The following is a 56,423-nucleotide window of genomic DNA, read 5'->3' as shown; positions in this document are numbered from 1 at the left end:
CAAGGACGTGACGGGCCTCGACTCGCACAAGATCGCCCGCGCCGGACTGGCCCATTCGCCGGAAGGGCGGCGCGTGTTCGCCTCGATGTCGGTCACCGACAACCTGCTGCTGGGCGCGTTTCCCCGCTTTACGCGGGCGCGTCCCAAGGGCGATATCAAGCGCGACCTGGAAAAGGCGCTGGAACTGTTTCCGCGCCTGAAAGAACGCCAGCACCAGCTGGCCGGCACCCTGTCTGGCGGCGAGCAGCAGATGCTGGCGATGGCGCGCGCCGTGATGCTGAACCCGGAAGTGATTCTGCTGGATGAACCGTCGATGGGTCTGGCGCCCATCCTGGTCGAGGAGGTGTTCCGCATTATCACCCGCCTGAAGAGCGAGGGCGTGACCATGCTGCTGGTGGAACAGTTCGCCGCCGCCGCGCTGAACGTGGCCGATTACGGCTATGTGCTGGAAAACGGCAGCATTTCCGTGCACGGGCCGGCCGAGAGCCTGAAAACCGATCCGAAGGTGATTGCGGCCTACCTGGGCGGCGGGCACTGAGCGAACATTTGTTCGAAACGCGCATCGGGTGCGTGCAACAGCAGCACGCACTTCAGCGAAGGGGCGGGATCAAGGAACAGGGTGTAACCGTTGCCGAAAATTCCTTGTTCCGCCAGGATGCGGGTCCATCTGACCATGCTGGACGCCCTGGTGATGCGCGTATAGGTGACCTGCCTGCCGTCAAAATCGTATTGCGCTTCGAACGGCGCCAGCGCCCGCGCGCTTTTCAGCTGTTTGTTGACGATGCGCCGCGCGATCGCTCGCCATAGTTTTTCCCACGGCTGCCGTTGCCAGACGATCACGCGCGGCAGCAGCACCAGCAGGGCCAGAATCACGCCGAAGAACCCCAGAAAAATGATATCGAGCCGATGGCCGCGCAGAACCAGGCCGCCACGCGCTGCAAAGGCCAGTGCGATCAACAGGCCAAGCCCGCTGGCCCATACGGTCAAGGCGTGCAGCCTGGGCGACCGCGCAAACGCCTCGTGCATCTGCCGCTCGCTGGCCTGCAGCCGTTGCTCGACGCCGCCGCGCACCCGGTTCGCCAGCAGCCTGGCGAGGAACACCTCTTCCAGCTCGGGCGCCATGCGTTCGAGGGCGGCCGCGTCGATCAGCGTGCGCAGTTGTAGAGTTGGAATATCCGGTTTGGTTTGCATGCGAAATCAGTTGCTTATCAGTGAGTTTCTGCCATGTTAGCCGATAGGCCACACATTTTGAATACACTGTCCGCCAGCAAGCTCGAATAACAAGCTGGCTTAGTCTTGTCAAATCCTCTACACTGCGCGCTCCCTCACGTCGTGTAGAACAGGCCTTATGCGCAGCAACTTCAGGTATTGCCCCCTAGCGTTATTGCTGCTCTCCGGCATGGCTTGCGCCGACGATAACGCGCTGCAAAAAGTGGAAGTGTCCGCCGCCAGCGGCACGGCGCAGCGCGAAGCCGATACGGCGGCCAAAATCATTATCGGCCGCGATGATATCGGCCAGTATGGCGACAACAATCTCGCCGCTGTCCTGAAACGCCAGCCGGGCGTATCGGTCGTCGGCAATGAAGTGCGCATGCGGGGCTTGGGCGCCGGCTATACGCAGATCCTGATCAATGGCGACCCGGCGCCACCCGGCTTTTCCATCGAGGCTATGGCGCCCGAGATGATCGAGCGCATCGAGATCATGCGCAGCGCGACGGCCGAATACAGCATGCAGGCGGTGGCCGGCAGCATCAATCTGGTATTGCGCAAGGGCGCCAGCCGCACCGAGCGCGAGTGGAAGCTGGGCACCGGCCGGGTCGATGATCGCTGGAACCCGTCCGCCTCGCTGCGCCTGGCCGACAAGTCGCCCGGGTTTGCGTATGCGGTCACTAGCGCGCTGGACCGCACGGCGGACGATACCTCACCCTTGACGACCGAGCGCGCGGTTGGTCCACAGGGCGAAGTGCTGGCCTTGCGCCGCATGCAGTCGCGCAATGCCTCTTTCGTCAACAAGGCCAGCCTCACGCCGCGCCTGAACTGGACGCTGGATAATGGCGACACGCTTACCTGGCTGAGTTTGCTGGACTGGTATCGCACCGGTTTCGACGGCGCCTCGTTTGAAACCGTAACGCAGGGGCCAGCAAGCGACTATCCACGCAACCGCATCACGTCGCAGGCGCGCATTTTTTCGGCGCGCAGCGATATCAGCTGGGTGCATGCGTTCGGCGCGGCCGGCAAGCTGACAAGCAAGCTGGGCGTGAACCACAACCGGCGCGACACGGACTACGCCTTTCACGGCAATGGCGGTGATAATGCGCCGCTGCTGCTGCGCGCCGTGGTGTCCGACGCCATCGATGACAGCGTGACGAGCACCGGCAAATACCTGGCACGCCTGGCGGCAGGCCATGCCTTGAGCGTGGGCTGGGATGGCAGCGCGATCCGCCGCAGCGAAGCACGCCGCCAGCGCGACACCTTCTTTGATAGCACGCCACCGTATGCGCTCGACGAGGACTATACGGCCGACGTGGCTCGGCTGGCCGTGTTTGCGCAGGATGAGTGGGAGATGACGACGCAGGTACAAATGTATGCGGGCGTGCGCTGGGAAGGGCTGCGCACCGCCACCGCAGGGCGCACCTTGCGCGAAGTACAAACGCGCTCCAGCGTCTGGAGTCCGGTGGCGCAGCTGCTGTGGAAGCTGCCCGGCACCGCGCGCGACCAGTTGCGCCTGGCGCTGGCGCGCACCTACAAGGCGCCCACCACGCGCAGCCTGGTGCCGCGCCGCTATACCGTCAACAATGCCAACAGCGCCACCAATCCGGATTTCCAGGGCAACCCCGCCTTGCGCCCGGAACTGGCGTGGGGGCTCGACGTGGCCTATGAACATTATTTTGGCAAGAGCGGCGTGGCCAGCATGTCGGCGTTCGCGCGGCGTATCGGCGACGTCACTGTGCAGTATCTGTATTTACAGGATGGTGTATGGATCACCAGCCCCTTCAACAACGGCGTGGCGCAGGTGCGCGGCATCGAGATGGACCTGAAGTTTCCCTTGCGTACCTGGTTTGTCGGCGCGCCCGAGATCGACCTTCGCGCCAATGCCGCGCGCAACTGGTCGACGGTCGAGGCGGTGCCGGGACCGGGCAACCGCCTGGCCAGCCAGGTGCCGGCCACCCTGAACCTGGGAGTGGACTACCGCCTGTCGGCCCTGGCGAGCGTGGGCGGCAATGTGCATCTGCAAACGGGTGGCTGGGCGCGGCAGGATGCGCAGGCCGGCAGTTACACCGGTGTGCGCCGCACCTTGGACGCCTACGCCCTGTGGCAGCCCGATGGCAAGACGCGCCTACGGCTGTCGCTGGCCAATCTGCTGCATCAGCGGCAAACGCAGGGCTTGTCGTATGCCGATGAGGAAGGTCGCCGCGACAGCATGACCGCCACGCCGGGTAGCTCATCGCTGCGGCTGATGCTGGAGCACAGCTTGTAGCGCAGGTCAGTGCTTGGTGGGCTTGTCCTGCTGCACCAGGATAAACGGGCTGACCACCACCGCCCACAGCGAGGCATTGGCCGCCTGCCAGTCCAGCGCCTGCTGGTCCGATACCTTGGCCAGCTGGCCATCGGCCATCCATTGCGTGATGGTCGATTTGTCGTCGTGCGAGATGCGCACGGCGACCTCGACCAGGTCGAGCTCATTGGCGATCCACACCACATTGCCTTGCGCGAAATGCTTTTCCAGCTCGCGCCAGGGCAGGCGGGCCGTTTCGCTGTTCACTTTGAGGCGCAGGTCGGTGTCTTTTTCAGGGTTGGTTTGCATGCGAATAATCTGTTTGATAGGGAAGATGCCTGGCCGCTAAGTAATCGTCAGGAAATTATTGTGAAGTTATGACGAACAGAACCGGATGCTATGCAAGGCGCCAACTGCGACGCAGTGCGAGCACTGCTAGCAGTTGGCAACACAGCAGAGCGCCGGTTATGGAAGTCAGAAATCACAAGAATTTATTGGGGGTTACTTAAAGCGTTTCGACATTTGGCACGGGCGTACCCCGCCATGTTAACCGATAGGCCGCGCCTTTGCGAACATTGCCCACCAGGGCGGGGCGAAAGCAGGCCAGGTTGGTGCCCTCGGCGCGCCGCGTGCTGGGAAAGATCACGCCCATCGATCCCGCGTCGAGCAGGGTGGCCGCCAGTTCCTGCGAGGCGATATAGCTGACCGGGTCCAGGCAAGCCTCGAAACGGGGCTGGCCGCGCAGGTCGTGAAAGGTGGCGGAAAAGTCCGCCAGCAGCGACTGGTAGCTGACGCTGTCGGTGAAGTAATCGATCTCCTGGTACTCCACCGTCTTGTGGAAGATGATCTCGGCCAGCGCCGTTTCCATGTCAAAGGCGCAATACCACGCGCCTCGTTCGCCATCGTTGAAACGCGCCCCTTCCGGCCGCGCATAGGTGTAGGCGGCGTTGATGATGCGGAAATGGGGTACGCCAAAAACCAGCTCGTCCACGCCAATTCCTGGCGTGCCACCGTACTCGGCGATGAGGCGCGCATTGGTGGCGTTGTCGAGTTCGAACAGCTGGGCCAGGTGGTCGTCGTTGTCGGCCAGCGGCGCCAGCACGGAGTCTTCCATGTCGGCAAAGCGCGAGGGGATCAGGCGGCAGGTATCGATCTGCCGAAGCGCCGAGCGCGGCGGCAGGCCGTCAGGCAGCAGGCGCGTCACGCTTACAACCCGCCGCGCCGCGCGTCGAGCAGCTTCCTGACCGTCTGCATCGCCAGCAGGCCACCGGCCAGCATCTGGGACAGGGGCGTGCGCCCGCCAAAGATGGCGTTCTTGTTCGGCAGGTTGACCCATTCATCGGCAAGCTGGTCGCCGTAAAGAATATGTAGCGCCTTGTAGATACCGAGCAGATAGGAAATGCGCGTGATGCGATCCACTTCCAGCACCCGGTCCGGATTCTTTTTCCACTCGTACCAGGCGCTGCTCGACAAACCGCCCAGCAATTCGCGTGCATCGTCGTCGCGCAGTTTCCAGGCGGTGGCCAGCTTGAAAAACCCTTTCAGCGCCGCCTGCGACAAGCGCTCGCGCTCGGCCCTGGCGTTCAGGTCGACAAGGACAGCCGGTTCAAAGCGGCTCTTCGGATAAGCATAGGCAAGATTCATGATCGCTCCTTATATGGATTAATATTACTCCATTTTTGGAAAATTAACAGGGCGCGTGGCAATGGTGTGCGGCGTGCTGCTGCAATTGGGGCGGTCAGGGCATGGGGCTGGCTATGGGAACCTCCCGAGCCGCCACCGACTTCGCCTTCACAACGATGGTGCCTGCCATGAATCTTGCTGGCCGCGACTTACTTGATTGATACACCTTTACTCAGGGGAAATGTTGGCTATCGAAACAGGGATTGAGATGCGGCAATAATCTGCGGCTATCACGCCGGCTCCGCATGCTCCACCATCAGTTGCACCTTGGTCGTGCCATTGTATTCATTCGCGTCGAGCCGGAACGCCACCCGCGTGCGTTCACCGAGCGCATCCGTATGCCCGAACCAGATCGCATCGAAGCGCACGCCGTTCTTTTCCAGCAGCAGTTTCAGGTGGCGTTCCTTCAGAATACGCTGGCTGACGACGCGGAATTCATCGCAGAACACGGGCGGCGCAAAGCCCTGGCCCCATACCTGGCCGTCCATCAGCTCGATAAAGGCGGTGGTGTAGTAGGCGTCTTCCAGCGGGCCGTCCGTTTCCACCACTCTTTCCAGCTGCTGCTGGCTCAGCCAGGCTTGTCCCACCGCTTCGAATGCCTGCGAAAAGGCGTCAAAGGCGTCGGCGCGGATGGTGAGGCCGGCCGCCATCGCGTGGCCGCCGAACTTGTCGATCAGGCTGGGGGCGCGTTTCGAGACCAGGTCGAGCGCGTCGCGCAAATGAAAACCGGGGATCGACCGTCCGGAACCCTTGATCCAGCCGTCGGCGCCCGGTGCGAAGGTAATCGTCGGGCGGTAGAATTTTTCCTTCAGGCGCGAGGCCACGATGCCGATCACGCCCTGATGCCAGGACTCGTCGAACACGCTGATGGTGCTGCTGTTGGCCGGCTCGAAATGATCGAGGTGCAGCAGGGCCGTATCCTGCATTTCCGCCTCGATCTCGCGCCGTTTCAGGTTGATGTCGTTCAATTGCTGGGCCAGCGCCCAGGCGCGGCCTTCGTCGTCGGTGATCAGGCATTCGATGCCGAGCGACATGTCCTGCAGGCGCCCGGCCGCATTCAGGCGCGGCCCCAGCGCAAAACCCAGGTCGAATGGCGTGGCGCTGCGCGCTTCGCGGCCGGCCACGCGGAACAGGGCAGCCACGCCCGTGTGCATATTGCCCTTGCGCATGCGCTTGAGGCCCTGCGCCACCAGGATGCGGTTGTTGGTGTCGAGGCGCACCACATCGGCCACGGTGCCCAGCGCCACCAGGTCGAGCAGATTGTCCAGCTTGGGTTGCGGCTGCGTCTCGTAGGCGCCGCGCCGGCGCATTTCCGCGCGCAAGGCCAGCAAGACGTAAAACATGACGCCCACGCCGGCCAGGTGCTTCGACGGAAAGCCGCAGGCGGGCTGGTTCGGGTTGACGATGACGGCCGCGTCGGGCAGGGTGTCGGCCGGCAAGTGATGGTCGGTGACCACCACTTGGATGCCGCGCCGGTTCGCTTCGGCCACGCCGTCGATGCTGGCGATGCCGTTGTCGACCGTAATGATGATGTCCGGGGACTTTTCGCGCGCCGTCAGCTCGACGATCTCGGGTGTCAGGCCATAGCCGTATTCAAAACGGTTCGGCACGATAAAGTCGACATTCGCCCCCATCGCGCGCAAGCCGCGCAGGGCCACGGCGCAGGCGGTGGCGCCGTCGCAATCGTAGTCGGCGACGATCACCAGGCGTTTGTTGGCGGCAATCGCATCGGCCAGGAATACGCCTGCCGCATCGACGTGCAGCAGGCCGGCTGGCGGAATCAGGTCTTTCGCCTCAATCGACAGTTCGGCCGCATTGGACAGGCCGCGCGACGCGTACAACCGGGCCAGCACGGGGTGAATGCCGCCCTGGCGCAGCAGTTCGGATTCGCGGTACGGACAGGGGCGGGTGGCGATACGGGTGCGTGTCATGATGAGCTCAATGTGTTCAGGGTGTGGGCGCGCCAGAATTTGCGCTGCGCATTCTTGCTGGTGGCGCAGTCCAGCCAGGCGTCGCGGTGGCTCAGCACCAGGCGCAACTGGCCCAGGCGGCCTTCCTTGATGGCCGCCAGCAGCGGCGCAAACCAGTGCTGCTCCAGTTCCTGCAGCTGCGCCAGCCAGGTGCCCCAGTCCTGCGCCATGGCCGATTCGACCAGGCCGGCATACACCACCAGCGCATCGGACTGGCCGGCGATGATGCTGGCCGGGGCGGCATCGCGCCGCGACGGTTCGGCCAGCGCCGACAGCCAGCCGGGCGCGGCGCTCACATGCAGGGCGTCGGCGCAGGCAGGCGCTCTGGCCTTGGCGTCGTTCGCGCCCCACAACCAGTAGCCATTGATGGTTTTCAGGCCGCGCGCCTCGCGCGCGGCGTTGACCGGGTGTTCATGCCACAGCATCTGCACTTCATTTTGCAGCCGGCGCGAGGCGCGCGCATGCTCGCCCTCGGGCATCCAGTCGGCCAGGTTCTGGCTGGCGGCCGCGTCCGGTGATGCGCAGCGCAGATCGGTCCAGCCATCGGCGCGCATGAACCAGGTATGGGCGTCGCCGTAATACAGGGGCTGGCCCAGCTCGTCGAAATAGGGCCGGGCCAGCTCGAACAGGGTGCGGCTGTCGGCCTCGCTCAGTTGCAGCTGGCGCAAGTCGTCCATCGTCAGGTGCTTGCGCGTAATTTCAATATGCACGGGGTGGATCAGGAAATAGCGCGCACCAGGCTCCGGCGTCAGGCCAAAGCCGCGCATGGCCGCCGCCGCAAACGGTGCCGCGGCGTCATCGCTGCCGGCCGGCGGCGCCAGTTCGAGCGCATGCGCCAGCCAGGCTTCGTGCGGCAGCAAGCGGGTGGTGCCGTCAAACTCATGCAAGGTGGAGGTCGACGTGCGCGATATCAGCGCCGCCAGCGCCGGAGTCTGCAGCGCCTTGATCAGGTCGCCGGCCAGCGCTGAATGCGGCAGGGCATAGGGAAGAACGAGGGTAAGTTGATTCATGCCGAGATTGTAGGCCATTGTGGCCAGGTGCGAACAGGATACGGCGCCTTCCGTGGGATCTTGCCTATCTATCTGACGCCAGCGTGGCGTGTTTCACGCATGAAATGATGATTATGTGGCACACTGCGCGCTCGCCTATCATCGTTGTCGCGGGAGCGCATAAGTATCAAATGAGCATCATCAAACAATTTCCTTACGAGTGGCAGGTCGGCGTGCGCTACACGCGCGCCGGCAAACGCAGCGGTCGTAACAGTTTCATTTCCTTTATCTCCATGATTTCCGTGGCCGGCATCGCGCTGGGCGTGGCGGCGCTGATCGTCGTGCTGTCCGTCATGAACGGCTTCCAGAAGGAAGTCACCGACCGCCTGATGTCGGTGCTGGCCCACGTGGAAGTGTTCGACACGCGCGGCGCCATGCCGAACTGGCAGGAGCAGGAAAAGGCCGCCTACGCCAACCCGCAAGTCAAGGCCGTCGCACCGTTCGTGGAAACCCAGGGCATGCTGCTCAACGACGAAACCATGCGCCCGTCCGTGGTGCGTGGCGTGCTGCCGCAGCAGGAAGCCAAGGTCTCCAGCGTGGCAGGGCAGATGAAAGAGGGCCAGTTCGCGTCCCTGACGCCGGACTCCTACCATATCGTGCTGGGCATCGACCTGGCCAAGGCGCTGGGCGTCACGGTGGGCCAGAACGTGACCCTGATGCTGGAACGCGAACCGCGCGCCGGCGATTCCCTCAACAGCATGGTCATGCCGCGCATGCGGGCGCTGAAGGTCTCGGGCATTTTTGAGGCGGGCCACAATGAACTCGACGCCAGCCTGGCGTTTGTCAACATGCAGGACGCCGAACAGCTGCTGATGCTCGACGGCCCGTCCGGCCTGCGTCTGCGCCTGCATGACATGAACCAGGCGCCGCAGGTGGCGCGGGAACTCAAGGCCTCGATGCCGGGCGAATTGTGGATGCGCGACTGGTCGCGCGCCAGTGCCAGCTGGTACGCGCTGGTGCAAAGCCAGAAGAACATGATGTTCATTATTCTCAGCATGATCATCGCGGTGGCCGCCTTCAACCTGGTCTCGACCCTGGTGATGTCGGTCACCGACAAGCAGGCCGATATCGCGATCCTGCGCACCCTGGGCGCCTCGCCGTTTTCCATCATGAAGATCTTCATGATCCAGGGTGCGCTGGTGGGCCTCTTGGGCAGCGCCCTGGGCGTGGCCGGCGGCGTGCTGCTGGCGCTGAACGTGGGCGTGATCGTGCCCTTTATCGAAGGCATTTTCGGCCTGCACTTCATCTCGAAAGAGATCTACCAGATCAGCGCCGTGCCGTCCGACCTGCACTGGCTGGACGTGGCGCAGATCGGCCTGATCGCCTTTGGCCTGGCGCTGGTGGCGACCATCTATCCGAGCTGGCGCGCGGCGCGCGTGAAGCCGGCCGAAGCGCTGCGCTACGAGTAAAAACGAAATACCGATTAAATCCGCCGGAAGCACAAGAATGTTAAAGAATTTGCCTTTTGAATGGCTGGTCGGCCTGCGCTACACGCGGGCCGGCAAGCGCAGTGGCCGCAACAGTTTTATCTCGTTTATCTCGCTCATTTCCATGGCCGGCATCGGCCTGGGCGTGGCGGCGCTGATCGTCGTGCTGTCGGTGATGAACGGCTTCCAGAAGGAAGTCACCGACCGCATGCTGTCGGTGCTGGCCCACGTCGAGGTATTCGACAACAGCGGCAGCATGCCCGACTGGCGCGCGGAAAAGGCCCAGGCCTTCAAGAATCCAGCCGTCAAGGGCGCGGCGCCTTTCGTCGAAACCCAGGGCATGCTGCTGCGCGACGATGCGCTGCGCCCGGCCATTGTGCGCGGCGTGCTGCCGGAAGAAGAACCGAACGTGTCCGACGTGGCCGGCCAGACGCGCATGGGCAGCTTCAAGGCGCTGCAGCCGGGCACCTACAATATCGTGCTGGGCATCGAGCTGGCGCGCGCGCTGCGCGTCAATCTCGGCGAAAAAGTCACGCTGATGCTGGCCCAGGGCCAGGTCACGCCGGCCGGCGTGCTGCCGCGCATGCGCAGTTTTACCGTCAGCGGGATCTTCCAGGCCGGCCACAACGAATTCGACGCCGGCCTGGCGTTCATCAATATCGAGGACGGCCAGCGGCTGCTGCGCCTGGAAGGCCCGTCCGGCCTGCGCCTGCGCCTGGTCGACATGAACCGCGCGCCGCAGGTGGCGGCAGAACTGAAAAAATCCATGCCGGGCGACCTGCGCCTGCGCGACTGGTCGCAATTGAACGCCAACTGGTTTGCCGCCGTGCAGACCGAAAAGCGCATGATGTTCATTATCCTGACCCTGATCATCGCGGTGGCCGCCTTCAACCTGGTGTCGACCCTGGTGATGACGGTGACCGACAAGCAGGCCGATATCGCCATCCTGCGCACGCTCGGTGCCTCGCCGGGATCGATCATGAAGATCTTCATGATCCAGGGCGCGCTGGTGGGCATTCTCGGCACGATTCTGGGCGTCGGTGGCGGCGTGCTGGTGGCGATGAATATCGACGTCATCGTGCCGTTTATCGAACACCTGCTGGGCGTGCAGTTCCTGTCCAAGGACATCTATTTCATCAGCACCGTGCCGTCCGACCTGCGCTGGCCCGACGTCACCAGAATCGGCGTGCTGGCCGTGATCCTCGCCTTTCTGGCGACCCTGTATCCAAGCTGGTGGGCCGCGCGCGTGAAGCCGGCCGAAGCCCTGCGCTACGAATAATCATTAGACCATGACCATGACCGATCTGAATAAAAACGCCGCCACATCCACCACCGCCGCCGTGCTGTCCTGCCGTGGCCTGGGCAAGACTTTCACCCAGGGCAGCTACAAGGTGCAGGTACTGGCCGGCATCGATATCGACATCCATCGCGGCGAGCGCGTGGCCATCGTCGGCGCTTCCGGTTCCGGCAAGTCGACCCTGCTGCACCTGCTGGGCGGCCTCGATACGCCGACCACCGGCAGCGTCACCTTGCTGGGGAAAGACTTCGCCACCCTCAGCGAAAAGGCGCGCGGCGACTTGCGCAATGCCTCGCTCGGTTTTGTCTACCAGTTCCACCATCTGCTGCCGGAATTTTCGGCGCTGGACAACGTCGCCATGCCTTTGATGATACGGCGCATGAAGCGCGCGCCGGCCACCGACCTGGCGCAGCAGATCCTGGCGCGCGTCAACCTGGCCAAGCGCGTCACGCACACGCCCGGCGAACTGTCGGGCGGCGAGCGCCAGCGCGTGGCCCTGGCCCGCGCCCTCGTCACGCAGCCGGCCTGCGTGCTGGCCGACGAACCGACCGGCAATCTCGATCACGCCACGGCTGAACAGATTTTTGACCTGATGCTGGAACTGTCGCGCACCCTGGGCACGGCTTTCGTCATCGTTACCCACGATATCGAACTGGCCAGGCGCTGCGACCGCGTGCTGCGCCTGACCGACGAAGGGCTGCAACCCTACCAGTACTGAGGTCTCGCCATGCTGTGGATCGATACGCACTGCCACCTGGACGCCCACGAATTCGGTAACGAATCGCTGCCGGTGGCGCAGCGCGCCGGGGAACTGGGCGTGGCCATGATCGTCATTCCCGCCGTCGAAAAGGCGAATTTTTCCATCGTGCGCGAACTGGCCCACGCCGCGCCCAACGGCTGCTATGCGCTGGGCATCCACCCGATCTACGTGCCGCACGCCACCGAGGACGATCTGCTGGCGCTGCGCGAGGCTGTGGCCGTGGCGATGACGGACCCGCGCTTTGTCGCCATCGGCGAGATCGGCCTGGATTTCTTTATTCCCATGCTGGCGGAACCGGCCATGCGCGCCAAGCAGGAACACTTCCTGCGCGAGCAGCTGAAAATCGCGCGTGATTTCGACCTGCCGGTGCTGGCCCATGTGCGCCGTTCGCAGGACATCGTCCTGAAACATGCGCGCCAGATCCGCCCGAACGGCGGCATCGCGCACGCCTTCAACGGCAGTTTTCAACAGGCGCAGGGCTATATCGACCTCGGTTTCAAGCTCGGCTTCGGCGGCGCCATGACGTTTACGCGCGCCTTGCAGATACGCCGCATGGCCACCGATTTGCCCTTGAGTTCCATCGTGCTGGAAACCGATGCGCCCGATATTTCCCCTGCCTGGATCCACCCTGGCCGCAACAGCCCGGAACAGCTGCCCCGCATCGGCGCCGTGCTGGCCGAACTGCGCGGCATCGACCTTGCCGACGTGGCGGCGCAGACCAGCGCCAACGCCCGCGCGGTGATGCCGCGTCTACCCTTGATGGAAAGCCCACATGAATAAGAAGATACTCGTTGCCGCGCTGCTCAGCTCCCTGGCGGCACCCGCCATGGCGGCCGACCTGTGTGACGGCTTGCCCCGCCTGAACGTCACCACGCCGGCCGGCTTTTGCGTCGGCGTGCTGGGCGACGGCATGAAATTTCCGCGTGGCGTGCTGCCGCTGACCAATGGCGACGTGCTGGTCACCGACATGGCCGGCTGGACGGCGAACCAGGGCAAGCTGTGGCTGCTCAAGCGCCAGGCCGGTGGCAAGTTCGAACGCAAGCTGCTGCTCGACAAGCTCGATCGCCCGAACGGCATCGTGCAGGGGCCGGACGGCATGGTCTACGTGGGCGTGGTGGGGCGCATCTTCCGCTTCGACCTGCGCGACCCGGCCTCCCTCACCGACGTGATCGGCGGCACCGCGAAAACGCCGGGCCTGCCGGGCCTGGGCCTGCATCTCTTGACCACCATGCGCTTCAGTCCCGCAGGCGACCTGTATGTCAACGTGGGGTCCAGCACCGACCATTGCGAAGGCAAGGACGGCAAGGCGCCGGACGCGGGCAAACCGTGCGCCACGGCCGAAGGCAAGGAAGCGCTGGGCGCCATCCGCGAATACAAGATGGCCTGGCCGGCCGGCACGGTCACCAGCTGGAGCACCCATGCGCACGGCTTGCGCAATTCGATGGCGCTGGCGTTTCACCCGGCCACCGGCGCCCTGTGGCAGGCGGAAAATGCGCGCGACGCGATCCAGGCCGCCATGCCGCAGCTGAAAAGCGACGAGAACCTGCCGCATGAAGAACTGAACCTGATCAAGGCCGGCCAGCATTACGGCTGGCCCTACTGCTACGACAGCAATGTCGCCAGCCCCGAATACCCGAAGACCGATTGCGCCGCCAAATACACGGCGCCACAGCGCCTGCTGCCCGGTCACGCCGCGCCGCTGGGCATGACCTTTTATACGGCCAGCCGCTTCCCGGCCACCTATAAAAACAGCCTGATCATCGGCTACCACGGCTACCGTGCCAACGGCCACCGCCTGGTGGCGCTATTGCCCGATGCTGCCGGCGCGCCGCTGGGCAAGTCGGTCGAGCTGATCGGCGGCTGGGAGCGCAAGGGCAAGCAGGGCAGGGGCGCACCGGTCGATGTCAAGCAGGGCCAGGACGGCGACATCTACCTGGCCGACGATCACAATGGACTGGTGCTCAAGCTCCATTACGAGGCGCCGGCCAGGTAAGTTTTACAGTGAACCGCGCAGTGTCAGCACCACATTGCGCGGGTCGCCATAGTAGTTGGCGTTTACAAAGCTCGACAGGGTGCTGTAGTAGCGCTTGTCGAATACATTGTTGACGTTCAGGGTGGCCGACCAGCGCGGATTGATCTGGTACTTGAGCATGGCGTTCCACACCGCGCGCCCGCTCACATCGGCCGTCAGCAGGCCCACCGTCCGGTAGCTCGAACTCTGGCTGTTGACGCCGCCGCCCAAGGTGACATCGCGCAGCGCGCCCCGCAGCTGGTACGTGCTCCAGATGCGCAGCATGTGCTTGGGCGTGTAGGTGTTGAACGACAGACCGCCGCTGTTGACGTCTGCCACATATCTGGTGCGGTTGAAGGTATAGCCGGAAAACACATTCCAGCCCGTGGCCAGCTTGCCGCTTAGTTCAAGGTCGACGCCTTCGCTGCGCACCTTGCCCGTATCGATATAGCAGTAGTAGTCGCTGCGGCAGGTGTCGCTGCTGTTGTAGTCTTCCTGCGCGCGGTTTTTCTGGTCAACGCGGAACAGCGCCAGCGCTGTATTGACGCGGCCCTCCAGCAGTTCACCCTTCACGCCCAATTCAATATTCGCGCCCGTCAGCGGTTTCAGGGCCTCGCCCGATTCCTTCTGTTCGTACTGTGGCGAGAAGATCTCGGCATAGCTGGCGTAGGCCGACCATTGCGGACTGATTGCATACACCAGGCCCGCGTACGGCGTCAGCTTGGCGTGTTCGCCCTGATTGGTGGTCGACACCGACGGGCTGCGGCCGGTGGTGTCGGTATCCCAGACGGTGCGCGACCAGCCCAGGCGGCCGCCGACGATCAGCTTGAGCGGATCGGCCAGTTGCACGCGCACGGTGCCCTAAGCCCCGGTCTCGCGCGACTTGCCGACCCGCGCTTCGCGCAGGTTGCTGTTGATGAAGGCATCGGTCGGCTCGGGAAAATCGGCGCTGAAGTTGTTGATGTCGAAGGTATGGTAATTGCTGCTGACACCATATACCGTGCGGGCCGTGGCGCGCGCATGGTTCACGCCAAACACCACTTCATGCTGGCGCCCCAGTGCGTCGAACTTGCCGGTGATATTGGCGTCGATGCCGGACAGTTCGTTCTCGGCCACTGTGGTCGACGCGCGCAAGGCGCCCCGGTTGGTGAGCGGATTGATGGCCAGGCCCGAGCCGGCATACTTCATGTCGTTCTTTTCCTTCACGTAGGCGCTGCTGACCTTGAGCGTCCAGTCGTCGTTGAAGTGATGCGACAGGTCCAGGTAGGCGCCGCGGTTGGCATTGTCCTGCCGGTTCCATTTTGCGCCGAGAAAGGTCGAACGCGGCAGGTCCAGGTCGCGCGCATTGCTGTAGCGCGGCAGGCCGTTCAGGAAGGGCAGGCCCTTGACCTGTTCCGAGCTCAAGGCGACATTGACCTGCGTCTGCGGCGACAGGTCGTATTCCAGCGTGGCGAACAGGGTCGGGCTGCGGCGTTCCACGTAATCGATAAAGGAATGCTTGTCTTCGTAGTCGGCCACCACGCGGCCGCGCAGGGTGCCGGCGTCGTTCAGCACGCGGCTGGCGTCCAGCTGCAGGCCGTAGCTGTCCCACGAACCGGCCTTGGCGGTCACGGTGGTGGCGTTGTCGGCCAGCGGGCGCTTGCGCACCAGGTTGACGGCGCCGCCCGGATTGCCCGCGCCTTGCAGCAGGCCGGCCGCGCCGCGCAGCACTTCCACCCGGTCGTAGATGGCCGTGCCGGCCGAGAAATTGCTGGCGCGGCCGTACATGCCGCGATTGAGCGGCACGCCGTCATACTGCACCGTGGTCAGGTCGAAGCCGCGCGCATAAATATATTTGCCGCCCTGCGGGCTTTGCTGGATGGTCATGCCGGTGGTGCTGGCCAGGGTGTCATAGACGGTGGTCAGGTTCTGCTCGTCGAGCAGCTGGCGCGTGACCACGCTGACCGATTGCGGAATGTCTTTCAATGCCTGTTCGCCCTTGCCGATGGTAACCGCGCGCGTGGTGTAAGCGCCGCTGCCTTCGGTGGTGGCGCTGACCATCGGCGCGGCGCTGACCGTTACCGGGGCCATGGTCTGTTCGGCGGCTTGTCCGGGACCCCGGGGACGCACCGTGACGGCCGTGCCTTCGATCTCGGCCGCGAGGCCGCTGCCGGCCAGCAGGCGCTCGAGCGCGTCGCGCGGCGTCATGCGCCCCGTCACGGCGGGCGCCGTCTTGCCGGCCACCAGCGATGGCTGCACCATCAGGTCAAGGCGGCTCTGGCGCGCCAACGCGTCGAGCGCCTGCGCCAGCGGCTGGGCGGCGATGCGGATCTCGATGGAAGGTGTGGCGGCGCTGATGACTTGGGCGTGGACGACCGGTGCAAACGCCAGGGCGACGGCCATGGCCATGATCAAGGGGGCGGGGATAAAGCGAAAGCGTGACATGCAATCTCCAGAGAGGTGTAAACAAGAATCCTTCTCATGCAGACGCATGGCCGGTAGCGATCCCCAACCCTGTTCGTAAAATTATTTTCAGCGCGCCGCGACGATTTCCGTCACGGCGCCGTCGCGCCGCAGCGCCACCGGCAGCACGCGCGGCAGCACGCGCATGAAATTATCGAGCCGCAGCGGGTCAAACGTGCCCGTCACGCCCAGTTGCGCCACCTGCGCGTCGCGCACCACCAGCCTGGTCGCGCCATAGCGCTCGAATTCGGCCAGCACCTGCGCCAGCGGCGTGTCGTCGAAACTGACGCGGCCCTCGCGCCACGGCGCGATGCCCCGGGCCGCCACCTGGCCGATGGCCCCCAGGCGCCCGCTGTTGTCGGCACCGATGCGCTGGCCGGCGGTGAGCAGCATGGCCGGCGCGCCATCGGGCGCCGCGTTGCGCACCACGCTGACCCGGCCTTCCTCGACTTCGACCCGCACATCGTCCTTGCAGGCCATGCCAGGGGTATGGCGTACCGAAAAACGTGTGCCGATCACCGTGATGCGCACGGCGCCGGCCAGCACGTCGAACGGGCGTTTTGCATCGCCCTGTACCTGGAACACGGCCTGGCCATCGAGCAGCCGCACGACGCGGCGCTGGCGGTACAAGGTGACGGCCACGCGCGTGGCGGTGTCGAGCCGCAGCACGCTGCCGTCGGGGAGGGTGACGGCCTGCTGCTGGCCGCGCACGGTGGCAAAGCTGGCCTCGTACACGGGCAGATGCCGCCAGTGTTGCCAGGCCAGGATGCCGCCGCCCGACGCCGACAGCGCCAGGGTGGCCAGCGCCGCCCTTGGCGCCAGCGCGGCCAGCCAGTGGCGGCGCGCGGGTGACGGCGGCGCCGCAGCGATGGCCTTGTCGGCGGCCAGCCGGCGGCGCAGCTGGTCGATGCCGGCGGCCGGCAAGGCGTCCAGGCGGGCCCAGTCGCCATGCCAGCGCGCATAGGCCTCGCCATGGGCGGGATTGGCCGCCAGCCAGGTATTGAACTGTGCCGCTTCCGCTGTGCTCAAGCTGCGCTCGCGGCGCGCGAACCAGTCCAGCGCCTGCTGGTCAAGGTCGCTCAGGGATTGGTCGGATGGCGATGGCTGGTTCATGTCTGGCTCACAGGCTCGAAGGTGGGGGCGCGCCATCCTGGGCGTCCTGGCAGCGGCGGCAGGCCTGCATGGCCAGCTTGATATGGCGTTCCACCATGGTGACGGAAATGCCCATCCGGCGCGCCACTTCCGCTTGCGGCAGGCCGTCGAATTTATGCAGGATAAACGCTTCGCGGCAGCGCAGCGGCAGTTCACCGATCACGGCCAGCATGGCCTCGACGGCTTGCGCCGACATGGCGGCCGTTTCCGGTTCGCTGGCGGCGGGAGCGGCCAGGCTGTCGAACAGATCGGCGCCGCCATCATCGTCGGTGTCAAGCGCCTGGCCGCGCACGGCGCCGCGCCGGTGCCGGTCGATCACCAGGTTGCGCGCGGTGCGGTACAGCAGGGCGCGCGGTTCGGCCACGTGCTCGCCCGACTGCTGCAGGGCCAGCACGCGCACATAGCTTTCCTGCGCCAGGTCGGCCGCCGCATGGCGGTCGTTGACCGCGCGCGACAGGAAATTCAACAGTTCTCGGTAATAGCGTGTGAGCACAAATATCCAAAGCCGGGGGTAGGGCGCATGTCGCTTGCAGGCTGGCTTTGTTACTTTGGCTGACCCGGGGGCGCGGGAATACCCCCTTGTTTTTTGCGGCGGCCCCGATTCTACAGGCTGCAAGACCATCCCGTCCATGCTTGACCTCGCTCAGTGCGGGGTCATGGGCGCCGCCTACAATCGGCGGATGCCCCTTTGCCAGGCCCGCCATGCGCTCACTTTTCTTCCTTTTCGTCCTCTCTTTATCGTGCGCCCACGCCTTTCCCACGGCGCCGCGCCTGAGCGGCGCGCAGCTGCTGGCCCAGTCCCAGCAGGACCCGCGCTACGCCAAAGGCTACCTGGCCGGCGTGGCCGATGCCGCGCAAGGCCGGCTGTGGTGCGACACGGGCCGTGTCAAATCTGTGGAACTCGACGGCATCGTGATCGCCGGCATCAAGGCGCTGCCTGAGCCGGCACGCCAGGGCGACGCGGCGCGCCTGGCCGTGGCCATCCTGGCCAGCCGTTTCCCCTGTCCCCATCCACCAAAAAACGGGAGGTTGAGATGAAACCTGCATTCATCAAGCTGCGTGAAAACTACTACAGCGTGGCGGCCGTCGACCAGGCGGCCCTGTTCGGCGAAATCGGCTGGGAAGACCTGATCGGCAAGGACAGCTTCATCAACACCTGCGCCATCCGCATCAGCCTGGCCCTGATCAAGTCCGGTATCAAGCTCAAAGGCCGCATGGCGATCAACAAGGGCCCGTTCAAGGGCGCGCTGATCGAGCCGGGGCAGGCCAAGCTGGCGCATATGCTGGCCAGCCCCTCGCTGTTGGGTGCGCCCGAAAAATTCGCCAGGGACGCGGCCATTGACGGCATCGGCAACCGCAAGGGCATCGTGGCGTTTTTTCGCATTCCCGGCTACCTGGGCGGCGCCGGCGGCCATATCGACATCCTGCTGCCGTCCACCGGCGTCAAGGTGTGCGGTTCGGAATGCTACTGGACGTGTGAAGAGATATGGTTCTGGGAGCTGCGTTAAGCACGGAATTTCTTCGATTTTCCGCGCGAGGCCGCATTGTGCGCGCGCAGGATGGAGTCGACCCGTTCCGACGCATCGCGCGACAGATTCTGCGCCACCGCGATATCGGGGAAGAACTCGGGCAGGCGGTAACTGAGCCAGGCATACGCCGAGTAGTAGCGGCAGGTGTCTTCCACCTGCTGCAAATTCTGCGTGCCGCCGCCGTAGGCATGCTGGCGCAAGGTACTGGTCTTGCCCAACGACAGATTCTTCGACCAGTGTTCCCACGCCGTCTGCAAGGACGGCACCTTGCTGGAGATCGGCACCAGCGACAGGGTGAACTTGTCGGCCACGGACAAGGGCAGGGTGTCGAGCCACAGCGCGCGTTCCTTCTGGTCTTCGGTAATGCGCGGGAAGAAAAAGCCGTCCGGCACGTCGATATTGTGGATAAAGCGGCGCAGCAGTTTTGATAGCGACTGCTCGCCCGTCACCGACGAAATGCGGTGCAAGTGTTCCAGCGACGGCGCGACCGCAAAGCCGCTGGTGTTCAGCGGGTGCAGCTTTTCCTTGAGCAGGGCGCGCATCACTTCGTGCGTCTCATTGTCGTAGCCGGCCACCAGTCCTTCTTCATGCACGCCATAGCGGCCCGCGCGCCCGGCGATCTGGCGCGCCAGCGCGGCCGAAATCTCTTCCTCTTCGCGCCCGTTGTACTTGACGCTGGTGGTCATCACGATGCGCGCGATCGGCATGTTCAGGCCCATCGCCAGCGCATCGGTGCCGACCACGATATCGGCCGTGCCGTCGCGAAAACGCTGCGCCTGCGCGCGCCGCACTTCGGGCGACAGATTGCCGTAGACGGTGGCCACCGACAGCCCGGTCTCCGTGATCATGTCGCGCCACATCAGCACTTCGCGGCGCGAAAACGCGATCACCGCGTCGCCGCGGCGCAGATTGCGCACCTTGCGCACGGCGCTCGGCTCCATCGACAGCGGCGCCATGCGTTTCAGCACATGCACCTCCAGCGGGCACTCCAGCCGTTCGGCCAACGCCTCGATCGCGCGCCGCGCTTCCGGTGCGCCCACCAGGTAGACGGTATGGGCCGGCGCGCCGCAGACGGCCGCCGTCCAGGCCGCGCCCCGGTCCGGGTCGGCCAGCATCTGGATCTCGTCGATCACTGCCACCTCGACCACGGTTTTCGTGTCCAGCATTTCCACCGTGCTGGCCACGTGGGTGGCGTTGTCCACCGTGCGGCGCTCTTCGCCCGTGATCAGGTTGACCGCCAGCGGTTTGCCGTGTGGCCGTGCCTCCTGCAGGCGCTCGTAGTTTTCCAGCGCCAGCAGGCGCAGTGGCGCCAGGTAGACGCCGTTTTTCGCTTTTACCAGCGCTTCCATCGCGCGGTGCGTCTTGCCCGAATTGGTGGGGCCCAGCAGCGCGACAAAGCGGCGCGGCAGCCGGCGCGCCATCTCGAACGAGGCCGGATATTCGGCCAGGTTGATGCTCTGGCGCGTGCGCGCCGCATGCTGCTCTTCCTGCTGGCGCTCGATGGCGTGGTTGAAGCGCTGGCGGATGCGGTCGAACACCATGCCGGCCGGCTCCGACGTCTGCATGTCGGCCAGGGTATGCAGGAACAGCATCGGGTCAGCGTCGACGTCTTCGCTCTGGCCGGCGATATCGGCCACGAAATCGATCACATGCTGGCGCAGCTCGTCAAACACGGCTTGCCCGGCCCGTTCGCGCACCAGCGCCAGCTTGGCCTCGCGGTCCATCTTGCGCCACTTGGCCGGCCGCGCCAGCACGCCCTGGCTCGGCACCAGCGCATACGGCACGCGCAAGCCGCCCGCGCGAACTTCGCCCGAAAAGCGCACGAACACGCGGCCTTCCATCTTCACCAGCCGCACATGCTCGGCCAGTTCGCCCAGTTCCGCCACCAGGGTGGCGTCGTTATTGTCTTCGGCGAGGTCGTTGCTGTCGGCAGGAGTGCTGGCGGGTGGTGCGGAGGAAGTCATGGAATGCCTGGGTGTGGAGGATGCAGCACCGATTATACCGTGCCGGGCAGGGATGATCTGGCGCAAACCAGGCTTGTCCGGCAAGGCTATATTGAACGACTTGCCATGCAACTGCCGCCCACCGATATGCGCATCGTCCTCCTTGCCTTTGCCTTTGGCGCCGCATGGCTGCAGATGCAAGCGAGCCTGCCGCAACACCCGGGCCTGGTGTCGTTATTGCTGCTGCCAGTCTGCCTGGGCGCGCTGCTGTTGCTGCGGCGGCGCCACCTGGTCGTGAAGGCGGTGGCTGCGCTGGCCTGCGGCCTGGCGCTGGGTTTTTACTGGGCCGCGTGGCTGGCGCAACTCGCCTTGGCTCCCCAGTTGGCGCAGGCCGACGAAGGCCGCGACATCACCGTGATCGGTACCGTCGCCAGCCTGCCGTATCAATTCCAGCAGGGCGTGCGCTTCAATTTTGCCGTGGAAAGCGCCGGCGGCGACGTGGTGCCGCCGCTGATCGCCTTGTCCTGGTATGCCGGCTTTCGCGATGAAATTACCAGCGAAGTGGGCGACGTGCAGCCGGGTGAGCGCTGGCAGCTGACGGTGCGCCTGCAGCGCCCGCACGGCAACGCGAATCCGCACGGTTTCGATTACGAGGTGTGGCTGCTGGAGCAGGGCGTGCGCGCCACCGGCTATGTGCGGCCGGCGCCGAGAGTGGATACACCGAACCTGCGGCTGGACAGCTTTGTGCCCGGCTTCGGTAATGTGGTGCAGGCCAGCCGCGCGGCACTGCGCGCGCGCATCATGCGCAGCCTGCGGGGCAAGGAATATGCGGGCGTGATCGTGGCGCTGGTGGTGGGCGACCAGCGCGCGATTCCCCAGTCGGACTGGCAGGTATTCAACCGCACCGGCGTCAGCCACCTGATTTCCATTTCGGGTTTGCATATCACGATGGTCGCCGGCATGTTTGCGCTGGGTGCGGGCGCCTTGTGGCGGCGCTCCTTTTTCACCGACCGCCAGCTGCCCTTGTTCCTGCCGGCGCAAAAAGTGGCCGCGCTGGCCGGCGCCTTGGCGGCCTTGCTGTATGTGCTGCTGGCCGGCTTCGGCGTGCCGGCCCAGCGCACCCTGTATATGCTGATCGTGGTGGCGTTGGCCTTGTGGCTGGGCCGCATCACCAGCATCACCCACGTGCTGTGCCTGGCGCTGGGCGTGGTGGTGCTGCTCGACCCTTGGGCGGTGCTGTGGCCCGGCTTCTGGCTGTCGTTCGGCGCGGTGGCCACGATTCTGTATGCGACCGTCGGCCGCATGGCCCGCCATACGCAGGCGGACGCCAGCCGCTGGCAGCGGGCCAGGGCGGCCATTGCGCTGGGCGCGCATACGCAATATGTGGTGACGGTGGGCCTGGTGCCGCTGACCATGCTGCTGTTCGCGCAAGTGTCCCTGGTGTCACCGGTGGCCAATGCGCTGGCGATACCCGTCATCAGCCTGCTGGTCACGCCCTTGTCCTTGCTGGGTAGCGTGTTGCCCGCGCCCTTGTGCGACTGGATCCTGCTGCTGGCGCATTTCCTCGTGCAGATGCTGGCGCAGGTGCTCGACTGGCTCGGTGCGCGCCGCTTCGCCGTCTGGACCGCGCCCGTGCCGCCGGCCTGGAGCTTTTGCTGGGCGGCTTTCGGCACCCTGTGGCTGCTGGCGCCGCGCGGCTGGCCGCACCGCTGGGCCGGCATGCTGAGCTGGATTCCGCTGCTGACGGCCATGCCATCGAGTCCGCCACCGGGCCAGCTGTGGGTCACGGCCTTCGACGTGGGCCAGGGCATGGCCCTGCTGGTGGAAACGCACCGGCACCGCTTGCTGTACGACACGGGCCCGGCCTACGGCCTCGATTCCGACGGCGCCAGCAGGGTCATCGTGCCGTATCTGCGTGCACGCGGCATCGGCCAGCTCGATGGCCTGATCATCTCGCACAGCGATACCGACCACGCGGGCGGCGCCATCTCCTTGCTGGAAAACGTGCCGGTGGGCTGGCTGTCATCGTCCTTGCCCGATGGCCACCCGGCCGTCGACTTCCAGCGCAAGCTTGGCCAGCCTTACCTGCGCTGCGTGGCGGGCCAGCGCTGGAGCTGGGAAGGCGTGCATTTCGAGATGCTGCATCCGCTGGCCGAAGCCCATCACGACATCACCCTGAAACCGAATGCCCGCAGCTGCACCGTGAAAATCACGGCCGGCAAGCACGCGATTCTGCTGGCCGGCGATATCGAGGCGGCGCAGGAGGGCGAGCTGTTCGTGCGCGCGCGTGTATCGCTGGCGGCCGACGTGCTGCTGGCGCCCCATCATGGCAGCGGCACCTCGTCGACGCAGGCGTTTTTGAATGCCGTCAATCCATCGCTGGCGATCTTCCAGGTTGGGCATCGGAACCGGTATCGGCATCCGAAGGCGGAAGTGTATGAAAGGTATGGGACGATGGGGATAATGCGACTGCGCACGGATGTGGAGGGGGCGGTGGGGATGACGCTGTCCGATGACATACAGGCGGCTTCGTACCGCGCCAGCGGTGCGCGGTATTGGTACGGACCCCGGGACACGGAGCGATAAGGCGTAAGAACACCTGGGGCCATTGATGAGCTCCATTCGCTCCGCAAACCTTGGATCATGAACATGCGTCGGGCCCTTTTCCTCTATATCGATTGTGTTGTACGCAATAATTCAAGTGTACCGTCGAGCACGGATTTGACATCCGGTCGCGCTACATACCTCTCGAAGCGTCCTTCCGGTAACGCCATGACGGCGCCATCGCGTGCCAGGGTCTGGCCCAGCAATGCAGTCCGTTTGCCGTCGCTGGCCGTGAACTGGAACAGGTAGCCGCCGGTCGCTGCCCGTATGTTCAGATGTGCCGTGCTGTCGGCAAGTGCCCAAGTCATTCTGATGCCTGGTTCTTCGCGATCCGTACTTGAGTAGTGATAAGCCGTTACGCCAAAAGGGGGCAGCAAGTCTTGCGCGGCCATAGGCTCCAGCATAGTCTTGTACAAATGATAGGTGTGCAGCTCGGCATGGTCCGCGCTTCGGCGTTGCCTGAGCAACAAATAAATCTGCTCCGGTGACACATAGCGAATTTGTTTTTGACCACAATACTTGATCAACTCTGGACAGCGAATGAACGGCTCACGCCAGTCGCCCGTGTCAGGCGTCGTCGCAATCAGCTGGTCGAGTACGGTCGCTACATTTGCCGCGCCTGCAGGGATGTTATCGAGCAGCTCCTTGACGAAAAGCCGTCTCTCCGCATCCTTGCCGCAGTCATCGGCGTTGCCGCGCATTAACCTCTTCCAACTTGTGTCCCTGTCGGCATTGCCACCAAAATGCCAGTTGCTTCCGGCTTGCAAGAGATAATCGCCTCTGCCAAGCAGTGCGCGCTCCCAACGGGCGTTGCCGAAAGCGTGCAGGCCCGTCGGGCCAAAGACAGTTGCTGCGCGCTGATAATAGTCTCGGAACCTGTCGAGCAAGGTGTGATTGCTCGCTTCCGGCCAATTTGTGTTGCCACATGTTTTCCATGTGTCGAGTACCCCGGAGAACTTCAGCAGAAATTCGATCTGGCCTTTGAAATATCCATGCTGTTCGGCCTGCAAGATGGCGTCTCTCCACTGGTTATCACGCAGGATGAGGCTGGCTTTCAGTTGCTCTTCTCGCAGTTGCTGACCGTAAAAGCCGCCGACATGGAGCGGACCTGAAGCCAGGTGGTCGAGAATGCGCGATGCATGCGGCAGCAGCAGATTGACACCGGCTAGGCCGCGGCGCAGGTCGCCATTATTGTTGTAGTAGCTGTTCTCCGACAAGTTGACGATGACGCGCATCCATTCGGCGAAGCGGTCGGGCATCAACTGTGTCGGATGATGGTGAATATAGGCAGAATAGGCATGAAACTGGATCAGTTGGACGTAGGTGACAGTTTTGACCTTCTGTAATACTTCGAAGAATGCTCTTTGTTCGTCGTAATACGGATTCGGGCCAAGGATAGCCCGCATTCCTGCCTCTTCACCACTGCATGCGTCGAGCAAGGCGATCAATCTGTCGATCAGCGCGGCATCGAGGCAATCGTTTTCCTGGAAGCGCCGGAATGAGAATGGCCTGGCAGCATCGCGCATGGCAGACAGCAGCGTTTCATTCGCCACGATATCGGCATCGCGGGTCGTGATGGCCAGATTCTGCACCAGACGCATGAATTGCTCATCGAAAAGATTGGTTTCCTTGTCGCGGTAATCCCACAGCAGATCGGCCCACACGGTATCGATACGATCGCTGAAATAGGCTTTTAAGGTGGCGGGCCGGCCATGTAATTGGTAGTGCGTGGCGGAAAACAGCGTGCCCAGATGCTGCTCCAACTTTGCCTTGAAATTTTCAAATGGCGTCAGCGGTTTGCCGCGTGCGTTCATCTTGATGTACAGATCATCGGACAAGCCAAAATGCCGCAACTCCAGCAGGTGCAGGGTGATGTAGGGGTGTTCTTGTTGAATCAGCCGGGCATACAAGCCAGGGGCGGATACGAATCTGGCATGGATGGCGTCTAGCATGCACAGTACCGACTGAATTGTCGGATCGCGCTGCCAGGAATGAAAAAACCATGGCTCATTGCGCAACAGGGCCGATACACACATGTCCACAGTCGGTGCGTGGTGAGACTGCCATTGGGTCAATAATGCATCGAAGAACTCCTCGCTGCTGGTGCGTATCGCATAGGTGAACCGAGAATGCTTGCCGTCGCGCATGTATGAGGCGAAATCAGCCAGTGCTCCATCACGCCATGCCAGGTACCAGTGCAGCAGGAACAGGGTCGTCAGGCGCTGCTGGCCATCGAGTGGCGAGAATGTCTGCGGCCCGTCCGATTTGACGCTGCCGTAGACGAAATCGAGGTTCAGGGGCAAGGTGGCATCGCCAGGTGCTTTCAGCAGTGCGCCAGACAGGGCATCGAGAAACTCGCTGCGTACTTCGTGTTCTCCGCTGCGGCCCTGTGCGTAATCGCGCTGTATCAGGGGAATCTCGATCGTAGCATACCGGCTGAACATTTCTCGAAACGTCAGCTCGCCACTGCTGGTTTCCGTGTTGTGTCTCATTGTTGATCTCCGTTGTGCCTGGAAAAGAGCTGGGTCAGGCTGTTCGCGATGGCGTCGCGGTAACTGGTTCGGTCTGCCTGTGTCCACAGGGTCATCTGATCTGGCCTGCCGCTGAAATATTTCATAAAAACATTTTTCGTACACAGCGGCACGAAGACGCCATGCTTGTCGCTGGAGGTGATCTTCATGCGTTTGACCGGGAATACCGCGTTCTTGTAACTTCGGTTGGTCGATGAGTCGAGGAGGGTCAGATTTCCTATTCCATTGTCGCCAGCCATTTCACTGCGGCTGTCAAATTTGTCGAGCACCTGTTCGTGGAAGCGCTGGAAACGCTGCGTCAGCTGCACGTCCGGTGAGTTGCTTTGCATCAGGTCAAGAAAGACTTTCGCCTCATCGCGCAGGGTGGTGGTTTCCTCGTGCAAGTTGGCGTAATCGCGCAAGTCTTCCAGCCATTCCAGTTGTTCCCGCCGACTAGCTGGTGCGACTGTGGCGGTCGCGTGGATATGTTCGATGTCCCAGTGCTCTTGCTTGAAATGGTTGAATGGAAAGCGCAGCGTGGTCTTGCCGCTTTCCAGCAATGCTGCAATATTAAACAGCAGTAGTACCGAACGAATTGAGCTGTGATGTGATGTGTTTTCGTAGCTGAGTTCGTGTAGTTGTTTATCAATTGCCGTACGTGACAGTTCTATATCGGCTGATTCTGGCAGCGCCTGGCCGGTCAGGCGCTGGAAGATACGCTGTTTCAAATAATATCGGAATGCACTTTTGCTCATGCGCGATGCATGTTCTTTCAGCGCCAGCAGGCCTTCCCCTTCATTGACCAGATAGCCTATCAGGTGGTACAGCGTGCGGTCGGCAAACCATTCCTGCAGCAGCATGAAGAATTGTTTGACCTTCAGCCACTCATGCATCACATCGGCTTTTGCTGTTGCCCATTTTTCTTGGAAAAACCAGAAAGTGTCGAGCGTGTCGTTCGAAAATGCATGGTCACTGGTTGTTTCACGGGCAATCAGTTCGAACAGATAACCGATGCGATTACCGCGAAATGGGGCACCGTTGTAAAGGAAATGCCAGATGTCGTCGCCTTGCAGCGTTCTTTCGATATCGTCCCACTCACGGGCAATCGCGACACGCTGCAGATGTCCCGTGTCAGAGGCGAAATTCTCTTCTCGCAAGAATAATGCCCGGACCAGTTCCGCATTGGTCAGGGCAATTTTTCCCATGTTCAAGCGTGTAAATGCCTGCACCGGGTCTTCCGCAGCAGACAATTCGCACCAGATGACCTTGACGTTCTTGCCGATCTCATCGCCGTTCAGCAGGCATTGCAGCAGCTTCAATTTGTGGCTGCCATCGCGGACCTTGAACCAGTCCCTGATGGTTTGCGATGCCTGGCGCAGATGATAAACGTCAATACTTTCTTTGGCCATTTCCACTTGCATGTTTTGCAGGAAGGCAGTGGTGGTAGGCCTGGTTTCGAAAGAAAGGGAAAATGGTCGCTTGTCGAGTAATTCCAATATCGGTTTGAGTTCGCTCAGGATCAGAAAAATGGTCGTCAGACGTTGCTGCCCGTCGATCAATTCCCAGTCGCCCTCGTCGCGCTGTCGCACAACAATGGGTTGCAAGCAATAGAAAGAGTTTTTCTGCTGATTTTCTGCCTGTTTCTGAAAACTCCAGATATCGTCGAGCAGATCGCTCACCTGTCGCGCTGTCCAGCGGTAGCCACGCTGGTAGGCCGGAACGTAAAAAAGCTTGTCGAGCAGGTTGCTGATGGGTGTGACATGGATGCGGGAAGGCGTCATGCGAGCATCTCCAAAAGAATATAGGTGGATTATAAATAAAATAATATCCCTTTGGAAATTATCGTCGAATTTCCATCGCATCTACCCGTCAGATTGCTGAGTTCGTTCATCCGGAATCTCCAACCCCTTTTTCTTCACATACTCCAGAAACAACCTTGCCCCCTTTGCCATCCTCGACGTGCCATACACCGCATGCATGCTGGGATCGAGCTCTTTTGACGAAGTCAGCCGGTAAGCGGGGCACACGCGTATCAGCTTGCCGCTGGCCACCGCCGGTTCCGCCAGCCAGCTGGCCAGGCGGGCGATGCCGGCGCCTTCCAGCGCGGCCTGGAAGGTGGCGATGCCGGAGGTAAAGCGAAAGCGCGGCTGGACCTGGTAGCGCACATTGCGTTCGCCGGAAACAAAGTGCCAGTCACGCAGGATGCGCGGGGCGGAGTGCATGATGATGTCGTGGCCGGCCAGCTCTTCCGGTTCGGCAGGTAGCCCCATGCGTTCTACATAGTCCGGGGCGGCGTACATGTGGCGGCGGTAGTTCCACAGGGCGTAGCCGATCAGCTCGCTGGACTGGGGAAAGGCACCGCGGATGGCGAAGTCGAGCTTTTCCTGGATCGGGTCGATCGATTTGTCCGAAAAATGGATGTCGACCGACACGTTCGGATAGTCGCGCGAAAACTGCGCCACCAGTTTCGGCAAAAAACCCAGCGACAGGATCTCGGGCGCCGAGATGCGCACCCAGCCTTGCGGAGAATTGCTCAGCTCGGCCAGTTGATCTTCCGCTTCGGCCTGGGTTTCCAGCAAGTGCTTGGCCGAGGCGTAATAGGTTTCGCCGGCCGTGGTCAGGGTGAACTGTTTTTGCGTGCGCAGGATCAGTTCCGCGCCGATCGCGTCTTCGAGGAACTGGATGGCGCGCGTGACGGCCGACGGCGAGCGGCCCAGCATGCGCGCCGCGTGCACGAAACTGCGTTTTTCCACCACCGTGCAAAAGGCGCGGATTTCCCACATCAGCTTGATCGACATTCCCAGGTTCCCGCAGCGTAAAAGGACAGTAGAGCGCAGAGCGGCCCATTTCGTCAAGCGTTACGCCTGATTGCGTTTAGCGCAATATGAAGTTGCATCCAGAAAAACCGGCGCGGCCTATACTCGCCCTGTTGCCATTCTCTCCCTTGCCGCCATGCTGACCATTTCACTGCTGTGTTTATTTGCCTTTTTTGCCGGCCTGATCGATGCCGCCGTGGGTGGGGGCGGGCTGATCCAGTTGCCGGCGCTGTTCAACCTGATGCCGAACATGGCGTCGACGTCCTTGCTGGGCACCAATAAACTGGCGTCTGCTTGCGGCACCACGTTTGCGGCGCGCTCGTTCATCGGCAAGGTGCATGTGCCCTGGCTGCTGGTGCTGCCGGCGGTGGCCGCCGCCTTCGTGATGTCGTTTATCGGCGCGGCCGCCGTGTCCTATGTGCCGCAGCAGGTGGTGCGGCCGATGGTGCTGGTCCTGATCATCATCATGGCGATCTACACGTTTATCAAGAAGGATTTCGGCAGCCTGCGCGAGGCGCGCACGGTGGGAACCCGCGAACGCATCCTGGCGGTGGTGATCGGCGGCGCCATCGGTTTTTATGACGGCCTGTTCGGGCCGGGCACGGGCAGCTTTCTGATTTTCCTGTTTATCCGCGTGTTCGGCTTCGATTTCATCCTGGCTTCGGCCTGCTCGAAACTGGTCAATATCGCCACCAACGTTGCCGCGCTGGCCTTCTTTATTCCTGCCGGTCATGTGGTGTACGCGGTGGCCGCACCGATGGCGGTATGTAATATCCTCGGCGCGCTGACGGGCACCTGGATCGCCGTGCGCCGTGGCGCAGCCTTTGTGCGGGTGCTGTTCCTGGTGCTGCTGGTGATGCTGATCGTGAAACTGTCCTACGACATCTTCTTCAAGTAAAACCGCCATGAAAACCATCCGCGGCGTGCTGTGGGATAATGATGGCGTGCTGGTCAATACCGAGCAGCTGTTTTACGAAAGCAACCGCGACCTGCTGCTGCCCTACGGTATCGATTTGACGCCCAAGCAGTTTTTCGACTGGTTCCTGGACAATAACTATGGCGCCTGGCATCTGCTGCTGGGGCAGGGCCACGACCTCACGCTGGTCGACCGGCTGCGGCTGGAACGCAAGCGCTTGTTCGGGGAACGGCTGCGCCAGGCGCGCCAGTTGGCGATGCCGGGCATGGACACCTTGCTGGACACCTTGCGCCCGCATGTGGGCATGGGCGTGGTCACCAGCGCCTACCGCGAACATTTTGAACTGAGCCATGCGCACAGCGGATTGCGTGAGCAATTCGATTTTGTGCTGACGCGCGAGTCGTATGGCGCCAGCAAGCCGGCGCCCGACGGTTATCTGCTGGGCTTGCAGCGCCTGGGGCTGGCCGCCGACGAGTGCGTGGCGGTGGAAGATGCGCCGCGCGGCTTGCGGGCGGCCAACGCTGCCGGGCTGGAGTGCATTATCTTGCGCAACCATATGAACCGCCATCATGCGTTCGACGGCGCCTTTTGCGTGGTGGAGTCGGTGGCGGAACTGGCTGAAGTGCTGGCCTCGTTCGTGCCCGGCGCAACGGTGACTGCCCCGCAATTAGAGTGCGCGCTCTGATCCGTCCGGCCGGCCTGCCATTACAATCATCCATCGCCCAGCCTGCCAGAACCCGCCATGACACTACCGCAGCTCCATTTCGCCCACGCCAACAGCTACCCGGCCGGCACCTACCGCCAGCTGTTTGCGCTGCTGGGCCAGCACTACCAGGTGCAGGCGCTCGACATGCACGGCCACGATCCGCGCTATCCGGTCACGGCCGGCTGGCCCGGGCTGGTGCGCGAACTGGTCGATGACCTGGAACGCCGCTACAGCGCGCCCGTGATCCTGGTCGGCCATTCGCTGGGCGGCATGCTGAGCGTGATGGCGGCCAAGGCCCGGCCCGACCTGGTGCGCTGCGTGGTCCTGCTCGATTCGCCCGTGGTGGCCGGCTGGCGCGCCATGTTCGTGCGCCTGGCCCGTAACACGGCCATCGGCGAGCGCTATTCGCCGGCGCGTTTTTCGGCCCGGCGCCGCAAGGTGTGGCCGGACGCGCAGGCCGCCCATGACCACTTTGCCGCCAAGGAGCTGTTTTCCATCTGGGCGCCGCAGGTGCTGCGCGACTATATGGCCAGCGGCCTGGCGCCCCATCCCGACGGCGTGCAGCTGCGTTTTACGCGCGAGGTGGAAACCGAGGTCTACCGAGGCTTGCCGCACCACGTGGGCGCGCTGGTGAAAGACGGTTTGCCGGTGCCGGTCGGTTTTATCGGCGGCCTGGACTCGGTCGAATGCCGGCAGGCGGGCCTGGCCGCGACCCGTAAACTGGTGGGCAAGTTTTTCCGGCAAGTGCCGGGCGGCCACCTGTTCCCCATGGAGGCGCCCGAGCTGACGGCGCAGGTGGTGCATGAGATGATTTCCACCTTGCTGGAAAAACGCTGACGCAGGGCACGAATTTCAGTGCGCAAGGGCCAAAGCCAGCGGGTTTTCGCGTAAAATCCTGCCATTCGGGCCGCTGCCCTCCAGGTCGCGACGCCCCAGCCATTCCGATATTCTAGAAAGATGCCCCAGCGATGACGATTAAAAGCGATAAATGGATACGCCGCATGGCGGAACAAACGGGCATGATCGAGCCGTTCGAACCGGGCCAGGTCAAGGAACGCGATGGCAACCGCATCGTTTCCTACGGCACTTCAAGCTATGGCTACGACATCCGCTGCGCCGATGAATTCAAGCTGTTTACAAACATCAACACCACCATCGTCGATCCCAAGGATTTTGACGCCAATAACTTCGTCGACGTCTCGGGCAAGGGCTATTGCATCATCCCGCCCAATTCCTTCGCGCTGGCCCGCACCGTCGAATACTTCCGCATCCCCCGCAATGTACTGACGATTTGCCTGGGCAAGAGCACCTATGCGCGTTGCGGCATTATCGTCAACGTCACGCCGTTCGAACCGGAATGGGAAGGCTATGTGACGCTGGAGTTTTCCAACACCACCCCCTTGCCGGCGAAGATCTACGCCAACGAAGGCGTGGCGCAAGTGCTGTTCTTCGAGTCCGACGAAGTGTGCGAGACCTCGTACAAGGACCGCGGCGGCAAATACCAGGGCCAGGTTGGCGTGACCTTGCCGAAGACCTGATTCAGGGTTGCTGCATCAGCCAGTCTGCCAGGGCTGGCGAAGCGCGGTACAGCGGCAGATGCCCGCGCAGCAGGCTTTGCGTGCTGCGCCGGTCAGCCGTGCTATCCCATCAACACTCCCGCCTCGCCCCACAAACTCCGCACCGCCAGCATGAAAGCGGCGTCCGCCGCCAGGCCGCCTTTACCCGCCTTTACACTTGTGCATCTTTATCTGTAGGAAACTTTGCCGATAATAATGGTATTGACACAGAGAAGAGGCAATCATCATGGTATCGGCAATCGGTTCGGGCGGCGCGGTCAGCGCGGCCTCCAGCAGCGGCAGTTCCAGCAGCACCACGCAAATTGCTGCCCTGCAGAAGCAGATCACGGCGGCGCAAAAGCAGTTGACGGAGTCGCAGAAGGGCGAACAGACTGAAACGGCGCAGAAATTGCAGGAGCAGCTGGCGCAGCAGATCCAGGCGCTGCAGGCGCAGATCGCGCAATTGCAGGCGGCCGCCGCTCAGCAGGCGCAGCAGAAACAGGACAGCCAGGCCGCCAGCAGCGCGGACACGGCCAGCAGCCCGGCCCGTTCCGCCACCTCGACCCTGGGCAGCATCATCGACACCCAGGCATAAGGGTTGATGTCAGCCCGGCGCTTTGGCGGGCAGGCGTATCTCCACGCACAGGCCGCCGCTGCTGCGGTTGCGTGCCGCAATGGTGCCGCCGTGGCCTTTGACCACATGCTGGGCGATGGCCAGGCCCAGGCCATGGCCATCGGTCGATTTCTGCGTGTTGCTGGCGCGGAAAAACGGCTCGAAGATGGCCGACAGGTCGCTGTCGGCCACGCCGGGGCCATGATCGAGCACGCTCACATGCACCTGCCGGCCCTCGTCATGGCGCGACAGCACCACGCTGATGACACTGACGTCCGGGCTGTGCTTGATGGCGTTGCGCACCACGTTTTCCACCGCGCGTCCCAGCAGTTCGGCCTGGCCGTTGACGATGGCGCTGGCGATATCGGCGTCGCCGCTGACGGTGATGCCGATCTGGCGTCCGTCGGCCTCGGCTTCGAAACGGGCATCCTCGACGATATCGTGCAGCAGATCGGCAATGCTGAAGTCTTCGTTGAGCGGGTTGACTGCGCCCGCTTCCAGCCGCGACAGGGTCAGCAGTTCGCCGACCAGCTTGTCCATGCGCACGCTTTCGCGCTCGATGCGGTCCATCGAGGCGGCCAGCTTGTCGGGCTGCTGGTGGGCCAGGCCGATGGCGGCCTGCAGGCGCGCCAGCGGCGAGCGCAACTCGTGCGACACATCGTGCAGCAGCCGCGTCTGGCTATCCATCAGGCTGCGCAAGCGGCCCGTCATGCGGTCGAAATCGCGGCCCAGGTCGGTCAGTTCGTCGCCGCGCCTGGCGACCGCCTGGAAGCGCGGCGCCAGGTCGCCGCCGGAGGCCGCTTCGAACGCGGCGCGCAGGTCGCGGATGGGGCGCGAAAAATACCAGGCCAGCAGGAAGGCGAACAGCAGGCTGGCCACGGTGGCGGCGATAATCGGAATAAAGGTGCGGTAGGGGCTGTCCATGCGCGGCCCTGGCGGCATGCCGCCCATGCCGCCCATGCCGTTACCCATGCCGTCGCGGCGCGGTGGCTGGTTCATGCCGTTCATCCCGGGTGGCTGGCCGGGTCCATCCATGCGCGGCCCCGGCGGCATGGCGCGGTTGCCCGCCATGCCCATGGCGTTCAGGGTTTCGCGCGCGGCGTCGGTGCCGGCGGTGCGGAAATGCTCGGAGTAGGGCAGGAACAGCAGATAGCGCACGCCGTCGCTGCCGGTCGCCTCGCGCACGACGGCGCGCGGCTGGTCTTGTTGCAGCAGGGCGCGCGCCTTGTCCAGCATGGCCGGCTGCACGGTACGGCCCATCAGCTCGCGGCCGCCGCCATCGACGGCCATCACGCGCATGCGTTCGAGCTTGCCGATAAACTGCTGCAGCGCCTTGCTGCCGCCCGCTTCGAGTGTGGCGGTGGCCGCTTCGATGGCCATTTGCGCCGGCGGGCTGGTATCGATTTCCTGCGTCCGCGCCTGCTGGGCTGCGCGGCTTTTCAGCCAGAAAGTACCACCGATGCCGATGGTGGCGGCGACCTGGGCCAGCAAGATGCACAGGAAAAACTTCCAGAACAGACGGCCCACGCTTATTCCTTGATCAGCTGGTAGCCGAGCCGGTATACGGTCTGCAGGCAGGAACGGCCATCGTCCAGGCTGCCGAGTTTGCGGCGCAGGCTGCTCAGGTGCACGTCGATATTACGGTCGAAGCGGGCCATCGGCCGGCCCAGCCCCAGTTCGGACAATTGATTCTTGCTGACCGGCTTGCCGGCATTGCGCACCAGCACTTCCAGCAGGTTGAATTCCGTGCTCGTCAATTCCAGCTGCACCCCGGCCCAGGCCGCGCGGCGCTGTTCCGGCCACATCGTCAGGTTGCCCACGATGAGCGGCGCCGTGGCCGAGGTGTCGAGCGGCACGGCCTGCGAGCGGCGCAGGATGGCGCGGATGCGGGCCGTCAGTTCGCGCGGCGTGCACGGCTTGGTGACGTAATCGTCGGCGCCCAGTTCCAGGCCGACGATGCGGTCGGTATCGTCGCCACGCGCCGTCAGCATCAGGATCGGCAGGCGGCTGCCGGCACGGATGCGGCGCAGGGTTTCCAGGCCATTCATGCGCGGCATCATCACGTCGAGGATGGCGATGGCGTACTGGCCCGTCAGCGCTTCGGCGGCGCCCCGTTCGCCGTCATGCACGGCTTTCGCTTCAAAACCTTCCTGCTCCAGGTATTCCTGGAACATGCCGACCAGTTCGATGTCGTCGTCGATTAACAATACCTTGCTCATGCGTATGCGTCTTCCTGATTTTTCCGATGTTGATCGGCCATGATAGCAGCCCCGGCCAGGGCCTTTGCTGCGTTTTACCCGCTTTTACATTGCTTCCTTTATACAGTTTTTCACATTGCTTTACACGTTTTTACCTGGCGCTGACGTTGCTTTACACGCAAGCCCCGCACAATCGAGGCTCATTGAAACGAGAGGAATTCGAGCATGAAACAAGCAACTGTCATGATGTCGCTGCTGCTGGCCACCGCCCTGGGCGCACCGCTGGCGGCCCATGCCCAGCAGGGGCCTGACCGTGGCCCCGGTCCGGGCCCGCGCATGGAAGGCCCGGGCCGGGGCTTGGGCGAAGGCTTGCCGCCCTTCCTGCGCGGCGTGGAACTGAGCGAAGCGCAGCAGGACAAGGTCTTTGCCGCCACCTATGCCCAGGCGCCGCTGCTGCGCGAACAGCAGAAGATCGCCTTCAAGGCGCATGAGCAACTGCGCGAACTGGCCGCGTCGAACCACTATGACGATGCGAAAGCCGTGGCGCTGGCCAATGGCGCGGCGCAGGCGATGGCAAAGATCAGCCTGCAGCATGCGCGCCTGGAACAGCAGTTGCTGGCCGTCCTGACGCCGGAACAGCGCCAGCAGGTCGAGGCGCGCCGCGACGAGGACGGTCCGGGCAACGGCCGCGGCCCCGCCCCGCGCGGTGAAAAATAAGTCCAATTCTTGTCGAGGGAGAAAACTATGAGCATCAGCGCCGTCAATTCCAGCAGCGCCGCCAGCCATCTGGCCGCGTTTGCCCGCCTCAGCGGCACCAGCAGCACCAGCGGCACCGGCAATGCCGCCAGCGTGGGCGGCACGCCGCCCCCGAAGCCCGATGACAGCGCCTTCCTGGACGCCATTTCCAGCGCCTTGTCGTCGATCGGCGTGACGGTGGCCGATGGCGAGTCGGACACTTCCGACGAGGCCAGCTCCAGCGGCACCGCCGGCACGGCCGATGCCGGCCAGGCGCTGGGCGCCTTTTTGCACCAGCTGATGGGCAGCCTGCGCGCGCAAGGTGGCGGCGGCGGCGGGGGCGAGAGTGGCGAACAGGGCGAGGGTGGCGAGCCGCCTTCGGGCCCGCCACCGGGCGGTGGTCGCGGACCGGGCAATATCGAGTCCGACCTGCAAAGCCTGCTTTCAAAACTGACGTCGTCCGGCAGCGACAGCACGGCCGGCACCGACAGCAGCGTGAGCGAGCTGCAATCGAGCTTTTCAAGCCTGCTGAGCGCGCTGGGCGGCAGCAGCAACAGCGGCAGCTCCGACAAACTGGCCAGCTTCCTGCAAGCCCTGTCGGGCAGCCTGGGCTCGGCCAGCGCCGGCGGCAGCCTGTCGTCCAGCGGCAACCTGGTCAATACAACGGCCTGAACCATGAACCGCAAGCCAGCCAACAGGGTCCAACACAGCATGGGCGACAAACTCATGCAGTGTTGCTTCCTGTGCGCCAGCCTCAGTCCCGCGCTGGCCGGCTTGCCCCACCTGATGGAGTATGTATGGATTTACATGATTTCGGCCTGGCGTCCGACCTTGAAATGATGCAGCGGCAGGCGCTGGAGCGGCGCCGCCTGCTGCGCTGGGTGCTGGCGGGCGCCGCCACCTTGCCCTTGATCAGCTGCGGCGGTTCCAGTGCCAGCGATACGGCGTCGACCGGCACCACGGCCACCGGCACCACCGGCACCGGTACCACGGCCACCACCCCGACCACCACCGCCTGCGCGGTGATCCCGGAAGAGACGGGCGGACCGTATCCGGCCGACGGCACCAACACCAATGGCGGCAGCATCATCAATGTGCTGAACCAGACCGGTGTGGTGCGCAGCGATATCCGCAGCAGTTTCAACGGCGCCACCGGCGTGGCGGCCGGCGTGCCACTGACCATCAGGCTGCAGCTGGTGAACGCCAACGCCAGCTGCGCCAGCCTGGCCGGCTACGCGATCTATCTGTGGCATTGCGACCGCGACGGCCTGTATTCGCTGTATTCGAGCGGCGTGACGGCGCAGAACTATCTGCGCGGGGTGCAGGAAACGGACAGCAGCGGCAGCCTGTCGTTTACCACCATCTTTCCCGGCTGCTATGCGGGGCGCATGCCGCACGTGCATTTCGAAGTCTATCCCAGCCTGGCCAGGGCGGCCGCCGCCAGCAGCCGCATCAAGACCTCGCAATTCACGTTTCCGCTGGCGACGCTGAACGAGGTCTACACGGCCAGCGGCTACACCTCCAGCGTGCGCAACCTGGCGCAGATCAGCTATGCCACCGACAATGTCTTCAGCGACGGCACCAGCTTGCAGATGGCCGGCGTGACGGGCAACGCTACCGATGGCTACGTCGTGACGCTGACGGTGGGTGTCAACGGTTAGACGCTCATGAAACCCAGGTCGCGCTGGCTAAAATTGGCCAGGTTGGGAAATACCTCGCCCAGCTGGCTGTCCGGCACGCCGAACCATCTGGCCAGGGTGGCGCCGTACTGGTCGACCGAGATGGTCGGCAGCAGCGAGCCGGAACCGACGTCGAGCGCATGGCCCAGGCCGGAGGCCGGGAAGGCGCCGTAGATATCGCGGCCGCGCACGGCGCCGCCGACGACGAAGTGGTGCGCGCCCCAGCCGTGGTCGGTGCCGTCGCCGTTGCTGGTAAAGGTCCGGCCGAAGTCCGAGGCCGTGAAGGTGGTGACCTGGCGGCGCAGGTCGGTCCCTTGCAGCGCGGCCAGGGTGGTGTCGAAATAGGCCAGCGCATGCGCCAGGCGGGCCATCAGGTCGGCCTGCTGGATTTTTTGCCGGTCGTGCGTGTCGAAGCCGCCCAGGGTCACGTAAAACACCTGCCGCTTGGCGCCCAGCGCGCTGCGTCCGCCAATGATGCGCGCCACCGTCTGCAGTTGCACCGCCAGCGGATTGGTGGCCGCCACGCCCGTGGTCGGATTGATGTAGCTGGTGGGATTGGGCACGCCGGTGGGGCCGGCGGCCAGCATGGCGCCGCTGAGGATGGACTGGCTGGAGATGGCGCGCTGCACCGCCGATTTCTGTTCCTGTTCGATCAGGTCGCTGCCGGCGTCCGCCAGAATGGCTTGCAGCGCGCTGGTACCGGCCGCGGTGCCGAACAGGTTGGCGCTGATGCCGCGAATCGGCACGGCGCCCGCCTGGCCGACCTGGAACTGGCGCACCTGCTGGCCGCTGAGGAAGACCGTGTTGCCGGCCGCCGAAATGGTGGTAAACATGGCATTGGCATTGCCGGCCATTGCCAGGTCGCCCAGGCGGCCGCCCCAGCCCACGCTGGCGCCTTCGGGCTGGCCCGATTGCCAGGTCGATTGCTGGTCGTTGTGCGAGAACAGCTTGGGCGGCAGCGCCACGCTTTTCGCCTTGTACTGGGCCAGCGTGGTCGGCGCGATCAGGGTGCCGACATTGGCCACCACGGCCGCGCGGCCGCCATCGAACAATTCCTTCAACGGCCCCAGGCTGGGGTGCAGTGCAAAGCTGCGGCCGGCCTGTGCGGTGGCGGGAACGATGGGCAGCACGCCGCCCGTTTCGCCGGTGCCCGGCAGGTGGATCGAGTCGCTGCCGCCGGTGTTGCGCACGCGCAGGTATTCATTCCACGATGCGCTGTCGGTGGCCAGCACGGTATTGAAGGCGTCGTTGCCGCCGTTCAGGAACAAACACACCATGGCCTTGTAGTCGCCAGCCGACTGGGCGGCGGCATTGCCCATGGCGGCCAGGTTCAGCGCGAACGGCGCGGCGCCGGTGCCGGCCAGGGTCAGCATGGAGCCGAGGAAGCGGCGGCGGGAAAATTGGGGGGCATTGATGGTCATGTGGAGTCCTTTTACTTCTGCACCAGGTAGTCGGTCGAGGCCATGGCCAGGAAAATTGCCAGCTTGACCCGGTTTGCCTGCAGATTGGCGATCTGCGGGGCGTTGGTGGCGCTGGCGGCAGGCAGGGTGATGCTGTTGACGGCGCTGACGATCTGCCCGCGCAGCCGGGACGACATGGCGCCATTCATCAGCAGCAGGTCGACCCGGTCGACCAGCGCGTTGGCGTCGGCGCTGAGCGCCAGTTCCCTGGTGTAGTCGGGTTTCACCAGGCGCGCGTCGCCGACGCCGGAATTGATGGCCTCCTGCATGAAGTTCAGGTAGCCGGTCACCGACGGTTCCGAAGTGATCTGCATTTCAGGCGCCACCAGGCCCGCGCTGGCGATGGCGGAATTGGGCGGCACATATGAAGGGCGGTAGAAATTGAAGACCGACGGCGCATTGAGCGGACTCTGTCCCAGGCCGCTCAGGGGATCGTCCAGGTAGTAAATATTGTAGATGCCGTTGGCGGGCCTGGCGTCGAACGCGCGCATCCAGTTGGCCAGGCGCAGCAGGGGTTCGCGCAGCTTGCCGGTGCGCATGGTGCTGCCGGCCATGGCCACCGCATCGGGGTCGAGCAGCACGGCGCGCACGATGGCCTGCATGTCGCCGCGCACGCCCTTGCCATTGTTGGCAAACACGGCCGAGACCCTGCCGACATAGGCGGCGCTGGGGTTGCTGGTGACCAGGCGCTGGATCAGCTGGCGGCTGAAGAAGGGCGCCGCGTTCGGATGGTTGAACAGGGTGTCGAGCGCCAATTTGATGTCGTCGTCGCCGCTGGTGGCGCCGGAAATGCTCTGGCCGAGAAAGCGCTTTTCGCTGGTCGAATGGAAGGCCGCATACATCTGCATCGGCTTCGAATCGCGTTCGGGATCGGCGACGCTGCCGTTGAAGCGGCCGTTGGCCTGGTCCGGGCCGGCCCAGCTCAAGCCCGTAAATACCTTGGCCAGGCCCGCCACGTCTTCGCGCGTGTAGGTGTCGATCGGCTTGCCGCCGGACATTTTCACGCTGCCGTCCGGGTTCAGCTGGACCAGGCCGATGGTAAATAGCTGCATCACTTCACGGGCGAAGTTTTCATCGGGCGTGCGGGTGCCCGATTCCTTCTGGTTGCGCAGGTGCGACAGATAGATGCCCATCATCGGATGGCGCGCCACACCGTCGAGCAGGTTGCGGAAGTTGCCGAAGGCGTGCTGTCCCAGCATGTCGTAGTAGCTGGAGGTGCCGCGCACCAGCGGCCGGACGGTCTCGTTCTGCATCGAGATGACGAAGATCTGCGACAGGGCGAACGCCACGCGCTGGCGCAGCTGGTCGTCGCCGCGGATGGCCTGCTGCCAGAAGGTTTCATAGAATGCCGTGAAGCCGACCCGCGGGCCGCCGGAAGCGACCTGTGCCGCCAGCAGCTTGTCCATATAGGCGAGGTGCAAGGTCTGTGGCTTGGCGAACTGTTCGGCGAACCAGGCGTCGCTATCGCTGGCGGCCAGCGCATCGATGGCGGCCATGTTCGGGCCGAACGTGGCGCGGGCAAGAAAGCGCGACGCTTCCTTGCGGGTAAATACGCGCGCCGCTACCGGAGCCGGCGCGGGCGCCGTTGGCGCGACCACCACCGGCGGCGTGACCGTACCGGGATCGGCCGGCACGGTTGGCGTGGCCGGCGTGCCGGTGGCTGGCGGCGGCACGGTAACCACCGGTTGCTGCGCGGAGGGTGTCTGGCTGTCGCCGCCACCGCCGCCGCCGCAAGCGGCCAGCAGGCTCAGTAAAGTCGACGCCAGCAGGCGGCGCAGTTTAACGTGGGTCATTTAGTTTCCGTTGGGCAAGTGATTCATGGCTCCGTTATTGTAGGGCCATGCTCGTTCCACATCTATTGGCAAAGCGACTTTTCGTCTTGATCACTTCCTGTTTTGCGTGCGGATAACTATATTTTGCTGAAAGTTAAGCTGTATTTCGGAAAGATTTTTATTGTGTTAACGGGAAATGTTTTTACGCTTCGATGACAAGTGTCGCATATTGGACACGTAAAAATTTCCCTAAATAAAGCTTGTTTGAAAAGCACATAGCGAAGCGAAACTGGCTTCGCCGGAAACCATGGTTTTTACGCCATGGACGAAGCTTGTTTCGCCGTTTTCCCGCCTGTCACCGGCGCTCCGGGCTGGCACGCGGCTTGCAAAAACAGGGCGACGGGGCATGCCCCAAACTTCCAGTTACAGGAGCGCGCCATGAGCAGCCGTTTGCTTGCCTACCGTCCCGAGATGGAAATGCCGATGCCGGCCGCCGTGCTGCCCTTGCAGCACGAGGACGAATTGGCGTTGGCGGCGCTGCTGCTGGAAGTGCGGCGGCCGGCGCAGTTCGACGCTTTTCTATCGCACTTGCTGGCCACCACCCGCGCCGGGCGGCAACTGCGCGGCACACCGCTGGCGCAGCCCTTGCGCCAGTTGCTGAACCGCGTGCTGGCGCCCCTGATGCCGCTGCATGGCGCGGCCCAGGAGCACAAGCGGCGCGCGGCGCGCATCTTCGGCATGGAACTCGAAGGACTGAGCCCGGAAGACAAGGAATTCGAACTGGCGCGCCGCATCGTGCAACTGGTCTGCGCCGTCAATACGGCGCTGGCGCGCCAGGAGGTTGCGGCGAGCGCTGCGCCGCAGCAGAAAGTGGCATCGGCCTTGCTGCAGGTGGCGCGCACCCTGGCGCCGGGGTTGCTGAAGCATGCGGCGCAGGCGTCCAGGCCGCCGGCGCCGCCGTATCACTCGTCTACCACCGTTTTACCACTGTCACAATCACGGGAGCGCATCATGCATGACATCGATCGTACGACCATGGAATACAATCAGGAAGCGACTGGCTTCGAAGCCGAGCAGTTTGAATTCGGCCAGGGCGAATGGAGCGGCGAGGGCGGCGGCAACGCCCTGTTTTCGGAGGCCGAGGAAATGGAACTGGCCAATGAATTGCTGTCGGTCAGCAACGAGGCCGAGCTGGAACAGTTTCTCGGCAATTTCCTGCGCAAGGCCGCTTCGGTGGCCGGCAGCGTCATCAAGTCGCCCATCGGCCAGGCCGTGGGCGGCGTGCTCAAGGGCGTGGCGAAAAAAGCCATCCCGCTGGCCGGCGGCGCCATCGGCGGCTATTTCGGCGGCCCGCTGGGCGCCAAGATCGGCAGCGGCCTGGCCTCGGCGGCCGGCAATGCGCTGGGCCTGGAGGCGGAAAGCGGTTCCGGCGAAGAGCGCGAGTTCGAAGGCGCGAAACAGTTCGTGCGGCTGGCGGCCGATACCGTCAACCGCGCCACGCAGGCGCGCGGCGGCGATCCGCGCGCGGTCGCCCAGCAGGCGGCCAGCGCGGCGGCGCGCCAGTTCGCGCCGGGCCTGTTGGCACGCCAGGGTGGGCAGCTGGCCGTGCAGAATGGCGGCCAGGGCCGGCCAGGCCAGGGTGGGCGCGCGGCCAGCGGCCGCTGGGCGCGCCAGGGCCAGAAAATCGTCCTGTACGGCGTCTGAGATCATGGCCATCGGCGCCTACGCCGCCTGGATGCTGGGCCAGGAAGCGCGCTCGCTGCTGGCGCGCCTGGGACGGCTGGAACCGTTCGCGCTGATCGAGCCGACGGTGCTGGCCGCCGCCCTGATGCCCAGCGCCCAGTCGGCCATCGAAAGCCAGCTGGTGCAGGGCCGCCGGGAACTGCGGCGCATGGTGGCGCAGTTCCAGTGGTGGTTGCGGCGCGAACAGGCCGACCGCGCCAGCAGCGCCACCCCGGCCGAGGCGCAGCGCCGCTTCACCTTTTTGCGCCTGAAATTCAATGCGGCGCTGACCCAGTTCGACCTGTTCAACGAAGTGATCACGCAGCGCAGCGAACACAAGACGGGCGTCTGGCTGTCCGGCCTCGATATCGTCGCCGCCGATGCGCTGGCGCTGCCCCTGCCGTACCGCTACTACCAGAGCCCACCGCTGATCTGCTACCTGGACCGGGGCCCGGGAGCGGCGATACGCCGCGCGCGCACGCGCCTGCCCGGCGGCGGCGAAAATCCGGTCGCCATCATTCGCCTGCCGCGCGAACGCATGATCGGCAGCGGCATCGCCTCGTCGCTGGTGCACGAGATCGGCCACCAGGGCGCGGCCCTGCTGGACCTGGTGGCGTCCTTGCGCCCGGTGCTGCAGGCGATGCAGTATGGCGGCAGCGGCGCGGTGCATGTGTGGCAGTTGTGGGAGCGCTGGATCTCCGAGATCGTCGCGGACTTCTGGTCGCTGGCGCGGGTCGGCGTGGCGGCCACCCTGGGCCTGATCGGCGTGGTCAGCCTGCCGCGCGTGTTCGTGTTTCGCCTGAATGTCGACGATCCGCACCCGGTGCCGTGGCTGCGCGTGCGCCTCAGCTGCGCCATGGGCCGCGCCCTGTATCCGCACCCGCAATGGACGCGCATCGAACAGCTGTGGCTGTCGTACTACCTGCCCGAGCGCCTGCCGCCGGCCCAGCAGCGCTTGCTGCAACAACTGCAGGCCAGCATGGCGGCGCTGGTCGGCCTGCTGGTGCAGCACCGGCCGCCGGCCCTGCGCGGGCGCTCGCTGGTCGAAGTGATGGCTGTGCACCAGCGTCAGCCGGCCCTGCTGGCCAGCCTGTTTCGCCAGTGGAGCGCGGCGCCGCGCCAGATGTACCAGGCGTCACCGACCTTGGTATTCGCCGTGCTGGGCCAGGCGCGCGCCAGCGGCAGCCTGAGTCCGGAAGACGAAAGCGAGCTGCTGGGGCGTTTGCTGACCCACTGGGCCCTGCGCGCCACCCTGGACACTTCGGAACTGTGTGCTGATGTATTAAGCCATAACCCATTGCGGCATAACCCTTTGCGCCATGGGCAGCTGGCGGATGGCGCGGTGCCGCGCCTGGCGTCACGATTGATTATCCATTGAGGAGAATGACATGAGCAGCAAACGCAGGGCCGCAGGCCACGCAGGCGCAGGCCCGATAGAAGCGGGCGGCAGCATCGCCGTCACCGTACACGAGCAGGACAGCGGGAGGGTGGTGGTCAACGCCGCCATCAGCCTGTACCGCCGGGGCAGCGCCGATTGCGCCGGTTTCGAGCCCGCCAACTGGCTCGCCGATCCGGCCATGCTGGTCGGCGTGCGCTGGACCGATGGCGGTGGCGGCACCGTGTTTTCGCAGTTGCCGCCGGGCGCCTATGTGGGCGTCTACGGCAACTACCCCACCACCGCGCCGCAGTGCGTGCAGGTGCAGGCCGGCTGCGCCGCCACGCTGTGCTTCCAGCCGCAATTGAATCCGCAGGTCGAGCTGGTGTTTGAAAACAGCGACTGCCAGCCCAGCGACTGCAGCTACGGCCGCGTCGGCGACCGCGCGGTTGCCACCGTCACGTTCGACGGCGACCAGAGCGTCGACGGGCGCACCCTGGTGCAGGTGCTGGCGGCGTCGCCGTGGACGCCGCTGCGCGGCAAGGCCAATATGTTTTCCACACCCGTGCGGCGCGCCGGCATGCACCGCTTCGCGGCGCAGGTGATGCTGTCGCAGCGCCCGGAAATGCGCAGCCTGCTGCCGACGCCCGAAGGCCTGACGCCAAACGCCATGCTGGCCGTCGACGCCGAATACGACACCGAAGAACGCCAGCCGACGCCGATTTCCGGCAATCTCGGCGTGTCGCTGACGCGTACCGAAACCGAGCCGACCGAAGACCTGCCGCTGTGGACCCTGATCCGCAACAGCACCGAGGCCATGTCGTTCACCAATTACCTGCATTTCATGGACAGCCTGTTCTGCGGCGACCTCGGCAGCGTGCGCGGTTTCGAGGAGGGCCGCTTCGCCCGCAAGGCCGACGCCTTCCAGTCGCTGAAACAGCGGCGCGCGCTGCCGTTTTCGGACGCCGATTCCTACCGCGTGCTGAAGGTGGCCACCGAGGCCTTCGTGATGGTCAATTGCGGCGTGCTGAACCAGCCGCTGGCCTTTAACCTGGCCGAGGACAACGCCTACCTGGACCGGCGCGATATTCCGCAGGGGCGCGACCTGGAAACGGTGCTGCGCAACGACTACCTGGAAAACATCGACGGCTTCCAGACCTTGCCCTACCTGGCCGTGATCCGCCGCAAGCTGCCCGATATCCCGATCAGCATCCCGCGCGGCCAGGAAGGCGAGGTCGATGTGTGCTTCGGGATCATCCAGGAAAAGCTGGCCAATCCCTGCCTGCTCGAACTGATCTGGTCGTACTGGCACGAGGAGGGCATGCTGGTGCAGACCATGAACGCCATCGCCCAGCGCTTCCAGAACCTGCGCGCGCCCGGCAGCCAGCTCGACCCGCTGGCGAACACGGAAATCGACACCTTGCGGCCGCTGAACAATCTGCTGTGGGGCTACACCCAGGACGAGCAGCATAGGCTGACGGTGATGCGCCGCAACTACGAGTACGACCATCATTACGGCGTGCGGCTCGATGGCAAGGCGGTGCAGCACTTCCGGCCAGCCGACAGCCACTCGAAGTTCCTCGAAGCCTTCCATCATCTGCTGCGCCTGCTCACATCCTTCTACAAGCAGGATGACGACACCACCGTCAAGGCCGACGCCTTCCCGGTGCTGAACGCGCTGAAGGAGATCCACCTGATCCTGTCGCAGGGCGCCAGCAACCAGTTCGGCGACCTGCCGTCCACCGCCCGCATCGAAATGCTGATGCAGCAATGGATGCTGGCGCGGCCCGAGTTCCGCGAATTCCTGCCCACGCGCGTGATGGTGGCGTATCCGGAAGGCTGGATGGACCGGGTCGACGCCATGAAGAAACTGCAGGGCTGGACCGATACCAGCGTGGTGCATTTCCGCAGCCTGGCCATCTTCGGTGAACAACTGCTGCTGTCGGTGCGCTACGGCAACTGGAGCGATATCTACGAGCCGACCCAGGCCTTCAACTGGGCGCGCTTCTGGCGCCCGCAGGTGCAGGGCTATATCCACGCCTACCGCGCCGTAACCGGGGTCGACCTGTCGGCGAAAGCGGGCGATCCGGCGATCGAGGCGACCATGCCTTCGGTGCTGCTGCGCCAGCGCATGAACCAGCAGCTGCGCAGCGTGTAGGGCGGTGCAGTGTGGCACGCATGCTGGACTTTTGCAGCGCCCTGTACCTGGGCATGCGCCACCCCTCATCCGCACTGGCGCCGTGGGCCGCGCTGACGCTGGGCCAGCCGGCCGCCCTGGGCGAGATGGCGGGCGCGCCCATGATCGCCGCGCGCCTGGCGCGGCTGCAGGGCTGCCAGGCGGCGTGCCTGCTGCCGTCGACCCTGCATCTGTACTGGGACCTGTTCGGCATGGTCGCCGGCGAGCCGCTGGTGCTGCTGGTGGACCAGGCCAGCTACCCGATCGCGCGCTGGGGCGCCGAGCGCGCGCAGGCGCTGGGCTTGCCGCTGCGGTGCTTTGCCTGCGGCGACCTGCCGGCGCTGGATCGCCTGGTGCGCCGCTGGCGCAAGGCCGGGCGCCGGCCCCTGATCCTGGCCGATGGGTATGTGCCGGGCCGGGAGCGGGCGCCGCCGCTGGCCTGCTATGCGGCGCTGGCGCGGCAGGCGCGCGGCTATCTGCTGCTGGACGATACGCAGGCGCTGGGCATATCGGGGCCGGACGGCGGCGGCTCGGCGCGCCGGCATGGCTTGCGCGGCGAGCACATCGTCATCGGCGCCTCGCTGGCCAAGGGATTTGGCGTGCCGCTGGCGGTGCTGGCCGGCCCCGATGCATTGATCGAGCGCTTCACGGCGCATAGCCAGACGCGCGTGCATGCCAGTCCGCCGTCGGCGGCCGTGCTGGCGGCGGCCAGCCGCGCCCTGGCCATCAATGCGCGCCATGGCGCATGCCTGCGCGCCAGGCTGGCGGCGAATGTGGCGCAGTGGCGCGCGGGGCTGGCCAGCGCCGGCATCGCCAGCCGGGGCGGCGCGTTTCCGGTGCAGCACCTGCCCGGCCGCGCGCACTGGCAGGCGGGCCTGCAGGTGGCCGGCGTGCGGGCGCTGGCGCACACAGGAGGCTTGACGTTTTTGCTGCGGGCCGACCACGCGCCGGCGCAGCTGGCGCAGGTGATCGACCTGCTGGACTGTTACGCAAGGAGGCGATATGAACGAGTCATTTGAAGTGCTGCCGTTTGGCGCAGCCGTACAGGGTGAATGGGGACAGGAGCAAGAGTGGGAACAAGAGCAAGAGCGGGAGTGGGAGGGCGAAGGCGAAGGGGAAGAGGAGTGGGAGGACGAACGTTGGCGCGGCGCCGGCGGTGGGCGCGGCCGGGGAGGGCGCTTGCGTCCGCGTCCGCCGCTGCGTGGACCGCGCCGCCCCGTGCCGCCGCGCTACCGGGGCTGGGGCAGCTATCCGGTGGCGTATCCGATGTTGTATCCGGCACCGCAGCCCGAACCCTGGAATGACCCGGATGCCGGCCGGGACGCTGACGAGGGCGATGGCGACGGGCAGGGCGAAGTGCCACCTGTGCTGGCCGCCACCCTGGGCCGCGTGCGCGAGGCGGCCGGCCTGAACTACCAGTCGGTGGGCAAGCTGGCGCAAGCCGTCAGCAATGCGAAAGCCACCGGCGCCGGCCTGTACCTGATCGAATTCGATACCAGGGACGGCCGGCGCGCCTACAGCGGCCAGACCGACGATTTGCGGCGGCGCCTCAAGCAGCACCATTTGTGCGGCAAGATGATGGGGCTCGACCTGTCCGGCCATGAGGTGTACGTGGCGCCGCTGAAGTCCGCCACACAGCGGCGCCTGGTGGAAAAAAGCATCCATGCCGATATGTTCACCCACCGGCGCGGCGTACTGACCAACCAGCGGCGCGAACTGGAAGTGGCGGTGATGGGCGAGACGTGGGGCTGATATCAACAACGGAGGTCGTCATGCATCAACTGCAATGCGGCTGCAGGCAATGCCGGCAACGCGCCGGCGCAGGCGCCGGCTTTGAAGTGCTGGAGTTCGGCGCGCAGCCGGCCTTGTTCGGCGAACAGGAAGAACTGGAACTGGCCATGGAGTTGCTGGAAGTGGCCAGTGAAGAGGAACTGGACCAGTTCCTGGGCAAGGTCTTCAAAAGCGTCTGGAAGGGCGTCAAGAAGATCGCCAAGCCACTCGGCGGCGCCTTGAAGGCGGTGGCGAAGACGGCCTTGCCGTTCGTCGGCGGCGCGCTCGGCTCGATGATCCCGATTCCCGGCGTGGGCACGGCGCTCGGTTCGGCCCTGGGCCGTGCCGCCAGCAATGCGCTGGAACTGGAATTTGGCGGCGCGCTGTCCGGCGAGGATGAACTCGAGGTGGCGCGCCGTTTCGTGCGCGTGGCGGGCCAGGCGGCGCGGCTGGCCGGGGACTCGGACGGCAGCGCGCGTGCGGTGGAGAGCGCCCTGGCGGACGCGCTGCGGCAGCAGTTGCCGCATTTTCGCCTGGCGCCGCCGCAGCGGGCAGGCGGCGCCGGCATCGACGGCGACAGCGGGCGCTGGCAGCGGCGCGGCAACCGCATCGTGCTGACCGGCGCAGGGCCGCCAGCCTGAGTCAGGGCGGGCTGGCCTTGGCCGCGCAAGCCGCCGCCTTGCGGCGCAGTTGCAGGGCGCGGTCGGTCACGCCCAGGCGGGCGGCGGCGCGCTGGTTGTTGCCATGTTCTTCGTCGAGCACCAGGCGCACCGCCACTTCGGTGGCGCAGCGCGTGATATGGGGCAGCTTGAGTCCCAGGCCGAGGGCGCGCTTGACGCCGGCCTCGAATTGCAGGTCGGGCCACGCCGGCGCGAGCTGGCATTCCTCGGGCGGCAGCGCGCCGATGGTGATCGGGCCGGGGCCGCAATGGCGCTGCCAGATGCGCGTGACGGTCTGGCGCAGCTCGCGCACATTGCCCGGATAGTCGCGCAGCAGCAGATAGTCGCGCACGGCCGCATCCAGCGCGGGCGGCGGCGCGCGCGCCAGTTCCCTCAGGAAATGCATGGCCAGCGGCAGGATATCGTCGCAGCGTTCGCGCAAGGGCGGCGTGCGGCAGCACCAGCCGGCGATGCGGTAATACAGGTCGGCCCGGAAGGCGCCGCGCGCCACTTCGTCTTCCAGCGCGCGGTTGGTGGCGCATACCAGGCGGAACTGGGTCGGCTGCCAGCTGCTGCCGCCGATGCGCTTGTACTTGCGTTCCTGGATGGCGCGCAGCAATTGCGCCTGCATGGCCAGCGGCAGCTCGCCGATTTCATCGAGGAACAGCACGCCGCCATCGGCCAGCGCAAACGCGCCGTCGCGCGCGCCGGCCGCGCCCGTGTAGGCGCCCCGTTCATGGCCGAACAGTTCGCTGCCGGCCAGTTCCGGCGACAAGGTGGTGCAGTCGAGCACGGTCAGCTCGCCGCGGCAGGCGGACAGGCGGTGGATCAGTTGCGCCAGCAAGTCCTTGCCGGTCCCGGTCTCGCCCGTGATCAGCACGGAGGCCTGGCTGAAAACGGCCATTTCCACCGCCTCGCGCAGCAGGGCGCGCCAGGCCTGGCTATCGCCGACCAGGGTGCCGCGCACGGCGTCCGAGGCCAGCAGCTGCGCCACCGCCTGCCAGCGCTGCAGGCGCGCGAGCACCTGGCCCGCATCGATGGCGTTCGGCGGCCACACCAGCACATCGCGCGCGCCGGCCGCCATCACCGCGCGCTGCTGCATGCAGTCGAGCGGCGCGCCGTTGGCGGCAATGGCCAGCACCTGCGCCTGGCGGCATAGCGCGGCCAGCGCCTGCAGCAGCGCCGTGTCCGGCTGGCAGAACAGCACGATGCCGGGAATGCCATCGGCGGGCCGGCTTATCGACAGCTGGGCCTGCTGCAAGGCCGCACTCAGGAGGGCAGCCGAAGTGGCCGCCGCCTGTTGCAGTACTTCCAGCCAGACCTTGAGCGCCATGCCTGTCCCACAACCAGATAGCCGGTGAGGCGATCATCTTAGGAGAGGGGATAGCAGGGCGTTTGATCTGGCGCAAGCGTGAAACCTGGCGAACCAAAAAAGCTATGTCACCGAAAGCGGTGGGAACGCTCTGCAGTTGCTGCGGTCTGACTGATCAGGTCTTTCCTTCCAGGAGCCGATGATGGATACCGCCCAGTGGCAGGCATTCGCCAGACAAATTCCGCACCTGTCGCATCGCCAACGTATTGTCTGCAGTAACTTGTTGCATAGCAGCGCGCCGCAGGATGCGGCCGTCGTCCTGATCGAACAAGCAGCGCAGGCGCAGCTGCATTGCCCCGCGTGTGGCGCGACACGTTTCCACCGGCATGGCCAGGCGCATGGTTTGCAACGCTATCGCTGTGTTCCTTGTGGCAAAACTTTCAACGCCTTGACGGGCACGCCGCTGGCCCATCTGCACCACAAGGAACGATGGCTGGCCTATGCCGACTGTTTGCTCAACTCGTTTTCGGTGCGCAAGGCCGCCGCCCAAGTCAATGTCCATCGCAATACCAGCTTTCGCTGGCGCCATCGCTTCCTGGCGCTGGCCAAGACCGACCGGCCACGCTGCCTGCACGGCATTACCGAGGCCGACGAGATGTATGTACTGGAGTCGCAAAAAGGGTCCCGGCACATGACACGGCCGGCACGCAAGCGAGGCGGTGCTGCCCGCCAGCGCGGCATTTCGGATGAGCAAGTGTGCATCCTGGTGGCACGTGACCGCACCGGGCAAACCGTTGATTTCGTCACTGGCCTGGGCCAGCTGACCAAGGCCAGGCTGCACGCCTGCCTGCCACCTGTGATCGATCGCGACATCTTGTTGGTGAGCGATGGCCATCCGGCCTATCCGGTGTTTGCGAGAGAAGTGGGCATCCTGCATGCCGCCGTGAACTTGCGGGCCGGAATACGCGTACATGGCACTGTCCACGTGCAGAACGTCAACGCGTATCACAGCCGGCTGCGGGAATGGCTGCGCGTCTTTCATGGTGTCGCGACGCGCTACTTGCCCAACTACCTGGGTTGGCGCTGGATACTCGACGCCAAAAGAATATTGTCTCCCGAAAGCTTGCTCAGGGCCACTTTGGGCACGTTCCCACATTTGACGGTGACATAGCCATGAAAAACGCCGCCTGAGGTAAGCCAGGCGGCGTTCGAATCATGCTCGGGAAAACTTAATCGTCCTGGCGCACACAGTCCACAAAGTAGCCGCGCTTGCCGTCGACTTCGCGTTTCACCAGGCCGTGCACATCGGTCTCGAAGCCGGGGAAGCGCTCGTTGAAGTCGCGTGCGAAGCGCAGGTAGTCGACGATGGTCTTGTTGAAGCGCTCGCCCGGGATCAGGAGCGGAATGCCCGGTGGATACGGCGTCAGCAGGATCGACGTGATGCGTCCTTCCAGCTCGTCGATGGCGACGCGCTCGATTTCGCGGTGCGCCATCTTGGCGAACGCGTCCGATGGCTTCATGGCCGGGATCATGTCCGACAGATACATTTCCGTCGTCAGGCGGGCCACGTCGTACGCCTTGTAGAAATCGTGGATCTGCTGGCACAGGTCGCGCAGGCCCATTTTTTCATAGCGTGGGTTGGCCGCCGCAAATTCCGGCAGGATGCGCCACATCGGCTGGTTCTTGTCGTAGTCGTCCTTGAACTGCTGCAAGGCCGTCAGCAGGGTGTTCCAGCGGCCTTTGGTAATGCCGATGGTAAACATGATAAAGAACGAGTACAGGCCGCATTTTTCAATGATCACGCCGTGCTCGGCCAGGTATTTGGTGACGATCGAGGCCGGAATGCCGGTCTCGCCGAACTGGCCGTCCAGCGACAGGCCCGGGTTGACGATGGTCGCCTTGATCGGGTCGAGCATGTTGAAGCCGGGGGCCAGGTCGCCGAAGCCGTGCCAGTCGTCCTCGGCGCGTATCATCCAGTCTTCCTGCTGGCCCATGCCTTCGTCGTTGAAGCTGTCCGGTCCCCAGACCTGGAACCACCAGTCCTGGCCCCACTCCTGGTCGATCTTTTTCATGGCGCGGCGGAAATCGAGCGCTTCCATGATCGATTCTTCCACCAGCGCGGTGCCGCCCGGCGCTTCCATCATGGCCGCGGCCACGTCGCACGAGGCGATGATGGAATACTGCGGCGAGGTCGAGGTGTGCATCAGGTAGGCCTCGTTGAAGGCGTCCTGGTCCAGCTTGACCTGTTCCGATTCGCGCACCAGGATTTGCGAGGCCTGCGACAGGCCGGCCAGCAATTTGTGCGTCGACTGGGTCGAGAAGATCATCGATTCCTTGGCGCGCGGACGGTCCTTGCCGATCGCGTGCATGTTCTTGTAGAAATCGTGGAAGGTGGCGTGGGGCAGCCATGCTTCGTCGAAGTGCAGGGTGTCGATCTTGCCGTCCAGCATTTCGCGCAAGGTCTCGACGTTGTAGATCACGCCGTCGTAGGTCGATTGCGTGATGGTCAGGATGCGCGGCTTCTTGTTCTTCGCTTCGCGCGCGAACGGGTTCGCCTCGATCTTGCGGGCAATGCTTTCCGGCGTGAATTCAGCCAGCGGGATCGGGCCGATAATGCCCAGGTGATTGCGGGTTGGCATCAGGAACACGGGGATCGCGCCGCACATGATGATCGAGTGCAGAATCGATTTGTGGCAATTGCGGTCAACTACCACGATATCGCCAGGCGCCACCGTCGAGTGCCACACCATCTTGTTCGAGGTCGAGGTACCGTTGGTGACGAAATAGCAATGGTCGGCATTGAAGATGCGCGCCGCATTGCGCTCGGAGGCGGCAACGGGACCGGTATGGTCGAGCAGTTGGCCCAGTTCTTCGACGGCGTTGCAGACGTCGGCGCGCAGCATGTTTTCACCGAAGAACTGGTGGAACATCTGGCCGATCGGCGACTTCAGGAAAGCCACGCCGCCCGAGTGGCCGGGGCAGTGCCACGAGTAGGAACCGTCATTGGCGTAGTGCACCAACGCGCGGAAGAACGGCGGCGACAGGCCGTCGAGGTAGCTTTTCGCTTCGCGGATGATATGGCGCGCGACGAATTCCGGCGTATCCTCGAACATATGGATAAAGCCGTGCAGTTCGCGCAGGATATCGTTCGGGATATGGCGCGAAGTGCGCGTTTCGCCGTACAGGTAGATCGGGATGTCGGCGTTCTTGTGGCGGATTTCTTCGACAAAGGCGCGCAGGGACTTCAACGCGTGGTCGGTTTCCTCGATCGAGCCGGCGCCGAATTCTTCATCGTCGATCGACAGCACGAAGGCCGACGCGCGCGATTGTTGCTGGGCAAATTGCGACAGATCGCCGTAGCTGGTCACGCCCAGCACTTCCATGCCTTCTTTTTCCATTGCGGCGGCAAGGGCGCGAATGCCCAGGCCGGACGTATTTTCAGAACGGAAATCCTCGTCAATAATGACGATGGGGAAACGAAATTTCATGCATGTCTCCAAAAAAGCAAGCCGCCCCTAAACTTGTGTGGAGGGGCGGACTAGGGCGCGACAGCCGGGTAAATATGTGGCCAGGCAATCGCAGAAAAAAAATAAGAACGGGATTCTCGCAGAAATGCGGCGTCTGCGGGAAAAAAATATCATAACGAAATTACGCACAGCGCGCGCCAGCATGCCTGAATGGTGTGACGAGCGTATGACGTTGAAAAATCAGCGTTTCAAGCCTTGCGCTGCAAGGTCACAAAAGCATATTTCAAACCAGACGCTACCGATACATGATCTTGACGCGCCGTCTCGTTCCACTGTGTGCGGTCGATGGTAGGGAAGACGGCGTCGCAATCGTAAGTGCCATCAATTTCCGTGATAATCAGGCGATCGGCCATTGCCAGTGACTGCTTGTAGATTTGTGCGCCGCCTATCACGTAGCCGTCAGCGCCGTCGAGCATTGCCAGTGCCGCTTCGACCGATGCGGCCGTTTCCACACCTTCGCGTTTCCACTGAGTATTGTGTGTAATAACAATATTGCGACGGTTCGGCAGCGGCCGGCCGATCGAATCGAAGGTCTTACGGCCCATGATGATGGGGTGGCCGGTGGTTACGCTCTTGAAATGCGCCAGGTCTTCCGGCAGTTTCCATGGCAAGGTGTTGTTGAGGCCGATGCCGCCTTGCTGGTCGGTGGCGACGATAATGGTCAGTGTGCTCATTGAATCAGTTCATTAATGGGATATGCCCGAAAGTCGCCATTATCGTTGATATTGGCCTTGTACTCCAGATGGCAATACATTCAGGAAGTCCTGCATGGCGCGCGCCAGTTCGGCGGGCGCTTCCAGCGGGATCATATGGCCGCTGGGTTCCGCCAGCAGATGCAGGGTGGCGCGCGGCAATCGCTCTGCCATCGCCGCCAGGTCGCCGCTGGCCACCAGCTGGTCGCCAGCCGAGCCGACGATCAGCACCGGGAAGGGCAGGCCGGACAGGCGGTCCATCAGGTCGGGGCGGTCGAAGGTCTGGGCGAACTGGGCCAGCAGCACCTCCTTGCCCAGGTCCAGCGCCATGGCGCGTATCAGGTCCGTGATGGCGGCATTGTCCAGGTGGGCCGGGTGCAGCAGCTCGCGCAGGCGCTGGCGCGTGATGCCGGCGTAACTGTTACGCTCCAGCATGGCGATCACGCGCTTGCGGGTGGCGATCTCGTCCGGCGGCAAGCCCCTGGCCGAATTGGCGATCAGGGTCAGCGAAGCGATCCGTTCGGGATGGTGGACCGCATGTTCCAGCGCCAGATAGGCGCCCAGCGAAAAGCCGACCAGGTGCGACCGCGGCGCGCTGTGCGTGGCGATCAGCTCGCGCATGTCCGCACGCGTGCGCGACCGGTGCAAGGGCAGGTGCTTATATAGATAGCCGTCGCCAAGGGCCTGCTCCAGGCTGGTCCACAGGCGTGCGTCGCACAGGGTGCCGGGAAGCAGGTCTAGCTGGAGGGGAAGCGTTGATGTCATCGGAAACGATTGCAGGCTGGCTGGACGGGCATTATCGAGCATTTGGGCGCCGGGCGCAGGGCTATACCCGCTATTTTTTGCTTCATGGCATTATTTTCAATAGTGCGCGTCTGGCACGGATTTACTTTGTGGTAGGCTGACGGCTCTTACCGAATTGGCATTTTTCTTATCCACTCAGTTATTTAATAGAGGAAATATCATGGCGATCAGTTTGCAAAAAGGCGGCAATGTCAACCTGAGCAAGGAAGCTCCGGGCCTGAAAAAAATCGTGGTCGGCCTGGGCTGGGACCCGCGCGCCACCGACGGCGCCGCCTTCGACCTGGACGGCAGCGCCTTCCTGTTGAAAACGGACGGCAAGGCCCGTTCCGATGCCGACTTCATTTTCTACAATAACCTGAAGTCTGCCGATGGTTCCATCGTCCACGCGGGCGACAATACCACCGGCGGCGGCGACGGCGACGATGAAAAAATCGCCATCGACCTGGCCAATGTGCCTGCCGAGATCGACAAGATCGCCGTGGCCGTCACCATTCACGACGCGGAAAACCGCAAGCAGAACTTCGGCATGGTCAGCAAGGCCTATATCCGCTGCCTGAACGGCGACAACGGCCAGGAAATCGCCCGCTACGATCTGTCGGAAGACGGTTCGACGGAAGCGGCGATGATCTTCGGTGAAATTTACCGGGCCGGCAGCGAATGGAAGTTCAAGGCCATCGGCCAGGGCTTCAAAGGCGGCCTGGGCCCTCTGGCCGTGTCTTTCGGCATCAACGCTTAAGAGCACCGGAAAACGGCCCATGGCAGCGTTGCTGCTGCCTCGCCGTACATTCGTACTGTCTTCGGCAGCGCGCCTTGCCCTGAGCCGTTGTCCGGCGCTCCCTCTTTTCAAATAATCAAAGCTCAATTCCGCATGGAAACTCTGATCAAAGGGCAGCGCTTGGCACTGGCCGGTCTTGTCACGGGCAATGTTTTGCAACTCGGTATCGCCGGCGAGGGCGTGGCGCTCGATTACGCCTGTTTCGGCCTTGATGCCGCCGGCAAATTATCCGATGACCGCTACATGACTTTCTTCAACCAGCCGCGCACGCCGTGCGGCGCGGTGGACGTGCGGGCGCCGGCCGGCGACCCCGCCGGTTTCCATTTCCAGCTGGACCGCTTGCCGGCCTCCATCGACCGCCTGGTGATCACGGCCGCCATCGATGGCGCCGCCACCCTGTCGCAACTGGGCAGCGGCCATCTGCGCCTGTTCGATGGGGCGCGCGAGCTGGCGCGCTTTGCCTATGCCGGCAAGGATTTTGCCAACGAGAGAGCCGTCATGCTGGGCGAGCTCTATCGCAAGGACGGCCAATGGCGTTTCATGGCCGTGGGCCAGGGTTTCAACGGCGGACTCGATGCGCTGGTGGCGCACTTCGGCGGCGAGGTGGCGCAGGCCGCGGCCGAACCGGTGGCGCCCAGGATCTCGCTGTCGAAGATTTCACTGACCAAGGCGGGCCAGACGCATAAATTGTCGCTGGTCAAGGGCGCCGGCGCGCCGAAAAAACTGATCGTCAAGGCCACCTGGGTCGATAACGGCGATGGCGACGACGATAACGACGACCTCGATCTGCGGGTGGGCATACTGTTGCCGGACGGGCGCATGCGCTGCATCCAGGCACCGGAAAAGTCGGGCAGTTTCGATGCCATGCCCTATGTGCGCCACCTGGGCGACGTGACCAATGCCACCGGCCGTGAGCCGGCCACGGAAACGGTCGAAGTCAATCCCGCCCTGGCGCAGTTCTATGGCGGCACGGTGGGCCTGGTGTTCAGCGTCTACTCGGCGCTGGCCAATGGCGCCGTGTCGGTCGCCTCGATGCGCCCGAAAATGGTGATGGAGTATGGCGGGCAGGTGGTCGAATGTGCGTTTGACTTCCGCGACTCGGGCGCCGGCGACGACGATGTCTACACCTATGTGATCGGTCTCGCGCGGGTATCCTCCGACAGCATCGTGCTGGAACCGTCGGGCAAGACCTCCGAGCCGGACAGCGAAGCGACGCCATGGCTGCGCTGGCAGGGCGAGTCCTTGCAACTGGCGTTTGACGGTCCCGTCGTCTTCAAGGGCGAGGAC

Annotated in this window: 49 protein-coding genes (2 of these 49 cut by a window edge); 27 read left to right on the top strand and 22 right to left on the bottom strand. The window is 64.1% G+C overall.

The genetic code is table 11. The annotated features are described in order from the left end of the window. On the top strand, positions 1-538 hold the 3' portion of the coding sequence (locus ACP7B7_RS17770; RefSeq protein WP_426077513.1) for an ABC transporter ATP-binding protein. Its footprint begins 185 nt before the window's first position; the window shows 538 of its 723 coding nt (coding positions 186-723); its start codon lies off the left edge, out of view; its stop codon occupies positions 536-538. Here the strand turns inward: ACP7B7_RS17770 and ACP7B7_RS17765 are convergent. Continuing rightward, positions 517-1,191, bottom strand: a complete 675-nt coding sequence (locus ACP7B7_RS17765; protein WP_426077512.1) for a hypothetical protein — start codon at positions 1,189-1,191, stop codon at positions 517-519. The genes ACP7B7_RS17770 and ACP7B7_RS17765 overlap by 22 nt on opposite strands. Before the next feature lie 157 nt (positions 1,192-1,348). Between ACP7B7_RS17765 and ACP7B7_RS17760 the strand changes: the two genes are divergently transcribed. Then, on the top strand, positions 1,349-3,478 hold the full coding sequence (locus ACP7B7_RS17760; protein WP_426077511.1) for a TonB-dependent receptor plug domain-containing protein: 2,130 nt from the start codon (positions 1,349-1,351) through the stop codon (positions 3,476-3,478). A gap of 6 nt (positions 3,479-3,484) precedes the next feature. On the opposite strand, the gene ACP7B7_RS17755 is transcribed toward ACP7B7_RS17760, so the two are convergent. The 5 genes from ACP7B7_RS17755 to ACP7B7_RS17735 all read right to left on the bottom strand — a co-directional run bounded on the left by ACP7B7_RS17755 (position 3,485) and on the right by ACP7B7_RS17735 (position 8,159). Further along, complete coding sequence (locus ACP7B7_RS17755; RefSeq protein WP_426077510.1) at positions 3,485-3,805, bottom strand: DUF2288 domain-containing protein; 321 nt, start codon at positions 3,803-3,805, stop codon at positions 3,485-3,487. 196 nt (positions 3,806-4,001) lie between these two features. Continuing rightward, entirely contained in the window at positions 4,002-4,700 is a 699-nt protein-coding gene (locus ACP7B7_RS17750) for an RES family NAD+ phosphorylase (protein WP_374694194.1), read from the bottom strand. A gap of 2 nt (positions 4,701-4,702) precedes the next feature. Beyond that, the gene (locus ACP7B7_RS17745) at positions 4,703-5,140 is read right to left on the bottom strand and encodes an MbcA/ParS/Xre antitoxin family protein (RefSeq protein WP_308921608.1); all 438 of its coding nucleotides are present in this window, start codon (positions 5,138-5,140) and stop codon (positions 4,703-4,705) included. Positions 5,141-5,409: 269 nt separating this feature from the next. Next, complete coding sequence (recJ, locus tag ACP7B7_RS17740) at positions 5,410-7,110, bottom strand: single-stranded-DNA-specific exonuclease RecJ (protein WP_308921607.1); 1,701 nt, start codon at positions 7,108-7,110, stop codon at positions 5,410-5,412. Continuing rightward, positions 7,107-8,159, bottom strand: coding sequence for a hypothetical protein (locus ACP7B7_RS17735; RefSeq protein ID WP_308921606.1), 1,053 nt, complete (start codon positions 8,157-8,159; stop codon positions 7,107-7,109). The genes recJ and ACP7B7_RS17735 overlap by 4 nt, the downstream gene beginning before the upstream one ends. Before the next feature lie 170 nt (positions 8,160-8,329). Between ACP7B7_RS17735 and ACP7B7_RS17730 the strand changes: the two genes are divergently transcribed. The 5 genes from ACP7B7_RS17730 to ACP7B7_RS17710 are packed head-to-tail and all read left to right on the top strand — an operon-like array spanning position 8,330 to position 13,675. Beyond that, a complete protein-coding gene (locus ACP7B7_RS17730; protein WP_308921605.1) occupies positions 8,330-9,607 on the top strand; it encodes a lipoprotein-releasing ABC transporter permease subunit in 1,278 nt (425 codons plus the stop codon). 37 nt (positions 9,608-9,644) lie between these two features. Further along, entirely contained in the window at positions 9,645-10,904 is a 1,260-nt protein-coding gene (locus ACP7B7_RS17725; protein WP_308921604.1) for a lipoprotein-releasing ABC transporter permease subunit, read from the top strand. 16 nt (positions 10,905-10,920) lie between these two features. Beyond that, on the top strand, positions 10,921-11,640 hold the full coding sequence (gene lolD / locus ACP7B7_RS17720; protein ID WP_308921603.1) for a lipoprotein-releasing ABC transporter ATP-binding protein LolD: 720 nt from the start codon (positions 10,921-10,923) through the stop codon (positions 11,638-11,640). A 12-nt stretch (positions 11,641-11,652) separates the two neighbouring features. Then, positions 11,653-12,462 carry a TatD family hydrolase gene (locus ACP7B7_RS17715; RefSeq protein WP_426077527.1) on the top strand — a complete coding sequence of 270 codons (810 nt, stop codon included), beginning with the start codon at positions 11,653-11,655 and terminating at the stop codon, positions 12,460-12,462. Beyond that, complete coding sequence (locus ACP7B7_RS17710; protein ID WP_308921602.1) at positions 12,455-13,675, top strand: PQQ-dependent sugar dehydrogenase; 1,221 nt, start codon at positions 12,455-12,457, stop codon at positions 13,673-13,675. Before ACP7B7_RS17715 ends, ACP7B7_RS17710 begins: the two co-directional genes overlap by 8 nt. 3 nt (positions 13,676-13,678) lie before the next feature. Here ACP7B7_RS17710 and ACP7B7_RS17705 read toward each other — a convergent pair whose 3' ends face one another. From ACP7B7_RS17705 to ACP7B7_RS17690, 4 genes are all read right to left on the bottom strand, one after another. Continuing rightward, positions 13,679-14,548 carry a TonB-dependent siderophore receptor gene (locus ACP7B7_RS17705; RefSeq protein ID WP_426077509.1) on the bottom strand — a complete coding sequence of 290 codons (870 nt, stop codon included), beginning with the start codon at positions 14,546-14,548 and terminating at the stop codon, positions 13,679-13,681. Between the two features lie 6 nt (positions 14,549-14,554). Then, positions 14,555-16,117 (bottom strand): TonB-dependent siderophore receptor, encoded by a 1,563-nt coding sequence (locus ACP7B7_RS17700; protein WP_426077508.1) that lies wholly within the window; start codon positions 16,115-16,117, stop codon positions 14,555-14,557. A gap of 87 nt (positions 16,118-16,204) precedes the next feature. Next, positions 16,205-17,248 carry a FecR family protein gene (locus ACP7B7_RS17695; RefSeq protein ID WP_426077507.1) on the bottom strand — a complete coding sequence of 348 codons (1,044 nt, stop codon included), beginning with the start codon at positions 17,246-17,248 and terminating at the stop codon, positions 16,205-16,207. 7 nt (positions 17,249-17,255) lie between these two features. Then, positions 17,256-17,780, bottom strand: a complete 525-nt coding sequence (locus ACP7B7_RS17690; protein WP_426077506.1) for a sigma-70 family RNA polymerase sigma factor — start codon at positions 17,778-17,780, stop codon at positions 17,256-17,258. Positions 17,781-17,989: 209 nt separating this feature from the next. On the opposite strand from ACP7B7_RS17690, the gene ACP7B7_RS17685 reads away from it, so the two are divergent. Together ACP7B7_RS17685 and ACP7B7_RS17680 are read left to right on the top strand one after the other, a co-directional pair. Further along, positions 17,990-18,325, top strand: a complete 336-nt coding sequence (locus tag ACP7B7_RS17685; RefSeq protein ID WP_426077505.1) for a Rap1a/Tai family immunity protein — start codon at positions 17,990-17,992, stop codon at positions 18,323-18,325. Beyond that, a complete protein-coding gene (locus tag ACP7B7_RS17680; protein WP_426077504.1) occupies positions 18,322-18,795 on the top strand; it encodes a T6SS effector amidase Tae4 family protein in 474 nt (157 codons plus the stop codon). The genes ACP7B7_RS17685 and ACP7B7_RS17680 overlap by 4 nt, the downstream gene beginning before the upstream one ends. Here the strand turns inward: ACP7B7_RS17680 and ACP7B7_RS17675 are convergent. Next, positions 18,792-20,780, bottom strand: a complete 1,989-nt coding sequence (locus ACP7B7_RS17675) for a helicase-related protein (RefSeq protein WP_426077503.1) — start codon at positions 20,778-20,780, stop codon at positions 18,792-18,794. The two genes, ACP7B7_RS17680 and ACP7B7_RS17675, sit on opposite strands and share 4 nt — an antisense overlap. A gap of 126 nt (positions 20,781-20,906) precedes the next feature. On the opposite strand from ACP7B7_RS17675, the gene ACP7B7_RS17670 reads away from it, so the two are divergent. Then, entirely contained in the window at positions 20,907-23,345 is a 2,439-nt protein-coding gene (locus ACP7B7_RS17670) for a DNA internalization-related competence protein ComEC/Rec2 (protein ID WP_426077526.1), read from the top strand. An 83-nt stretch (positions 23,346-23,428) separates the two neighbouring features. Here ACP7B7_RS17670 and ACP7B7_RS17665 read toward each other — a convergent pair whose 3' ends face one another. The 3 genes from ACP7B7_RS17665 to ACP7B7_RS17655 form a co-directional block, all read right to left on the bottom strand. Then, a complete protein-coding gene (locus ACP7B7_RS17665; protein ID WP_426077502.1) occupies positions 23,429-25,855 on the bottom strand; it encodes a DUF262 domain-containing protein in 2,427 nt (808 codons plus the stop codon). Further along, positions 25,852-27,654 (bottom strand): GmrSD restriction endonuclease domain-containing protein, encoded by a 1,803-nt coding sequence (locus ACP7B7_RS17660; protein WP_426077501.1) that lies wholly within the window; start codon positions 27,652-27,654, stop codon positions 25,852-25,854. The genes ACP7B7_RS17665 and ACP7B7_RS17660 overlap by 4 nt, the downstream gene beginning before the upstream one ends. An 81-nt stretch (positions 27,655-27,735) precedes the next feature. After that, complete coding sequence (locus ACP7B7_RS17655; protein WP_426077500.1) at positions 27,736-28,671, bottom strand: LysR family transcriptional regulator; 936 nt, start codon at positions 28,669-28,671, stop codon at positions 27,736-27,738. A gap of 154 nt (positions 28,672-28,825) precedes the next feature. On the opposite strand from ACP7B7_RS17655, the gene ACP7B7_RS17650 reads away from it, so the two are divergent. From ACP7B7_RS17650 to ACP7B7_RS17630, 5 genes are all read left to right on the top strand, one after another. After that, on the top strand, positions 28,826-29,587 hold the full coding sequence (locus tag ACP7B7_RS17650) for a sulfite exporter TauE/SafE family protein (protein ID WP_426077499.1): 762 nt from the start codon (positions 28,826-28,828) through the stop codon (positions 29,585-29,587). A gap of 7 nt (positions 29,588-29,594) precedes the next feature. Next, complete coding sequence (locus ACP7B7_RS17645) at positions 29,595-30,290, top strand: HAD family hydrolase (RefSeq protein WP_426077498.1); 696 nt, start codon at positions 29,595-29,597, stop codon at positions 30,288-30,290. A gap of 57 nt (positions 30,291-30,347) precedes the next feature. Continuing rightward, positions 30,348-31,148 (top strand): alpha/beta fold hydrolase, encoded by an 801-nt coding sequence (locus tag ACP7B7_RS17640; RefSeq protein WP_426077497.1) that lies wholly within the window; start codon positions 30,348-30,350, stop codon positions 31,146-31,148. A 131-nt stretch (positions 31,149-31,279) separates the two neighbouring features. Then, complete coding sequence (dcd, locus tag ACP7B7_RS17635) at positions 31,280-31,849, top strand: dCTP deaminase (RefSeq protein WP_183677490.1); 570 nt, start codon at positions 31,280-31,282, stop codon at positions 31,847-31,849. Positions 31,850-32,114: 265 nt separating this feature from the next. Next, complete coding sequence (locus tag ACP7B7_RS17630) at positions 32,115-32,462, top strand: FlxA-like family protein (RefSeq protein WP_426077496.1); 348 nt, start codon at positions 32,115-32,117, stop codon at positions 32,460-32,462. A 9-nt stretch (positions 32,463-32,471) separates the two neighbouring features. Here the strand turns inward: ACP7B7_RS17630 and ACP7B7_RS17625 are convergent, their stop codons facing one another. After that, entirely contained in the window at positions 32,472-34,007 is a 1,536-nt protein-coding gene (locus ACP7B7_RS17625; protein WP_426077495.1) for a sensor histidine kinase, read from the bottom strand. Between the two features lie 2 nt (positions 34,008-34,009). Next, positions 34,010-34,699, bottom strand: coding sequence for a response regulator transcription factor (locus tag ACP7B7_RS17620; protein WP_308921589.1), 690 nt, complete (start codon positions 34,697-34,699; stop codon positions 34,010-34,012). Between the two features lie 204 nt (positions 34,700-34,903). On the opposite strand from ACP7B7_RS17620, the gene ACP7B7_RS17615 reads away from it, so the two are divergent. The 3 genes from ACP7B7_RS17615 to ACP7B7_RS17605 all read left to right on the top strand — a co-directional run bounded on the left by ACP7B7_RS17615 (position 34,904) and on the right by ACP7B7_RS17605 (position 37,074). Beyond that, positions 34,904-35,395 carry a Spy/CpxP family protein refolding chaperone gene (locus ACP7B7_RS17615; RefSeq protein ID WP_426077494.1) on the top strand — a complete coding sequence of 164 codons (492 nt, stop codon included), beginning with the start codon at positions 34,904-34,906 and terminating at the stop codon, positions 35,393-35,395. 27 nt (positions 35,396-35,422) lie between these two features. After that, complete coding sequence (locus tag ACP7B7_RS17610) at positions 35,423-36,085, top strand: hypothetical protein (protein ID WP_426077493.1); 663 nt, start codon at positions 35,423-35,425, stop codon at positions 36,083-36,085. Positions 36,086-36,210: 125 nt separating this feature from the next. Then, complete coding sequence (locus ACP7B7_RS17605; protein ID WP_426077492.1) at positions 36,211-37,074, top strand: intradiol ring-cleavage dioxygenase; 864 nt, start codon at positions 36,211-36,213, stop codon at positions 37,072-37,074. On the opposite strand, the gene ACP7B7_RS17600 is transcribed toward ACP7B7_RS17605, so the two are convergent. Together ACP7B7_RS17600 and ACP7B7_RS17595 are read right to left on the bottom strand one after the other, a co-directional pair. Continuing rightward, positions 37,071-38,513, bottom strand: a complete 1,443-nt coding sequence (locus ACP7B7_RS17600; RefSeq protein ID WP_426077491.1) for a DUF1501 domain-containing protein — start codon at positions 38,511-38,513, stop codon at positions 37,071-37,073. The genes ACP7B7_RS17605 and ACP7B7_RS17600 overlap by 4 nt on opposite strands. Before the next feature lie 11 nt (positions 38,514-38,524). Then, on the bottom strand, positions 38,525-40,345 hold the full coding sequence (locus ACP7B7_RS17595) for a DUF1800 domain-containing protein (RefSeq protein ID WP_426077490.1): 1,821 nt from the start codon (positions 40,343-40,345) through the stop codon (positions 38,525-38,527). A 417-nt stretch (positions 40,346-40,762) separates the two neighbouring features. Here ACP7B7_RS17595 and ACP7B7_RS17590 point away from each other — a divergent pair, with 417 nt between their 5' ends. Genes ACP7B7_RS17590 through ACP7B7_RS17565 form a run of 6 tightly spaced genes read left to right on the top strand, consistent with a single transcriptional unit; the run spans position 40,763 to position 48,008 of the window. After that, positions 40,763-42,028, top strand: a complete 1,266-nt coding sequence (locus tag ACP7B7_RS17590) for a hypothetical protein (protein ID WP_426077489.1) — start codon at positions 40,763-40,765, stop codon at positions 42,026-42,028. A 4-nt stretch (positions 42,029-42,032) separates the two neighbouring features. Continuing rightward, on the top strand, positions 42,033-43,424 hold the full coding sequence (locus ACP7B7_RS17585; RefSeq protein WP_426077488.1) for a hypothetical protein: 1,392 nt from the start codon (positions 42,033-42,035) through the stop codon (positions 43,422-43,424). 10 nt (positions 43,425-43,434) lie between these two features. Further along, complete coding sequence (locus ACP7B7_RS17580; protein ID WP_426077487.1) at positions 43,435-45,579, top strand: 8-amino-7-oxononanoate synthase; 2,145 nt, start codon at positions 43,435-43,437, stop codon at positions 45,577-45,579. Positions 45,580-45,599: 20 nt separating this feature from the next. After that, complete coding sequence (locus ACP7B7_RS17575; RefSeq protein WP_426077486.1) at positions 45,600-46,616, top strand: aminotransferase class I/II-fold pyridoxal phosphate-dependent enzyme; 1,017 nt, start codon at positions 45,600-45,602, stop codon at positions 46,614-46,616. Next, positions 46,600-47,349 carry a GIY-YIG nuclease family protein gene (locus ACP7B7_RS17570; RefSeq protein WP_426077485.1) on the top strand — a complete coding sequence of 250 codons (750 nt, stop codon included), beginning with the start codon at positions 46,600-46,602 and terminating at the stop codon, positions 47,347-47,349. The genes ACP7B7_RS17575 and ACP7B7_RS17570 overlap by 17 nt, the downstream gene beginning before the upstream one ends. Positions 47,350-47,369: 20 nt before the next feature. Continuing rightward, positions 47,370-48,008: a hypothetical protein gene (locus tag ACP7B7_RS17565; RefSeq protein WP_426077484.1), complete on the top strand. Its 639-nt coding sequence runs from the start codon at positions 47,370-47,372 to the stop codon at positions 48,006-48,008. 1 nt (position 48,009) lies between these two features. On the opposite strand, the gene ACP7B7_RS17560 is transcribed toward ACP7B7_RS17565, so the two are convergent. After that, the gene (locus ACP7B7_RS17560; protein ID WP_426077483.1) at positions 48,010-49,359 is read right to left on the bottom strand and encodes a sigma 54-interacting transcriptional regulator; all 1,350 of its coding nucleotides are present in this window, start codon (positions 49,357-49,359) and stop codon (positions 48,010-48,012) included. Positions 49,360-49,540: 181 nt separating this feature from the next. On the opposite strand from ACP7B7_RS17560, the gene ACP7B7_RS17555 reads away from it, so the two are divergent. Continuing rightward, positions 49,541-50,509: an IS1595 family transposase gene (locus tag ACP7B7_RS17555; RefSeq protein WP_308925778.1), complete on the top strand. Its 969-nt coding sequence runs from the start codon at positions 49,541-49,543 to the stop codon at positions 50,507-50,509. Between the two features lie 58 nt (positions 50,510-50,567). Here ACP7B7_RS17555 and ACP7B7_RS17550 read toward each other — a convergent pair whose 3' ends face one another. The 3 genes from ACP7B7_RS17550 to ACP7B7_RS17540 form a co-directional block, all read right to left on the bottom strand. Further along, the gene (locus ACP7B7_RS17550) at positions 50,568-52,826 is read right to left on the bottom strand and encodes an Orn/Lys/Arg decarboxylase N-terminal domain-containing protein (RefSeq protein WP_426077482.1); all 2,259 of its coding nucleotides are present in this window, start codon (positions 52,824-52,826) and stop codon (positions 50,568-50,570) included. Between the two features lie 227 nt (positions 52,827-53,053). Next, a complete protein-coding gene (locus tag ACP7B7_RS17545; protein ID WP_426077481.1) occupies positions 53,054-53,539 on the bottom strand; it encodes a dihydrofolate reductase in 486 nt (161 codons plus the stop codon). A 39-nt stretch (positions 53,540-53,578) separates the two neighbouring features. Beyond that, a complete protein-coding gene (locus ACP7B7_RS17540; RefSeq protein WP_426077480.1) occupies positions 53,579-54,364 on the bottom strand; it encodes an alpha/beta fold hydrolase in 786 nt (261 codons plus the stop codon). A 157-nt stretch (positions 54,365-54,521) separates the two neighbouring features. Between ACP7B7_RS17540 and ACP7B7_RS17535 the strand changes: the two genes are divergently transcribed. Further along, the gene (locus ACP7B7_RS17535) at positions 54,522-55,097 is read left to right on the top strand and encodes a TerD family protein (RefSeq protein WP_426077479.1); all 576 of its coding nucleotides are present in this window, start codon (positions 54,522-54,524) and stop codon (positions 55,095-55,097) included. 132 nt (positions 55,098-55,229) lie between these two features. Beyond that, positions 55,230-56,423: the 5' portion of a TerD family protein gene (locus ACP7B7_RS17530; RefSeq protein WP_426077478.1), read on the top strand. It continues 54 nt past the right edge of the window; the window shows 1,194 of its 1,248 coding nt (coding positions 1-1,194); it begins with the start codon at positions 55,230-55,232; its stop codon lies off the right edge, out of view.

The organism is Janthinobacterium sp. PSPC3-1, assembly GCF_049896105.1.
In the GTDB taxonomy this organism is placed as follows: Bacteria; Pseudomonadota; Gammaproteobacteria; order Burkholderiales; family Burkholderiaceae_D; genus Janthinobacterium.
Note: the sequence above shows the minus strand (reverse complement) of the source record. Positions and strands in the feature narration are given on the sequence as shown.

What these genes read in the sequence shown, in the direction of transcription:
- ACP7B7_RS17765 (WP_426077512.1), bottom strand. Translation starts at nt 1,191, where the DNA reads ATGCAAACCAAACCGGATATTCCAACTCTACAACTGCGCACGCTGATC.
- ACP7B7_RS17680 (WP_426077504.1), top strand. Translation starts at nt 18,322, where the DNA reads ATGAAACCTGCATTCATCAAGCTGCGTGAAAACTACTACAGCGTGGCG.
- ACP7B7_RS17655 (WP_426077500.1), bottom strand. Translation starts at nt 28,671, where the DNA reads ATGTCGATCAAGCTGATGTGGGAAATCCGCGCCTTTTGCACGGTGGTG.
- ACP7B7_RS17545 (WP_426077481.1), bottom strand. Translation starts at nt 53,539, where the DNA reads ATGAGCACACTGACCATTATCGTCGCCACCGACCAGCAAGGCGGCATC.
- ACP7B7_RS17575 (WP_426077486.1), top strand. Translation starts at nt 45,600, where the DNA reads ATGCTGGACTTTTGCAGCGCCCTGTACCTGGGCATGCGCCACCCCTCA.
- ACP7B7_RS17595 (WP_426077490.1), bottom strand. Translation starts at nt 40,345, where the DNA reads ATGACCCACGTTAAACTGCGCCGCCTGCTGGCGTCGACTTTACTGAGC.
- ACP7B7_RS17675 (WP_426077503.1), bottom strand. Translation starts at nt 20,780, where the DNA reads ATGACTTCCTCCGCACCACCCGCCAGCACTCCTGCCGACAGCAACGAC.
- ACP7B7_RS17760 (WP_426077511.1), top strand. Translation starts at nt 1,349, where the DNA reads ATGCGCAGCAACTTCAGGTATTGCCCCCTAGCGTTATTGCTGCTCTCC.
- ACP7B7_RS17670 (WP_426077526.1), top strand. Translation starts at nt 20,907, where the DNA reads ATGCGCATCGTCCTCCTTGCCTTTGCCTTTGGCGCCGCATGGCTGCAG.
- ACP7B7_RS17735 (WP_308921606.1), bottom strand. Translation starts at nt 8,159, where the DNA reads ATGAATCAACTTACCCTCGTTCTTCCCTATGCCCTGCCGCATTCAGCG.
- ACP7B7_RS17745 (WP_308921608.1), bottom strand. Translation starts at nt 5,140, where the DNA reads ATGAATCTTGCCTATGCTTATCCGAAGAGCCGCTTTGAACCGGCTGTC.
- ACP7B7_RS17565 (WP_426077484.1), top strand. Translation starts at nt 47,370, where the DNA reads ATGCATCAACTGCAATGCGGCTGCAGGCAATGCCGGCAACGCGCCGGC.
- recJ (WP_308921607.1), bottom strand. Translation starts at nt 7,110, where the DNA reads ATGACACGCACCCGTATCGCCACCCGCCCCTGTCCGTACCGCGAATCC.
- ACP7B7_RS17555 (WP_308925778.1), top strand. Translation starts at nt 49,541, where the DNA reads ATGGATACCGCCCAGTGGCAGGCATTCGCCAGACAAATTCCGCACCTG.
- ACP7B7_RS17605 (WP_426077492.1), top strand. Translation starts at nt 36,211, where the DNA reads ATGGATTTACATGATTTCGGCCTGGCGTCCGACCTTGAAATGATGCAG.
- ACP7B7_RS17590 (WP_426077489.1), top strand. Translation starts at nt 40,763, where the DNA reads ATGAGCAGCCGTTTGCTTGCCTACCGTCCCGAGATGGAAATGCCGATG.
- ACP7B7_RS17585 (WP_426077488.1), top strand. Translation starts at nt 42,033, where the DNA reads ATGGCCATCGGCGCCTACGCCGCCTGGATGCTGGGCCAGGAAGCGCGC.
- ACP7B7_RS17535 (WP_426077479.1), top strand. Translation starts at nt 54,522, where the DNA reads ATGGCGATCAGTTTGCAAAAAGGCGGCAATGTCAACCTGAGCAAGGAA.
- ACP7B7_RS17650 (WP_426077499.1), top strand. Translation starts at nt 28,826, where the DNA reads ATGCTGACCATTTCACTGCTGTGTTTATTTGCCTTTTTTGCCGGCCTG.
- ACP7B7_RS17620 (WP_308921589.1), bottom strand. Translation starts at nt 34,699, where the DNA reads ATGAGCAAGGTATTGTTAATCGACGACGACATCGAACTGGTCGGCATG.
- ACP7B7_RS17755 (WP_426077510.1), bottom strand. Translation starts at nt 3,805, where the DNA reads ATGCAAACCAACCCTGAAAAAGACACCGACCTGCGCCTCAAAGTGAAC.
- ACP7B7_RS17725 (WP_308921604.1), top strand. Translation starts at nt 9,645, where the DNA reads ATGTTAAAGAATTTGCCTTTTGAATGGCTGGTCGGCCTGCGCTACACG.
- ACP7B7_RS17710 (WP_308921602.1), top strand. Translation starts at nt 12,455, where the DNA reads ATGAATAAGAAGATACTCGTTGCCGCGCTGCTCAGCTCCCTGGCGGCA.
- dcd (WP_183677490.1), top strand. Translation starts at nt 31,280, where the DNA reads ATGACGATTAAAAGCGATAAATGGATACGCCGCATGGCGGAACAAACG.
- ACP7B7_RS17660 (WP_426077501.1), bottom strand. Translation starts at nt 27,654, where the DNA reads ATGACGCCTTCCCGCATCCATGTCACACCCATCAGCAACCTGCTCGAC.
- lolD (WP_308921603.1), top strand. Translation starts at nt 10,921, where the DNA reads ATGACCGATCTGAATAAAAACGCCGCCACATCCACCACCGCCGCCGTG.
- ACP7B7_RS17610 (WP_426077493.1), top strand. Translation starts at nt 35,423, where the DNA reads ATGAGCATCAGCGCCGTCAATTCCAGCAGCGCCGCCAGCCATCTGGCC.
- ACP7B7_RS17645 (WP_426077498.1), top strand. Translation starts at nt 29,595, where the DNA reads ATGAAAACCATCCGCGGCGTGCTGTGGGATAATGATGGCGTGCTGGTC.
- ACP7B7_RS17615 (WP_426077494.1), top strand. Translation starts at nt 34,904, where the DNA reads ATGAAACAAGCAACTGTCATGATGTCGCTGCTGCTGGCCACCGCCCTG.
- ACP7B7_RS17580 (WP_426077487.1), top strand. Translation starts at nt 43,435, where the DNA reads ATGAGCAGCAAACGCAGGGCCGCAGGCCACGCAGGCGCAGGCCCGATA.
- ACP7B7_RS17730 (WP_308921605.1), top strand. Translation starts at nt 8,330, where the DNA reads ATGAGCATCATCAAACAATTTCCTTACGAGTGGCAGGTCGGCGTGCGC.
- ACP7B7_RS17540 (WP_426077480.1), bottom strand. Translation starts at nt 54,364, where the DNA reads ATGCTCGATAATGCCCGTCCAGCCAGCCTGCAATCGTTTCCGATGACA.
- ACP7B7_RS17560 (WP_426077483.1), bottom strand. Translation starts at nt 49,359, where the DNA reads ATGGCGCTCAAGGTCTGGCTGGAAGTACTGCAACAGGCGGCGGCCACT.
- ACP7B7_RS17570 (WP_426077485.1), top strand. Translation starts at nt 46,600, where the DNA reads ATGAACGAGTCATTTGAAGTGCTGCCGTTTGGCGCAGCCGTACAGGGT.
- ACP7B7_RS17685 (WP_426077505.1), top strand. Translation starts at nt 17,990, where the DNA reads ATGCGCTCACTTTTCTTCCTTTTCGTCCTCTCTTTATCGTGCGCCCAC.
- ACP7B7_RS17550 (WP_426077482.1), bottom strand. Translation starts at nt 52,826, where the DNA reads ATGAAATTTCGTTTCCCCATCGTCATTATTGACGAGGATTTCCGTTCT.
- ACP7B7_RS17600 (WP_426077491.1), bottom strand. Translation starts at nt 38,513, where the DNA reads ATGACCATCAATGCCCCCCAATTTTCCCGCCGCCGCTTCCTCGGCTCC.
- ACP7B7_RS17695 (WP_426077507.1), bottom strand. Translation starts at nt 17,248, where the DNA reads ATGAACCAGCCATCGCCATCCGACCAATCCCTGAGCGACCTTGACCAG.
- ACP7B7_RS17630 (WP_426077496.1), top strand. Translation starts at nt 32,115, where the DNA reads ATGGTATCGGCAATCGGTTCGGGCGGCGCGGTCAGCGCGGCCTCCAGC.
- ACP7B7_RS17665 (WP_426077502.1), bottom strand. Translation starts at nt 25,855, where the DNA reads ATGAGACACAACACGGAAACCAGCAGTGGCGAGCTGACGTTTCGAGAA.
- ACP7B7_RS17640 (WP_426077497.1), top strand. Translation starts at nt 30,348, where the DNA reads ATGACACTACCGCAGCTCCATTTCGCCCACGCCAACAGCTACCCGGCC.
- ACP7B7_RS17700 (WP_426077508.1), bottom strand. Translation starts at nt 16,117, where the DNA reads ATGTCACGCTTTCGCTTTATCCCCGCCCCCTTGATCATGGCCATGGCC.